The 57,671-nt window shown below is 71.0% G+C and carries 52 protein-coding genes and 1 pseudogene (1 of these 53 running past the window's edge); 24 read left to right on the forward strand and 29 right to left on the reverse strand.

The annotated features are described in order from the left end of the window. The 5 genes from AC30CM_RS09500 to AC30CM_RS09520 all read right to left on the reverse strand — a co-directional run. Nucleotides 1-948 (reverse strand): 4-alpha-glucanotransferase (locus tag AC30CM_RS09500; protein WP_490116609.1); only part of this gene is annotated, 948 nt, incomplete at its 3' end. 42 nt (nt 949-990) lie between these two features. Continuing rightward, nucleotides 991-1,986: a glycoside hydrolase family 6 protein gene (locus AC30CM_RS09505; protein ID WP_490116689.1), complete on the reverse strand. Its 996-nt coding sequence runs from the start codon at nt 1,984-1,986 to the stop codon at nt 991-993. Between the two features lie 43 nt (nt 1,987-2,029). Continuing rightward, the gene (locus tag AC30CM_RS09510; RefSeq protein ID WP_490116610.1) at nt 2,030-2,662 is read right to left on the reverse strand and encodes an FMN-binding negative transcriptional regulator; all 633 of its coding nucleotides are present in this window, start codon (nt 2,660-2,662) and stop codon (nt 2,030-2,032) included. Further along, on the reverse strand, nt 2,659-3,744 hold the full coding sequence (locus AC30CM_RS09515) for an acyl-CoA dehydrogenase family protein (protein ID WP_490116611.1): 1,086 nt from the start codon (nt 3,742-3,744) through the stop codon (nt 2,659-2,661). Before AC30CM_RS09515 ends, AC30CM_RS09510 begins: the two co-directional genes overlap by 4 nt. A gap of 7 nt (nt 3,745-3,751) precedes the next feature. Further along, nucleotides 3,752-4,930 (reverse strand): acyl-CoA dehydrogenase family protein, encoded by a 1,179-nt coding sequence (locus AC30CM_RS09520; protein WP_490116612.1) that lies wholly within the window; start codon nt 4,928-4,930, stop codon nt 3,752-3,754. Between the two features lie 154 nt (nt 4,931-5,084). On the opposite strand from AC30CM_RS09520, the gene AC30CM_RS09525 reads away from it, so the two are divergent. From AC30CM_RS09525 to AC30CM_RS09535, 3 genes are all read left to right on the forward strand, one after another. Next, nucleotides 5,085-6,506: an HNH endonuclease signature motif containing protein gene (locus tag AC30CM_RS09525; RefSeq protein WP_490116613.1), complete on the forward strand. Its 1,422-nt coding sequence runs from the start codon at nt 5,085-5,087 to the stop codon at nt 6,504-6,506. Between the two features lie 80 nt (nt 6,507-6,586). Then, a complete protein-coding gene (locus AC30CM_RS09530; RefSeq protein ID WP_490116614.1) occupies nt 6,587-7,882 on the forward strand; it encodes a cryptochrome/photolyase family protein in 1,296 nt (431 codons plus the stop codon). 62 nt (nt 7,883-7,944) lie between these two features. After that, nucleotides 7,945-8,199, forward strand: a complete 255-nt coding sequence (locus AC30CM_RS09535) for a DUF2631 domain-containing protein (RefSeq protein ID WP_490116615.1) — start codon at nt 7,945-7,947, stop codon at nt 8,197-8,199. Nucleotides 8,200-8,206: 7 nt separating this feature from the next. On the opposite strand, the gene rlmN is transcribed toward AC30CM_RS09535, so the two are convergent. Both rlmN and AC30CM_RS09545 read right to left on the reverse strand, forming a co-directional pair. Continuing rightward, complete coding sequence (gene rlmN, locus AC30CM_RS09540; protein WP_490116616.1) at nt 8,207-9,298, reverse strand: dual-specificity RNA methyltransferase RlmN; 1,092 nt, start codon at nt 9,296-9,298, stop codon at nt 8,207-8,209. A 13-nt stretch (nt 9,299-9,311) separates the two neighbouring features. After that, nucleotides 9,312-10,157 (reverse strand): LysR family transcriptional regulator, encoded by an 846-nt coding sequence (locus AC30CM_RS09545; protein WP_490116617.1) that lies wholly within the window; start codon nt 10,155-10,157, stop codon nt 9,312-9,314. A 171-nt stretch (nt 10,158-10,328) separates the two neighbouring features. Between AC30CM_RS09545 and AC30CM_RS09550 the strand changes: the two are divergent. Continuing rightward, a pseudogene (locus AC30CM_RS09550) lies at nt 10,329-11,189 on the forward strand (DMT family transporter); the annotation flags it as partial. Between the two features lie 159 nt (nt 11,190-11,348). Here AC30CM_RS09550 and AC30CM_RS09555 read toward each other — a convergent pair. Genes AC30CM_RS09555 through pyrH form a run of 3 tightly spaced genes read right to left on the reverse strand, consistent with a single transcriptional unit; the run spans nt 11,349 to nt 13,574 of the window. Continuing rightward, nucleotides 11,349-12,212 carry a phosphatidate cytidylyltransferase gene (locus tag AC30CM_RS09555; protein WP_490116618.1) on the reverse strand — a complete coding sequence of 288 codons (864 nt, stop codon included), beginning with the start codon at nt 12,210-12,212 and terminating at the stop codon, nt 11,349-11,351. Between the two features lie 32 nt (nt 12,213-12,244). After that, a complete protein-coding gene (gene frr / locus AC30CM_RS09560) occupies nt 12,245-12,802 on the reverse strand; it encodes a ribosome recycling factor (RefSeq protein ID WP_490116619.1) in 558 nt (185 codons plus the stop codon). Nucleotides 12,803-12,848: 46 nt separating this feature from the next. Next, nucleotides 12,849-13,574 carry a UMP kinase gene (gene pyrH / locus AC30CM_RS09565; protein ID WP_490116620.1) on the reverse strand — a complete coding sequence of 242 codons (726 nt, stop codon included), beginning with the start codon at nt 13,572-13,574 and terminating at the stop codon, nt 12,849-12,851. 258 nt (nt 13,575-13,832) lie between these two features. Between pyrH and AC30CM_RS09570 the strand changes: the two genes are divergently transcribed. Beyond that, complete coding sequence (locus AC30CM_RS09570; protein WP_490116621.1) at nt 13,833-14,246, forward strand: MarR family winged helix-turn-helix transcriptional regulator; 414 nt, start codon at nt 13,833-13,835, stop codon at nt 14,244-14,246. Between the two features lie 8 nt (nt 14,247-14,254). On the opposite strand, the gene AC30CM_RS09575 is transcribed toward AC30CM_RS09570, so the two are convergent. From AC30CM_RS09575 to fmdA, 6 genes are all read right to left on the reverse strand, one after another. Next, complete coding sequence (locus tag AC30CM_RS09575; RefSeq protein ID WP_490116622.1) at nt 14,255-16,231, reverse strand: primary-amine oxidase; 1,977 nt, start codon at nt 16,229-16,231, stop codon at nt 14,255-14,257. Then, complete coding sequence (locus tag AC30CM_RS09580) at nt 16,228-17,727, reverse strand: APC family permease (RefSeq protein ID WP_490116623.1); 1,500 nt, start codon at nt 17,725-17,727, stop codon at nt 16,228-16,230. Before AC30CM_RS09580 ends, AC30CM_RS09575 begins: the two co-directional genes overlap by 4 nt. Then, nucleotides 17,724-18,455 (reverse strand): ABC transporter ATP-binding protein, encoded by a 732-nt coding sequence (locus AC30CM_RS09585; protein ID WP_490116624.1) that lies wholly within the window; start codon nt 18,453-18,455, stop codon nt 17,724-17,726. The genes AC30CM_RS09580 and AC30CM_RS09585 overlap by 4 nt, the downstream gene beginning before the upstream one ends. Before the next feature lies 1 nt (nt 18,456). Then, entirely contained in the window at nt 18,457-18,966 is a 510-nt protein-coding gene (locus tag AC30CM_RS09590) for an FtsX-like permease family protein (RefSeq protein ID WP_490116690.1), read from the reverse strand. Nucleotides 18,967-19,028: 62 nt separating this feature from the next. Continuing rightward, the gene (locus AC30CM_RS09595) at nt 19,029-20,156 is read right to left on the reverse strand and encodes an FtsX-like permease family protein (protein WP_490116625.1); all 1,128 of its coding nucleotides are present in this window, start codon (nt 20,154-20,156) and stop codon (nt 19,029-19,031) included. A 136-nt stretch (nt 20,157-20,292) separates the two neighbouring features. Beyond that, a complete protein-coding gene (gene fmdA / locus AC30CM_RS09600; RefSeq protein ID WP_490116691.1) occupies nt 20,293-21,546 on the reverse strand; it encodes a formamidase in 1,254 nt (417 codons plus the stop codon). A 49-nt stretch (nt 21,547-21,595) separates the two neighbouring features. Here fmdA and AC30CM_RS09605 point away from each other — a divergent pair, with 49 nt between their 5' ends. Further along, nucleotides 21,596-21,883 (forward strand): FmdB family zinc ribbon protein, encoded by a 288-nt coding sequence (locus AC30CM_RS09605; protein WP_490116626.1) that lies wholly within the window; start codon nt 21,596-21,598, stop codon nt 21,881-21,883. Here AC30CM_RS09605 and AC30CM_RS09610 read toward each other — a convergent pair whose 3' ends face one another. From AC30CM_RS09610 to rpsB, 3 genes are all read right to left on the reverse strand, one after another. Further along, nucleotides 21,884-23,290: an amidase gene (locus tag AC30CM_RS09610; protein ID WP_490116627.1), complete on the reverse strand. Its 1,407-nt coding sequence runs from the start codon at nt 23,288-23,290 to the stop codon at nt 21,884-21,886. 110 nt (nt 23,291-23,400) lie between these two features. Further along, complete coding sequence (tsf, locus tag AC30CM_RS09615; protein ID WP_490116628.1) at nt 23,401-24,216, reverse strand: translation elongation factor Ts; 816 nt, start codon at nt 24,214-24,216, stop codon at nt 23,401-23,403. Between the two features lie 18 nt (nt 24,217-24,234). After that, complete coding sequence (rpsB, locus tag AC30CM_RS09620) at nt 24,235-25,059, reverse strand: 30S ribosomal protein S2 (RefSeq protein WP_490116629.1); 825 nt, start codon at nt 25,057-25,059, stop codon at nt 24,235-24,237. A gap of 395 nt (nt 25,060-25,454) precedes the next feature. Between rpsB and AC30CM_RS09625 the strand changes: the two genes are divergently transcribed. Both AC30CM_RS09625 and AC30CM_RS09630 read left to right on the forward strand, forming a co-directional pair. Beyond that, on the forward strand, nt 25,455-25,901 hold the full coding sequence (locus AC30CM_RS09625) for a M23 family metallopeptidase (RefSeq protein WP_490116692.1): 447 nt from the start codon (nt 25,455-25,457) through the stop codon (nt 25,899-25,901). A 45-nt stretch (nt 25,902-25,946) separates the two neighbouring features. Beyond that, nucleotides 25,947-26,918 (forward strand): TIGR03621 family F420-dependent LLM class oxidoreductase, encoded by a 972-nt coding sequence (locus AC30CM_RS09630; RefSeq protein WP_490116693.1) that lies wholly within the window; start codon nt 25,947-25,949, stop codon nt 26,916-26,918. Here AC30CM_RS09630 and AC30CM_RS09635 read toward each other — a convergent pair. The 7 genes from AC30CM_RS09635 to AC30CM_RS09665 all read right to left on the reverse strand — a co-directional run bounded on the left by AC30CM_RS09635 (nt 26,915) and on the right by AC30CM_RS09665 (nt 34,286). After that, nucleotides 26,915-27,832, reverse strand: a complete 918-nt coding sequence (locus tag AC30CM_RS09635) for a tyrosine recombinase XerC (protein ID WP_490116630.1) — start codon at nt 27,830-27,832, stop codon at nt 26,915-26,917. The genes AC30CM_RS09630 and AC30CM_RS09635 overlap by 4 nt on opposite strands. Before the next feature lie 105 nt (nt 27,833-27,937). After that, entirely contained in the window at nt 27,938-29,098 is a 1,161-nt protein-coding gene (locus tag AC30CM_RS09640; RefSeq protein ID WP_490116631.1) for an alpha-hydroxy-acid oxidizing protein, read from the reverse strand. Nucleotides 29,099-29,114: 16 nt separating this feature from the next. Further along, nucleotides 29,115-29,966, reverse strand: a complete 852-nt coding sequence (locus tag AC30CM_RS09645) for a siderophore-interacting protein (protein ID WP_490116632.1) — start codon at nt 29,964-29,966, stop codon at nt 29,115-29,117. Between the two features lie 103 nt (nt 29,967-30,069). Then, nucleotides 30,070-31,149, reverse strand: a complete 1,080-nt coding sequence (locus tag AC30CM_RS09650; RefSeq protein WP_490116633.1) for an endo-1,4-beta-xylanase — start codon at nt 31,147-31,149, stop codon at nt 30,070-30,072. Between the two features lie 82 nt (nt 31,150-31,231). After that, complete coding sequence (gene dprA, locus AC30CM_RS09655; protein ID WP_490116634.1) at nt 31,232-32,380, reverse strand: DNA-processing protein DprA; 1,149 nt, start codon at nt 32,378-32,380, stop codon at nt 31,232-31,234. Continuing rightward, on the reverse strand, nt 32,377-33,915 hold the full coding sequence (locus AC30CM_RS09660) for a YifB family Mg chelatase-like AAA ATPase (protein WP_490116635.1): 1,539 nt from the start codon (nt 33,913-33,915) through the stop codon (nt 32,377-32,379). The genes dprA and AC30CM_RS09660 overlap by 4 nt, the downstream gene beginning before the upstream one ends. Beyond that, complete coding sequence (locus tag AC30CM_RS09665; protein ID WP_490116636.1) at nt 33,915-34,286, reverse strand: YraN family protein; 372 nt, start codon at nt 34,284-34,286, stop codon at nt 33,915-33,917. The genes AC30CM_RS09660 and AC30CM_RS09665 overlap by 1 nt, the downstream gene beginning before the upstream one ends. 173 nt (nt 34,287-34,459) lie before the next feature. Between AC30CM_RS09665 and AC30CM_RS09670 the strand changes: the two genes are divergently transcribed. The 8 genes from AC30CM_RS09670 to AC30CM_RS09705 all read left to right on the forward strand — a co-directional run bounded on the left by AC30CM_RS09670 (nt 34,460) and on the right by AC30CM_RS09705 (nt 43,943). Beyond that, on the forward strand, nt 34,460-35,269 hold the full coding sequence (locus tag AC30CM_RS09670; RefSeq protein ID WP_490116637.1) for an IclR family transcriptional regulator: 810 nt from the start codon (nt 34,460-34,462) through the stop codon (nt 35,267-35,269). Nucleotides 35,270-35,331: 62 nt separating this feature from the next. Beyond that, entirely contained in the window at nt 35,332-36,333 is a 1,002-nt protein-coding gene (locus AC30CM_RS09675; RefSeq protein ID WP_490116638.1) for a zinc-dependent alcohol dehydrogenase, read from the forward strand. Then, on the forward strand, nt 36,330-37,058 hold the full coding sequence (locus tag AC30CM_RS09680; protein ID WP_490116639.1) for an SDR family NAD(P)-dependent oxidoreductase: 729 nt from the start codon (nt 36,330-36,332) through the stop codon (nt 37,056-37,058). The genes AC30CM_RS09675 and AC30CM_RS09680 overlap by 4 nt, the downstream gene beginning before the upstream one ends. A 149-nt stretch (nt 37,059-37,207) precedes the next feature. Continuing rightward, the gene (hisD, locus tag AC30CM_RS09685; protein WP_490116640.1) at nt 37,208-38,545 is read left to right on the forward strand and encodes a histidinol dehydrogenase; all 1,338 of its coding nucleotides are present in this window, start codon (nt 37,208-37,210) and stop codon (nt 38,543-38,545) included. 18 nt (nt 38,546-38,563) lie between these two features. After that, on the forward strand, nt 38,564-40,006 hold the full coding sequence (locus AC30CM_RS09690; protein ID WP_490116641.1) for a purine-cytosine permease family protein: 1,443 nt from the start codon (nt 38,564-38,566) through the stop codon (nt 40,004-40,006). Beyond that, nucleotides 40,003-41,220 carry an alpha-hydroxy acid oxidase gene (locus AC30CM_RS09695; protein ID WP_490116642.1) on the forward strand — a complete coding sequence of 406 codons (1,218 nt, stop codon included), beginning with the start codon at nt 40,003-40,005 and terminating at the stop codon, nt 41,218-41,220. The genes AC30CM_RS09690 and AC30CM_RS09695 overlap by 4 nt, the downstream gene beginning before the upstream one ends. Before the next feature lie 48 nt (nt 41,221-41,268). Continuing rightward, nucleotides 41,269-42,840: a histidine ammonia-lyase gene (gene hutH / locus AC30CM_RS09700; RefSeq protein WP_490116643.1), complete on the forward strand. Its 1,572-nt coding sequence runs from the start codon at nt 41,269-41,271 to the stop codon at nt 42,838-42,840. Nucleotides 42,841-42,881: 41 nt separating this feature from the next. After that, a complete protein-coding gene (locus AC30CM_RS09705) occupies nt 42,882-43,943 on the forward strand; it encodes an aminotransferase class I/II-fold pyridoxal phosphate-dependent enzyme (RefSeq protein WP_490116694.1) in 1,062 nt (353 codons plus the stop codon). Nucleotides 43,944-43,947: 4 nt separating this feature from the next. On the opposite strand, the gene AC30CM_RS09710 is transcribed toward AC30CM_RS09705, so the two are convergent. Further along, nucleotides 43,948-44,757 carry an IclR family transcriptional regulator gene (locus AC30CM_RS09710; RefSeq protein ID WP_490116644.1) on the reverse strand — a complete coding sequence of 270 codons (810 nt, stop codon included), beginning with the start codon at nt 44,755-44,757 and terminating at the stop codon, nt 43,948-43,950. A gap of 124 nt (nt 44,758-44,881) precedes the next feature. Between AC30CM_RS09710 and hutU the strand changes: the two genes are divergently transcribed. The 8 genes from hutU to AC30CM_RS09750 all read left to right on the forward strand — a co-directional run bounded on the left by hutU (nt 44,882) and on the right by AC30CM_RS09750 (nt 56,650). Beyond that, complete coding sequence (hutU, locus tag AC30CM_RS09715; RefSeq protein WP_490116645.1) at nt 44,882-46,552, forward strand: urocanate hydratase; 1,671 nt, start codon at nt 44,882-44,884, stop codon at nt 46,550-46,552. Continuing rightward, the gene (locus AC30CM_RS09720) at nt 46,549-47,778 is read left to right on the forward strand and encodes an allantoate amidohydrolase (protein ID WP_490116646.1); all 1,230 of its coding nucleotides are present in this window, start codon (nt 46,549-46,551) and stop codon (nt 47,776-47,778) included. Before hutU ends, AC30CM_RS09720 begins: the two co-directional genes overlap by 4 nt. After that, on the forward strand, nt 47,775-49,148 hold the full coding sequence (locus AC30CM_RS09725) for a formimidoylglutamate deiminase (protein WP_490116647.1): 1,374 nt from the start codon (nt 47,775-47,777) through the stop codon (nt 49,146-49,148). The genes AC30CM_RS09720 and AC30CM_RS09725 overlap by 4 nt, the downstream gene beginning before the upstream one ends. Further along, on the forward strand, nt 49,145-50,332 hold the full coding sequence (gene hutI / locus AC30CM_RS09730; protein WP_490116648.1) for an imidazolonepropionase: 1,188 nt from the start codon (nt 49,145-49,147) through the stop codon (nt 50,330-50,332). Before AC30CM_RS09725 ends, hutI begins: the two co-directional genes overlap by 4 nt. A 91-nt stretch (nt 50,333-50,423) precedes the next feature. Then, nucleotides 50,424-51,449 carry an iron ABC transporter substrate-binding protein gene (locus tag AC30CM_RS09735; protein ID WP_490116649.1) on the forward strand — a complete coding sequence of 342 codons (1,026 nt, stop codon included), beginning with the start codon at nt 50,424-50,426 and terminating at the stop codon, nt 51,447-51,449. A 61-nt stretch (nt 51,450-51,510) separates the two neighbouring features. Continuing rightward, the gene (locus AC30CM_RS09740; RefSeq protein ID WP_490116695.1) at nt 51,511-53,049 is read left to right on the forward strand and encodes an ABC transporter permease; all 1,539 of its coding nucleotides are present in this window, start codon (nt 51,511-51,513) and stop codon (nt 53,047-53,049) included. Then, nucleotides 53,046-54,140: an ABC transporter ATP-binding protein gene (locus AC30CM_RS09745; RefSeq protein ID WP_490116650.1), complete on the forward strand. Its 1,095-nt coding sequence runs from the start codon at nt 53,046-53,048 to the stop codon at nt 54,138-54,140. Before AC30CM_RS09740 ends, AC30CM_RS09745 begins: the two co-directional genes overlap by 4 nt. Beyond that, nucleotides 54,137-56,650, forward strand: a complete 2,514-nt coding sequence (locus tag AC30CM_RS09750) for an AMP-binding protein (protein ID WP_490116651.1) — start codon at nt 54,137-54,139, stop codon at nt 56,648-56,650. The genes AC30CM_RS09745 and AC30CM_RS09750 overlap by 4 nt, the downstream gene beginning before the upstream one ends. Here AC30CM_RS09750 and AC30CM_RS09755 read toward each other — a convergent pair. Then, nucleotides 56,619-57,431, reverse strand: coding sequence for an acyl-CoA thioesterase (locus AC30CM_RS09755; RefSeq protein ID WP_490116652.1), 813 nt, complete (start codon nt 57,429-57,431; stop codon nt 56,619-56,621). The two genes, AC30CM_RS09750 and AC30CM_RS09755, sit on opposite strands and share 32 nt — an antisense overlap. Beyond that, nucleotides 57,428-57,671 carry the final stretch of a CoA transferase gene (locus tag AC30CM_RS09760; protein ID WP_490116696.1) on the reverse strand. The gene runs 875 nt beyond the window's last position, so 244 of the gene's 1,119 nt are visible here — the last part of the coding sequence; the start codon falls outside the window, past its right edge; the stop codon is at nt 57,428-57,430. Before AC30CM_RS09760 ends, AC30CM_RS09755 begins: the two co-directional genes overlap by 4 nt.

Here is a 57,671-nt window from a genome sequence, read left to right on the forward strand (position 1 = left end):
GGCGGCGCCGTCGACGTCGCGCAGCGCGTCGGGCCACCGCGTCCAGCGCCCACCGTGGCGCTCGGCCAGTGCGCAGTAGGTGGCCCAGTTGCGCAGCGCGGTGGAATCCCCGGCGTCGGCGAGCGGATCCGGGCGGCCCTCGGCCCGCCACAGCAGCTCCAGGGCGGCACGCTTGGCGGCCCACACCAGATCGTGGTCGATGCGTTCGGTGGTCGCCGACACCCGCAGCGCGTCGACCTCGGCGCGGGTGGCGGCGTCGGCGCGGTGGTACGCCGGCAGGTCTTCGATCCGCAACGCCAGCGGGTTGGCGAACCGTCGGCTCGACGGCGTGTAGGGCGACGGCTGCACGGGGTGGGTGGGACCCGGTGCGTGCAACGGGTTGAGCAGCACCGCACCGGCGCCGTGGGCGTCGGCCGTCCATCGGACGAACTCGGTGAGGTCGCCGAGGTCGCCGATGCCCCAGGAGGCGGCCGACCGCAGCGCGTAGAGCTGCAGCATCCACCCCCACGTCTGCGGGGCCGTCGGAACGGTCGGCGGCGCGGCGACCAGCACGGACTCCTGCCCGTCGCGGTAGCGCAGGCGATACCAGCCCACGGGCAGGTCGGCGGGGAGTTCGTCGTGCACCTCGATGCCGGCGCCGTCCTCGCCCTCCAGGTGCACCGCCCCGGGCAGCGGCGTGGGCGTGCCGTCGATGCGCACCGCGACCGTCGGGGCCACCACGCCTGCCCGCTCACGCTCGGCGAGCCGGGCCAGTTCCCGACGACGCTGCTCCTCGGTGCCGGCCTCGACGTCGAGGAGGCCCAGCACGCGGATGACGACGTCGGCGTCGACCTCCACCGGCTCGCGCCGTTCGTTGCGATAGCTGGTGGCCACGCCGTGGGCGGCGGCCAGCCGGCGAAGATCGTCGGGTACTCCGGAAGCGGCGGTCGGGCGATGCGCAGACGTCACCGACGCGCTGTACCCCAACCGGGCATGCCTAACCCGTCGGCGTCACTGCCAACCGGCGTTGCGCGCCAGGTCGATCGCATTCTGCGCGACGAAGGTGCCCGCGCCAGGGCCGCCGCGGCACGCGCCGTCGGACTCGCCGGGACGCTTCACCCACAGGAACGCGTCGATCTGCGGGTTGCCGGTGTCGGTGGTGGGACGCGCACCCAGCGCCCTGCCGCTGGGGTTGCACCAGTACAGGGGGTCGCCCTCGACGGGTCCGTTGCCGTTGCGGGAGGTGTCGATGACGAACGGCTTGCCCCCGGTCATGCCCGAGACGGCGTTGCCGTAGCCGGTGGACTCGTCGGTGGTGAAGAAGTTGGCGGTGTTGAGGCTGAACCCGCGGGCCTTCGCGATGCCGACGCGATTGAGTCGGTCGGCCATGACCTCGGCGGGCACCCAGCGGGAGTGGCCGGCGTCGACGTAGACCGCGGTGCCCGGGTTGCGGGTGAGCGTGTCGACGGCGTAGCTCATCAGGTCGAAGCGTTCCTGCTGCTGCGCCGGCGAGAGGCAGTCCGCCATCGCCAGCGCGTCGGGTTCGAGGATCACCGCGGCGCGGCCGCCGCCGATGTCCCCCGCGACGCCGTCGATCCAGTTGCGGTAGGAGTCGGCCGAGCCGAAGCCGCCCGCGGCGTAGCTACCGCAGTCGCGGTTGGGGATGCCGTAGAGGGCCAGCACGGGCAGCGTGCCCGCAGCCTGGGCGGTCTGGATGTACTTCGCGTCCACGGCGGGCGTCGACAGGTGGTCCATCCAGTAGGCCGTGGGCGTGTTCACGACCTCGGCCAGCAGCGGGTCGGGGTTCGACTGCGCGGCGCGCGTCCCCTTGGAGTTCGGGTTGACGTAGAACGGCAGACCGGCCAGGGGGTTGCCGTCGGCGGCCAGCCGCACCGTCGGCGCGGCACCACGGCCGACGGGTTCGGCCACCACGCCGACGGCTGCGACCGTGGCGACGGTGAGGAGGGGAAGGATCCATCGCGCGACTGCGTGGGCAGCGGAGGACATCACCTTGTGGAAACTAGTGCGGTCGCGCGGCGAGCGCCAATCGCTACCCCCGCAGGCCGGACGCCTCGGCCAGTGCGCGTTCCATGTCGGCGGCGAGCGCGGGCTGGTGGTAGGGCCCCGGCTCGCGCAGCGCGGAGATCACCTGCTGCTGGGTCTGGGGGTCCTCGTCGCCGCTCATCTTCACCTTGCAGGTGAAGCGGGTGATCACCAGGCGGAACCCGACCGTGCCCGGTGCGTATTGCGCGGCCAGGTCGGGATCGAGGTATTCGGGACGCTCGACCCGGCTCTCGAACTCGCGCACCAGGCGGGTCAGGACGGCCAGGTTCTCCTGCGGTGTCAGGATCTCGGGGGTGCCGTAGCAATGGGCGACGCTGTAGTTCCACGTCGAGATGCGCACCGCCGCATCCGAATACCAGCTGGGTGAGACGTAGCCGTTGGGACCGGACACGATCAGCAGCACCTCACCGGTACCCAGTCCGTGGATGGCCTCGTCCGGTCGGCCCACGTGGCTGACCACCGACAGCTCGCCGTCGGCGCGATCCTCCAGCAGCACCGGGTAGTGCGAGGCGACGAGTTCCCCGTCGTGCCGGCTGACCAGTGTGGCCCAGGGGTTCTCGGCGATGAGCCGCCGCACGACCGCCGGGTCCGTGACGGCGTGCTGCGGGTTGTGCCTCACGAGGCGTGCGCCACCAGCGTCCGTACGTGGTCGTCGGCGGTGCCCAGGGTGTTGCCGATCGCGGTGAGCCGCGCCGCGTAGTGGCCCACCGGGTACTCGGCGGTGATCCCGATGCCGCCGTGCAGCTGGATGGCTTCTTGCGCGATGTGCCGCCCGGACCGGCTGATCTGCAGCTTGGCCCTCGCGGCGACCACGGGATCGACGACGCCGTCGGCCAGCGACATGGCCGCGTACAGGTTCATGCTGCGGGCCAGTTCCAACGACACGTACATGTCGGCGGCCCGTTGCGTCAGCGTCTGGAACGTCTTCAGGGGCACACCGAATTGCTTTCGCGCACCGAGGTATTCGGTGGTCAGCCGCAGCGACTCGGCCATGGCGCCGACGGCCTCGGCGCACAGCGCCGACTGCTGCCGCACCAGGGCGCCGGTCAGCGCCGCGCCGGCGTCGCCGCCGGATCCGAGCGGTTGGGCTGCCGCGCCGTCGAGTTCGATGGTCGCACCGCGGCGGCCGTCGACGGTGCGGTACGCCTGCCTGGTGGTCGCGGTCGCGTCGACCAAGAACAGGCCCACCCCGCCGTCGGGTAGGGCGGCGCTGACCACCAGCGTGTCGGCACTCTCGCCCGAGGCGACCGGGGTCTTGCGACCGGTGACGGCCCAGCCGTCGCCGGTGCTCTCGGCGCGGGTCGCGAGGTCGGCCGACGGCGTCCTGACTCCCGGTTCCAGATGGGCGAGGGCCAGCAGGTGCGTGCCCGCGGCCACGTCGTCGAGGAGCACCTTCTGTTCGTCGCTGCCCAGCTCGGCGATCAGGCCGCCGGGGACCAGCGCGGCGTCGAGGACGGGTTCGGGCGCGAGCTTGGTGCCGATCTCGGTGAGCACGGCCATGATCTCGATGGGTCCGCTCTCGTCGGGGTCGAATCCCAGTCCGAGCACGCCCAATTCGGCGAGCTGCTGCCACACCGCGCGGTCCCAGCCCAGCTCGGTGTCGGCGACGGCGTTGAGCCGCTCCACGTCGTAGGCCCGGCCCAGCAGGTCGCGAGTCGTGTCGCCGAGCAGCTGCTGTTCTTCGGTCAGGTCGAAGTCCACGGTTGCCTCACAGTCCCAGGATGGTCGACGCGATGATGGTGCGCTGGACCTCGTTGGTCCCGCCGTAGATCGACGTCTTGCGGTAGTTCAGGTAGCGCGGGGCCGTCTCGTACGCCCAGTGGTCGGGAGCCTCGTCGTCGGCGGCGCCGACGGGGACGGCGTCGGGGCCGGCGACCTCGAGCAGCAATTCCGTGGCCGCCTGCTGCAACTGGCTGCCGCGCAACTTGAGGATCGACGACGCCGGGTTGGGCTTGCCGTCGGCCTCGGAGCCGCTGACCCGGCGCTGCGTGATCTCCAACGCCAGCACCTCGTTCTCGACCTCGACCAGCCGGGAGGCGAACAGCGGATCCTGCAGCAGCGTGCCACCACCGGGCATCGGCACCTTGGCGGCGTACTCCCTGGCCTGTTCCAGCCAACGCTTCGTGAGCCCGATGCGCGCGATCCCCGACCGTTCGTGGCTGAGCAGGAACTTGGCGTATCCCCAGCCGGCATTCTCCTCGCCGACGAGTTGGTCGGCCGGGATGCGGACGTCGTCGAAGAAGACCTCGTTGACCTCGTAGCTGCCGTCGACGAGCTTGATGGGGCGCAGCGTGATTCCCGGCGTCGACATCTCGGCGAGCAGGAACGAGATGCCGGCCTGCTTCTTCGGGGCGTCGGGGTTGGTGCGGGCCAGCACGAAGATCCAGTCCGCATACTGGCCGAGCGTGGTCCAGGTCTTCTGCCCGTTGATCACGTACTCGTCGCCGTCGCGCACGGCGGTGGTGCGCAGCGAGGCCAGGTCCGATCCGGCTTCGGGCTCGGAAAAGCCTTGGCACCACCAGATGTCGAGGTTGGCCGTAGGTGCCAGAAAGCGCTTCTTGAGGTCCTCGGAGCCGAACTGCGCGATGACGGGGCCCACCATGCTGGCGTTGAAGGCCAGCGGTTCGGGGACGCCGGCCAGCTGTAGCTCGTCGGCCCAGATCTGCTTGCGGATGGGCGACCAGTCCTGACCGCCCCACTCGACGGGCCACCCGGGCACGGCCCAGCCGCGCGCGTTGAGGGCCCGCTGGCTGACCACCATGTCATCGGGGTAGCGGGGGTGACCGGACTTCACCCGCTCGCGGAGGTCGGCCGGGATCTCGGTGGTCAGGAACTGCCGCAGTTCCTCGCGGAAGGCGACGTCCTCGTCGCTCAGAGCCAGCTTCACGATGTACCTCGGTCCTTCGTCGGGGCGCGAGAGGGTTTCTACCCCACGAGGCTAGCCGCCACTCGTCGGGGTCACGGCGTCATCGATGCGTCACGGGTCGCGGTGCGGGATTCACGCGCCCGAGTCGTCGGTGGGGTGCGATAGAATCGAACACATGTTCGATGCTTGGTCTGATCTCGACGACACCACCCTGCTGGTGACCGTCGGCCTGGAACTGCGCGCCGAACGCCGCGCCACCGCCGCCAAGGTCATCGCCGCCGGGACCTTCCTGCACCGCCGACTGGCCGCGGCCACCCCCGCCAGCGGCCTGTGGGCCGTCGACGACGTCGGCGCCGCCGCCGCGGAATTGGCCGCAGAACTGGGCATCAGCCGCTTCCGGATCCAGCCGTTGATGGAACTGGGCGTCCAACTCCGGGACCGCTTCCCCACGGTCACCGAACGCTTCCTGGCCGGCGACCTCGACCTGCGGGTCGTACGCGCCATCCACGACCGCACACTCCTGCTCAACGAACCGGACCTGGTGACCCAGGTGGACCGGCACTGCGCCGATCACGCGGCGGCCTGGAACCACCTCTCCGATCAGCGCCTCACCGACGTCCTCGACTGGCTGGTCGTCCAACTCGACCCCATGGCCACCCGCCGCCGCCGCGCACGCCGCGACCACCGCTACGTCCACGTCCTACCGAGCTTCGAAGGCGCCTGCCAACTCGACGGAGAACTGCCCGCCCTCGACGGCGCCCGCCTCGACGCCCGCCTGGACGCCGTCGCCGCCACCGTCTGCCACCGCGACGACCGCACCCGCGACCAACGCCGCGCCGACGCCCTGATGGCCCTCGTCGACGGCCACCACCACCTCACCTGCACCTGCGGCACCCCCGACTGCCCCGCCGCCGGCGAGGCCGACACCCGCCCGGCCACCAGCGTCACCGTCTACGTCCTCGCCGAACACGCCACCCTCACCGGCGACGCCGACACCCCCGCCTACCTGCCCGGGCACGGCCCCGTCCCCGCCGACACCGTCCGCGACCTCGCTCAAACCGGTAACGCCACCGTGCGGCCCCTACCCGCGGCGGCCGAGCTGGACACCGAACAGTCCTACCGACCCTCCCGCCGCCTGGCGGCCTACCTGTTCTGCCGCGACCTCACCTGCCGCTTCCCCGCCTGCGACCGCCCCGCCCAGCACTGCGACCTCGACCACACCATCCCCTGGCCGGCCGGGGCCACCCACCCCTCGAACACCAAGGCCTACTGCAGGTTTCACCACCTGCTCAAGACGTTCTGGACCGGACCCACCGGCTGGACCGACACCCAACACCCCGACGGCCGTGTCACGTTCACCAGCCCCACCGGGCGCACCTACACCACCACACCCCTGGGCGCCTGGTTCTTCCCCCAACTAGCCACCCCCACCAACACCACCCCGGCCACCACCACCCCCGCACCCCCAGGACGCGACCACTGCACCACCCGCATGCCCCTGCGCCGCCGCACCCGCACCGCCGAACGCACCACCCGCCACACCCGCGAACGCGCCACCAACGAAGCCATCGCCGACGCCAACCCGCCACCCTTCTGAACCACCCTCCTCCGCCGAGGTTCGACCAGCACGGCCCGCCGGTGTTTCCGGCAGCGGCAATCCGGGCAAGTCCTACTGACATGCCCACGCTGCTGTGGTTCCGCCGTGACCTGCGCCTTCACGATCTGCCCGCAATGCTCGACGCCGCCGAACCCGACGGCGAGGTATTGGCCTGCTACGTCTTGGACCCGCGGCTACGCAACTCCGCGGGGGCGCGGCGGCTGCAATACATGTATGACGCCCTGCGCGAGGTGCGCGACGGCCTCGACGGCAAGCTGCTGGTCACCACCGGCCGGCCGGAGAAGCGAATTCCCGCGCTCGCCGAGCGAATCGGCGCCTCGGCGGTGCACGTCTCGGGGGACTTCTCCCCGTTCGGCATTCGGCGCGACGAGGCGGTGCGCGAGGCGCTGGGCGACGACGTGCCGCTGGAGGCGAGCGGATCGCCGTACCTGGTGTCGCCCGGCCGGGTGACCAAGAACGACGGCACCCCCTACAAGGTGTTCACCCCGTTCTTCTCGGCGTGGCGCGAGCACGGCTGGCGCGCCCCGGCCAAGACCGGGCCCAAGACCGCCACGTGGATAGACCCGGCCGACGCCGACGGCAAGAACGACATCCCCGACGGCGACGCCGAGCTGGACATCCCGGCCGGCGAGAAGGCCGCCCGCCGGGCCTGGAAGGCGTTCGTCGCGGACAAGCTCGAGAACTACGCCGACGACCGCAACCGGCCCGACCTCGACGGCATCAGCCGGATGTCGGCCCATCTCAAGTTCGGCGCCATCCATCCCCGCACCATGGCCGCCGACCTCGGCCGCGGCAAGGGCGCCCAGGCCTACCTCCGTGAGATGGCCTTCCGCGACTTCTACGCGAGCGTGCTCTACGACCGGCCGCGCAGCGTCTGGTGGAACTGGAACGACGCCTTCGACGGCATCCAGGTCGACGAGGACGCCGACGCCAAGAAGCGCTTCGAGACGTGGAAGGCGGGCCGTACCGGCTTCCCGATCGTCGACGCCGGCATGCGCCAGCTCGCCGAGTCCGGCTTCATGCACAACCGGGTACGCATGATCACGGCCTCGTTCCTGGTCAAGGACCTACACCTGCCGTGGCAGTGGGGGGCGCGCTGGTTCCTCGACCAGCTGGTCGACGGCGACATGGCCAGCAACCAGCACGGCTGGCAGTGGGCGGCAGGCTGCGGCACCGACGCCGCCCCGTACTTCCGGGTGTTCAATCCGACGACACAGGGCGACAAGTTCGATCCCGACGGCGCCTACGTGCGCCGCTGGGTGCCGGAATTCGGCACCGACGACTACCCGGAGCCCATGGTCGACCACAAGGCGGAACGTCAAGAGGCGCTGCGCCGATACGAGCAGATCCGCTGACGTACGACGCCCTGTCGTATGCCAGAATGACCCCAGCCTGACATCCATCCCGAGGAGCTGCTGTGGCGAACACCGAGGTCGAGCGACACACCGGAGTCGACGTCGAAGACGTGCCGTCGGCGAACTGGGGCTGGTCGAAGGAGAACCACCGCGCCATCCACGTCGGCGGCATCCTGTCCGCGATCTTCCTGCTGTGCATGCTGCACGGCAACCACACCGGCAAGGTCGAGGACATCTTCCTAATCGGCTTCGCGGTGCTGCTGCTGGCCTTCGTGGCCCGCGACTGGTGGATGCGCAGCCGCGGCTACCTGCGCTAACCGACCGTCAGCCCTGCGCGGCGAGCTGCCCGCACGCGGCCGCGATCTCCCGGCCCCGGGTGTCACGCACCGTGCACGACACCCCACGCCCGCGCACCCGGGCGACGAACTCCCGCTCCACCGGCTTGGGGCTGGCGTCCCACTTGCTCCCCGGCGTCGGGTTCAGCGGAATCAGGTTGACGTGTGCCAGCGGCCCCAGCGCCGAGTGCAGCAGCTTGCCCAGCAGATCGGCGCGCCACGGCTGGTCGTTGACGTCGCGGATCAGCGCGTACTCCACCGACACCCGCCGCCCACTGGACTGCGCGTAGTACTGGGCGGCGTCGAGGACCTCGCGCACCTTCCAGCGGTTGTTGACGGGCACCAGGGTGTCGCGCAGCTCGTCGTCGGGCGTGTGCAGTGACAGTGCCAGCGTGACGCCCAGCTTCTCGTCGGCGAGTTTGCGGATCGCAGGCGCCAACCCCACCGTCGACACCGTCACCGACCTGGCCGAGATGCCGAATCCGTGCGGTGCGGGCGCGGTGATGCGGCGGACGGCGGCCACGACGCGGTTGTAGTTGGCCAGCGGCTCGCCCATGCCCATGAAGACGATGTTGGACAGCCGGTCGTCGTGGTCGTCGCGCATGGCGGCCGCCGCAGAACGGACCTGCTCGAGGATCTCGGCCGTGGACAGGTTGCGGGTCAGCCCGGCCTGACCGGTGGCGCAGAACGGGCACGCCATGCCACACCCGGCCTGCGACGAGATGCACACCGTCGCGCGTTCGGGGTAACGCATCAGCACCGACTCGAACGTGGTGCCATCCCCGGCGCGCCACAGCGTCTTTCGCGTCTCGCCCGCATCGCAGGCGATGCTGCGCAGCGGCGTCATCAGTTCGGGGAACAGTGCGGCGGCCACCTGGTCCCGCACCCCGGCCGGGAGATCGGTCATCTGCCGCGGGTCCGCGATGAGCCTGCCGTAGTACTGGTTGGCGAGCTGCTTCGCGCGGAAGGCGGGCAGACCGAGGTCGGCGACGGCGGCGGCGCGGCCGTCGGCGTCGAGATCGGCGAAGTGCCGCGGCGGCATGCCGCGACGAGGGGCTTCGAAGACAAGATCCTGCGTCATGTTCCGTCCAGTATCAGGCTTGTTCGGTCAAAAGGTCACGCACGGCGGTCTCGACGGCGCCGAGCACGTCGGGGTCCAGCCCGGCGCGCCCGCGCACGAACACCGAGGCCCGGTTGGCGGGCGCCAGCCCCTCGGCGGGGCACAGCCCGTCGGGCAGCTTGCCGAGTATGGGCAGCAGTGCGATGCCGAGGCCGGATCGCACGGCCGCGAACAGGCCGGACAAGTCGGCGCTCTCGGCCGCGATGCGGTAGTCGACGCCGAGGCGGTCGAGCGCGGCGAAGGTCGGCTCGCGCAGCGTGCACGGTTCGGAGAACATCACCACCGGCAGCGGCTCGGCGGCGGTGAAGCTGCGCGCGGCGACCCAGCGGAGCGCGACCATGCCGGACGCGTTGGCGGGGTCGAGTCCGGAGCCGTCGAGCATCACCGCGACGTCGACCATGCCGTGCTCGATGGCGTCGGCCAGCATGACGTTGCGGTCCAGGCGGAAACGCAGGCGCCAGTCGGGCAGCCGCTGCGCCAGCGCGGCGGTCAGGCCGGGCAGCATGACGTCGGCGCCGTGTTCGGTGGCGCCGAGGAGCAGCACCTGCTCCTTGACGGCACCCAGATCGGCGAGCGCGGCGTCGTGCGCGGCGAGGATGGTGCGGGCGTGCGCCAGGACGCGGTGCCCCAGCTCGGTGAAGGCGACGCCGCGTCCGGAGCGTTCGACGACGGCGCCGCCGACGACCGACTCGATGCGTCGCACGTGCTGGCTGACGGCCGACTGCGTCACGTGCAGCACGGCGGCCGCCCGGTGAAATCCACCACAGTCGGCGACGGCGACGACGCTGCGCAGCGGAGCGATGTCCAGCGCGTCTGCCATGCCGCCAACGTACGCCGATCAGCACAGACGATCAAAAGATGGGTTGGTCCCCGCACGCGGGCGACTCCTGTCGGCCGATTGATTAGCGTCGACGATCGGTCGTGATCGTCGTTAATCGTTGGACCCGGCCCCGGTGAGGTGCCCACGATGACTGCCATGACGCCCGCCCGGATGCCTGCCCGCACGGCTGCCGCCGTCACGTTCTTCTATGCCTTGGGTTACCCCGTCGGCAACATGGCCGTCCACGCGCTCTCGCCGATGGTCGTGCTGGCGGTGCGCTTCGGTATGGCCGCGGCCATCCTCGGCTCCTGGGCCACCGTCGCCAGGGCGGGTCTGCCCGGCGTGCGCAAGCTCGGCCACGTCGCCGTGGTCGGGCTGCTGATGCAGGCCGTGCAGTTCCTGGCCCTCTACGTCGCCATCGACCACGGGGTGCCCGCGGTGCTGTGTGCCGTCGTGATCGCGATGAACCCGGTCGCGACGGCCATGCTGGCCGCGGCGTTCCTGCGCGATCGGTTGACGCCGGGGCGCATCGTCGCGCTGGTGCTGGGCGTGGCGGCCGTGCTGTCGGCGTGCGCCAGCCGGCTCGTCGGCGAGGGCGGTGTCGATCCCGTGGTCGGGTTGCTGCTGGTGGCGCTGCTCGGCCTGGCGGCGGGCGGGGTGTATCAGCAGCGGTTCTGCGCCGACGTCGACTTCCGCACGTCCACGGCGGTGCAGAACGCGGTGGCGTTCGTGCCCGCGCTGGCCCTCGCGCTGTCGGCACCGATCGAGGTGCACGACGCCCGCCAGGCGGTGCTGGCCGTGGGCGGTGTGGTGTTGCTGAACGCCGTGATCGGGGTGTCGCTCTACGTGCGGGCGATCAATCTGCACGGCGCGTCGTCGGTGGCCATGCTGTTCTGCGTCATCCCGGCCGTCGCGGGCGTGCTGTCGTGGCTGATGCTCGGCGAGCACGTCGACGTCGGGATCGGCGTCGGGCTGGTGCTGGGTGCGGTGGCGTGCTGGCTGAACGTGCGGTCGGGGTCGAGGAGCGACCGGGGGCGAGGCCAGACCGGCGGGCAGGAGCGCAGCGACCCGGGACGAGGACAGAACGGCGGGCAGGAGCGCAGCGACCGGGGATCAGGCCAGAACGGCGGGCAGGAGCGCAGCGACCCGGGATCAAGCCAGACCGGCGGGCAGGAGCGCAGCGACCCGGGGCTAGGCCAACAGCGTGAGCACGATCCAGCCGACGACGGCGGACGGCAGCATGGCGTCGATGCGGTCCATGATCCCGCCGTGCCCCGGTAGCAGGGTGCCCATGTCCTTGATGCCCAGGTCACGCTTGACCTGGGATTCGACGAGGTCGCCGCAGACGCCGGTGACGACCAGCAGCAGCCCCAGCGGCACGCCGACCCACCATGGCTTGTCGAGCAGGAACGTCACGATGAGCACGGCTGCGCCGATGCCGAACAGCAGCGAACCGCCGAGCCCCTCCCACGACTTCTTGGGGCTGATGGCCGGGGCCAGCAGGTGCTTGCCGAACAGCACGCCCGCCACGTAGCCGCCGATGTCGGCGAAGACCACCGTGGCGATCACGGTGAACACTCGCACGCCACCGTGGTCGGCGAAGATGAGCAGCGCGGTGAACGCCGCGCACATCGGGACCCAGGTGGCGAGCAGCACGGTGGCCGCGATGTCGCGCAGGTAGTTGACGGGCTGTTGGGCGAGCCCCTGGCCGAGCAGTCGCCACACCATGCAGACGACGACGGTGCCGCCGTAGGCGCCCAGCAGGCCGGCCGCCCCGAAGGGCCACGTCAGCCAGATCATGGCCTGGCCGCCGAGCAACAGCGGGATGGCGGGCAGCACGTAGCCGTGTTCGCGCAGCCGGCGAATCACCTCGTGGGTGGCGATGGCGATGGCGACCGCGAGCAGCAGCAACCACCAGGTGGGCGCGAACAGCAGGGTGCCGATGGCCATGGCGCCCAGGACGACGCCGACCGCGATGGCTGCGGGCAGGTCGCGCCCGGCACGGCCGGACTTCTTGGCGGGCGGGCCGTCCGCGGGGGTGGTGTCGGTGGCCACGGGTTAGGTCACTGAAGGTCGGCGCGTGGGGCCTAGACCTCCAGCAGCTCCCCTTCTTTGTTCTTCACCAGCTCGTCGATCTGGCTGGTGTAGGTGCCGGTGGTCTTGTCGAGGTCCTTCTCGGCGCGGGCGACGTCGTCCTCGCCGGCGTCGCCGTCCTTCTTGATGCGGGCCAGTTCGTCCATGGCCTTGCGCCGGATGTTGCGGACCGAGACCTTGGCGTCCTCGCCCTTGCCCTTGGCCTGCTTGACGAGTTCGCGGCGGCGTTCCTCGGTGAGCTGCGGGACGGCGATGCGGATGACGCTGCCGTCGTTGCTGGGGTTCACGCCCAGGTCGGAGTTGCGGATGGCGTCTTCGATGGCCTTGAGCTGGTTGCTCTCGTAGGGCTTGATGACGACCAGTCGCGCCTCGGGGACGTTGATGCTCGACAGCTGGGTGATGGGCGTCATCGAGCCGTAGTACTCGATGTTGATCCGGGCGAACATGCCGGGATTGGCGCGGCCGGTGCGGATGGACGCGAGGTCGTCGCGGGCCACCGCCACGGCCTTCTCCATCTTTTCCTCGGCGTCCAAGAGGGTCTCGTCGATCACTCGGTGTTCTCCTTCGTCCGCACGCCAGCCGTCTCGGGTCGCCCCGTCACGAGGCGACCAATGTACCGATCTTCTCACCTGCGACCGCGCGAGCGATATTCCCGTCGGTGAGCAGGTTGAAGACGAGGATCGGCATGCCGTTGTCCATGCACAGGCTGAACGCCGTGGCGTCGGCGACCTTCAGTCCGCGGTCGATGACCTCGCGGTGGGTGATGGATTCGATCATCTTCGCGTCGGGGTTGGTGCGGGGGTCGTCGTCGAAGATGCCGTCGACGGCCTTGGCCATCAGCACCACCTCGGCGCCGATCTCCAGCGCGCGCTGCGCCGCGGTGGTGTCGGTCGAGAAGTACGGCAACCCCATGCCGGCTCCGAAGATCACCACGCGCCCCTTCTCGAGGTGCCTGCGCGCGCGCAGCGGGATGTAGGGCTCGGCCACCTGACCCATGGTGATGGCCGTCTGCACGCGGGTGTCGATGCCTTCCTTCTGCAGGAAGTCTTGCAGGGCAAGGCTGTTCATGACGGTACCGAGCATGCCCATGTAGTCCGAGCGCGTCCGTTCCATGCCCCGCTGCTGTAGCTGGGCGCCGCGGAAGAAGTTGCCGCCGCCGATGACGACGGCGACCTGGGCGCCGTCGCGGACGACCTCGGCGATCTGCCGGGCGACGAGCGCGACCACGTCGGGGTCCAGGCCGACCTGGCCACCCCCGAACATCTCACCGCCGAGCTTGAGTAGCACGCGGGCATACTTCCTCGGCCTGTTGGCCTCGGTCATCGGGCTCCTCCGTGTCGAGCGGAAAGTGGCGCCCTCAATCCTGCCTCGTGGGACGAGCCCGACGCCCCACGGGTGGCCGCTAACCCAGGTTCGCCGTCCGCAGCCAGGCCGGAACGGACGTGCGTGCGGGCGTCTCGTCGCGGACGTCGGGTCCCGCGAACCCGCGGAAGCCCTCGCCGGCATACTCGGACACGTTGGCGTGGATGCGACCATGCCACCGGCCTGTCAATCTACTTGATATATGTCAAGATTATTGACATGACCGAAGAAGGCCGGCCCCTCGGGTACCTGCTGCACCGCGTCTACGCCCGGTTGCGCGTCGAGGTGTCGACCGCCGTGCTCGAACCGCTCGGCCTGACGTTCCCGCAATACCTCTGCATGCGCGTCCTCGCGCACACCCCCGGACGGTCCAACGCCGAATTGGCGCGTGAGATCGAGGTGTCGCCGCAGGCGATGAACATGGTCGTCCGCGGCCTGCAGGAACGCGGCCTGGTCGCCCGGCCCGCCACCGTCACCTCCGGACGCTCGCTACCCACCGAACTCACCCGGGAGGGCACCGCACTGCTGGCACGCACCGACGCCGGCATCCGCGACGCCGAACGGCGGGTGCTGGCCCCGCTCGACGCCGCCGACCAACGACGTCTGCGCCGCCTGCTCGCCGACGTGGGATGACCGCTGGGCTAGTGCCCGTGACATGCCCTCGGCGGTGACGGCGGCAGGTCCAGCGCTGGGTTGCCGTCGAAGAACCCCACCGGCTTGAGGTGGAATCCCGCGTAGGCGCACGGCATCACGGGCCAGTCCTCCGGACGCACGACGTGATGCGCGCCCAGGGTGTACCAGAGCACGACGTCGGTGTCCTCCAGCGGTTCGTCGTCGGCGACGAACTTGGGCAGACCCTGCGCGTCGGCCGACTGGTACATGTAGTCCCCGGCGGCGAACATCTCCGTCGGGTGGTATCTGGTCACCCACAGGTTGTGCTGCACGAACCGGGCGCGGTCGTAGATGTAGGAGCCCTCCTGCACCATCACGGGGACGATGTCCTTGGGCACCAGCTTGTAGGCCACCGGTGATCCCAGCTCGTTGACCTTCGACGGGTTCGCGACCTTCCAGTACCGCCCGGTCTGCCAGTTCCAGTCCCGCGCGCCGTCGGCCTCGGACGCCACCAGCGCCTCGCGCGTGATCCAGGCGTTGCGGTGCGGGTTTAGTTCCGGGTCCGGTTCCGGGATCGAATCCACCTCGTAGACACTGTTGTTCGCCCCGTCGACGCTCATGTCCAGGCGGAAGTTGAAGAAGTGCTGATGGTTGGGACCGTAGATGCCCGGCGCCACCAGCTTGCCCCACCGCGGCGTCTCCCCCTCGGCGACCGCACCGGTGGTCAACACACCGGAGAGCTTCACCTCGACCTCGATCGAGGCGTCGTTGTACAGGTACCAGAAGAACCCGTACTCGTAGTTCCCGACGGTGCAGATCATCGAGATGACCAGTCGCCGGGAGCGTCGCACCTCGACCTCCTCGGTGCGGAAGTCGGTGTGCTTCCAGGAGATTCCGAAGTCCTCCTCGTGCATGCAGATGGCGTTGTCGATCGTGACGGCATTGCCGCTGGAATCGTTGACCGTGCCGTCGAAGTAATGGATCTCGCCGAGGCAGTCGCACCCCAGGGTCAACGGGTTGGCCGAGAACCCCATGCCCACCTCGCCCATGTCGAACACGTTCTTGTTCCAGTGCGTCGGAGACGTGTCGCCATAGGGCACCACCATCTCCGAGAGCGACCCGCGGTAGAGGACGGGCCGGGTCCGACCGCGGTCGGTGTAGGTGACCTCGTGCAGCGTCAACCCTTCCCGCGGGTTGAAACCGATGCGCAGGGACCACTTCTGCCACTGCACCTTCCACCCGTCCACGGTGAAGCTGGGCCCGTCGGGCTGCGTGATCTCGATGGGCTTGACGTCGTCGCGGAACTGGGTGAACGCCGGGCGGTTGTCGGGCGAGAACATGAACTTCTCGCTGTAGTTGCCCGCCGTGGGCGGCAGCGCCACCACGCCGTGATCCTCCACGTCGAGCACCGCCATGGCGTCGAGGTCGAAGGTCACGATGAGGCCCTCCACCGGCCGGGCGTAGCCGTGTTCGGACGGCGCCGCCCGCATGAACGTCAGCGGCCGACAGATCAGCGCCGAGGAGTCGTAGTGGTCCTGGGCGCCGTAATAGCCTGCGGGCCATGGGTCGATCATCGCCAGCGAGAAGTCGGTGACGCCACGCTTGCGCATGGCCTCCTGCCACCGCGGGTCCTCGCGCACCCGCTCCTCCACGCCCGTCATGTGTTCGACGAGATAGGACGGGAACCGGCCCGGCACCGCCGTCCACGATTCGACGACGCGGGCGTCGAGGTCGACGATCGCCTCGTAGAGCTGCTTGACCGTCGCGTCGTACGTCGAGGCGAACGCGCACCGCGGCACGTCGGTGCGCCCCTCGAACGTCAGCTCGGCGGTCTTGGCCGGTTCGGCCAGCTGGATCATGACGAACTTCAGCGTCGGGCGGCCGTACTGCGACGCCATGACGATGGCCGCGGCCGCCTGGATCTCGTCACCCGAGAGCGGATCCAGCGGATAGGCGGCCGCACCGGCCCTCGTTCCGGCAACGGAAAGGGTGTCTTCCATGGTCATTTCGTGGGTTCCTCCGAGGTCAGGTCGAAGACGGCCAGATGGGCCAGCGCGTCCTCCTGCGACGTCTTGCGGGCCGAGCGCCTACCGAAGACGTAGACCACCAGGCCGAGGGCGAACATCCCCAGGCTGATGCCGCCGACCCACGTCATCCAGGTGGCGGCGGGCACGTCGATCCAGGGCGTGACGAACGAGTAGTAGATGCCGCCGACGGTGCCCAATGATCCGACGATCACCACGGCCCACACGCCCACCATGCCGCCCGGGATGCGCCAGAACGTCTCGTTCTCATAGCGATCGGCGTACTTCTTGCGGGCCACCACCACCGGGATCAGGAAGAAGAACCCGGACAGCAGCCACACCGTGCTCAGTCCGCCCTGCAGGTAGATCGTGACGTTGGCCATGCTGCTCTGCGAGTACAGGCCCACCAGGATCAGCGACGAGATGACGCCCTGGATCAGGATGGCGGTCACCGGGTTTCGCGTCCGCGGGTTCAGGTGGGTGAAGATGCGCGGCAGGTGCCGCTCCAGGCCGGAGACGAAGATGAGCCGCGAGTAGGCCACCTGGTAGGTCATCAGGGCGACGATGATGATGAACGCCAAGACGACCGCGCACACCTCCATCAGACCCGGGAAGCCGGCGACGTCGAGCATGCCGATGATGCCGGTGACCGGATCGATCTCGTCGGACGGCAGGGCCATCACGGTGCCGAGGGTCGTCAGCAGGTAGATCGCGACGAGGGCGGTCGAACCCCACAGGATCATCCGCGGGCCGCTCTTGCGCACCGACAGGAACTCCGCACCCATGTTGTAGGGCGTCTCGACGCCCAGCAGGTACAGCAGGACGGTGCCGTACAGGAAGCCGGCGACGGCGAAGTTGGGGATGGTCGCCTCGGCCCAGCTGAACGGTGTCGCCGACCCGTGGTTCACCGCGAAGAGCAGCCCGGAGACGAAGATGACCAACGTCAGCACGCCGTAGACGACGAACACGACGTTCATGATCTTCTGGTTGGCGGCCAGTTTCGCCAGCGCCAGACCGATGACGGTCCACAGGATCACCAGCTGCAAGATGATGCTGGTCGTCAGGCCCAACTCGGTGTGGAACGCCAGCAGCAGGAACTGCAGGACGACGGCCGGGGAGCTGGCGGCGTTGAGGATCACCGGCACCCACGACAGGTAGCCGCCGATGAAGCCCCACGTCTCCCCCATGGTCCGGTAGGCCCAGATGTACACACCGCCCTGGCCCGGCCACAGGTTGCCGAGTTCGACGACCGCCATGCCCGCGGGGATGAGGAACGTCAGGATCCCCAGCACCCACATGGGGATGGCGGTCCAGCCTCCCGCGGCCATCACCGACGATCCGGTGACCCAGCAGATGATGAACACGTAGGCGGCCGTGAGGCCGAACGTGCTCATCACCTTGGGCAGGATCTGTTCGGGGACCAGTTCGGTGGTCATGAGCTTGTCCCGGTCCGCGGGGGTTTCGAGTTCGGCGGTCATGCGATTCTCCCGTCCTTCATCCTGACGACACGGCTCGCTTCGTCGGCCACCGTGGGATCGTGGGTGCTCGCGACCACGGTGACGCCGAGCGTCGAACACAGGTCGCGCAGCATGCGCACCACCGTCTCCCCCGTGCGGTGGTCGAGGTTGGCCGTGGGCTCGTCGGCGAGCACCAGCGTCGGATTGCTGATCAGCGAGCGCGCGATCGCCGTGCGCTGCTGCTCTCCCCCGGACATCTTGGTGGGCTGGTGGTTGATCCGGTGACCCAGACCCACCAGTTCGAGCAGCTCGACGGCGCGCGTGCGCAACGCCTTTCGGTCATAGGGCTCGAACATCAGCGGCAGCTCCACGTTCTCCACCGCCGACAGGAACGGGATCAGGTTGTAGCTCTGGAAGATGAACCCGATGGTGTCGTGGCGCAGCGCGGCGAACTGACTCTCGGTGAGCGAGGCGGTGTCCTGGCCGGCCACCGTCACGGTGCCCTTGGTCGGCCGGTCGAGGCCCCCCATGATGTTGAGCAGCGTCGACTTGCCGCTGCCGCTGGGCCCCATGAGGCAGACGAATTCGCCGGGCTGCACGTCGAGGTCGACGGCGCACAGCGCCTTGACCACCTCGTCGCCCAGCTGGTGCAGCTTCCACACGTCGGCGATCCGGATCACCGGTTCGACGGCATCGGTGGCTGCCGACACGTTTTCGCTGATGGTGCCGGGTTCGGTCAGGTCGGTCATGTCAGCCTCCGGACTGCAGGGAACGGATGGGGGGACGCGACGCTGCGTTCCAGGTGGGCACGATGCTGGTGGCCAGGGCGGCCACGATGCTGACGACGACGGCGATGCCCACACCCGACAGCAGGCCGGTCACCGCGATGCCGGTGGGCACCAGGCCGACGGCGCCGAGGACGACGGCGGTGACGAACGCCAGCGCGGCGCCGGCCACCGCACCCAGCACCGCAGCGACCACCGGCTCGACGAGCAGCGCCGCGATGACGGGGTTGCGCGGAATCCCGTTGGCGCCCAACACGCCCAGCTCGCGGGTGCGACGGGCCACGGTGCGGGTGGTGGCGATCGCCACCTCGACGACGCCCACCAGCAGCACCGTCACCGCGATGAGCATGACGGCGCGCCCGATCTCCTCGGCGTGGCCGAGTGCCGCGGATCGAGCCCGGATGCCGTCGGACATCCCGAAGACGAGCACCACCAGGAACGCTCCCGTCCCCGTGGTGACGATGGGCAACACCATCTCGCGCACGCGCCGTCGCGCCGCCAGCCACCCGTATGCCAAACCCTTGCCGACGCCGTTCACTAGGCCTCCCGCAGCAGCTCGACCGGCCGCTGCTGCAACAGCCGGTGTACCGGAACCAGGGCACCCACGATCGCCATCGCGGGCAGGAACGCCGCCACCATGCCGGCCGCCTGGGCCCAGGCGACGGGAGTGGCGATGCTCGGGATCACCACGGCCACCGCGATTCCCGCGGCCGCGACGCCCACCGCATAGGCCACCACGAAGACGATCGCGGATTCGACGAGGAAGAAGTACAGCACCTCGTCGGCGAGGCCGATGCTCGACATGATGCCGAACTCGCGCTTGCGCTCGGCCACCGCCGCCAGGAACGACGACAGGGCGATCACGAAGCCGAGCGCCAGTCCGATGGTGGAGATCAGTCCCAGCGTCGAGCTGGTGACCTTGCCGGAGAACAACGCCGAGAACTTCTGCTCGAACGTCAGGGGTCCGGACCCGCCCACGGTGTCGTAGATCAGCCCGTCGCCCGCGGCGTCGGGCACCACCGCGGGGTCGGGTGTCGACGGCAGCCCGACGATGCCGCCGAACCGCGACGCCAGGTCGCGACGCTGTTCCTCACCCGCCGGCGCGGACACCGTCCACCAGCCGTTGGCGCCCACGATCGCGCCGGCCAGCCCGGAGGCCACCGTCAGGCTCTGGCCGTCGCCCTGGACCGACGCGCGCAGTGACTGCCCGCCGACGCTGAGTTCGTCACCGGTGGCGACGTGCAGCCGCTGCGCCAGTGCCGACCCCAGAATCGCGGTGCCGCTGGGGACGTCGTCGCGGCCGCGCACCGACACGGGTGCGCCGTCGACGTCGGTGACGCCCGACAGCGTGCGGGTGACGCGCCAGCCGTCGGGTACCGCGAACGTCGGGGCGGGGCCGTCGGCGACCAGGGCCTGGGCGTCGGGGTCGAAGTGCACGCCGGCTGCGGGTACCACCCACAGCTGGGCACCCTCGAGTACCTCGGTGACCGAGTCGGCACCGGTGATGGCGAAGCTCGCCGAGATGGTGCGCACGATGGTCACGCACGCGATGGCCAGGGCGATGCCGAGCACGGACAGCGTGAACCGTTCGGGCCGTCGCCGAATGTTGGCCAGTGCGAACCGGACGAGGCACGTGAACGTGTTGCCCGATGCCGAGGTCTCCACATCGCAGATCGTGGGAGCGCCCTGTTTCGCCGGTCGCCACCAGCAGTGTCGAACGCGTTAATTCACCGCGGTCCCGGTTAAGGCGATGTGTCGATCTTGCTGCGGATTTCGTCGTCCGACGGGCCGCGCCAGACCGTCAGAAGCTCGCGTGCGGCGCTCCGATGCCGGGGTCGATGCGGGTGGGACCGGCCGCCGACGGGGCCACCGGGAAGTCGAAGATCGCCGTCGGAATGTACACGGTCGCACAGGAATTGGGGATGTCGACCACCCCCGACAGCCGACCCTCGATGGGGGCGGACCCCAGCAGCAGGTAGGCCTGCTCGGGGCTGTATCCGAATTTCGTCAGATAGTCGATGGCGTGCAGGCACGCCCGCTGGTAGGCCAGATCCGAATCGAGATAGCGCTGTTCACCGTCGAGCGTCACCGAGGTACCGGAGAACGCGATCCACTCCGAGTACTGCGGGTCGGTGTTCCCGGGCATGAAGATGGCGTTCTCGTGCACGCCGTAGGTGTCCATGCCGCCCTTGATGAGATCGACGTGCAGATCCATGAAGCCACCCATCTCGATGGCCCCGCAGAACGTGATCTCACCGTCGCCTTGCGAGAAGTGCAGATCGCCGAAGGACAGGTTGGCCCCCGGCACGAACACCGGGTAGAACACCCGAGAACCCTTGGTCAGGTTCTTGATGTCCTGGTTTCCGCCGTTCTCCCGCGGCGGTGCCGTGCGCGCGCCTTCGCTTGCCACGCGGTCGAATTCGGCACCCGTCAGCGAGCCCAGGATGGCGTCCTCGGGCTCGGGCGGCAGCGCCAGCGGTGGCACCCGCTGGGGATCGGTGGCGATCAGCGCGCCCTCGCGGGCGTTCCACTTCGCGAGCAGGGCGGCACTCGGCGCCGTGCCCATCAGCCCCGGATGCACGATGCCGGTGTACTTCACCCCCGGCACGTGGCGCGACGTGGTGGTCTGGCCTGCGAAGTCCCAGACGGCCTTGTAGGCGTCGGGGAACTGCTCGGTGAGGAAGCCGCCGCCGTTGGCCTTGGCGAAGATGCCGGTGTACCCCCACCCCTGACCGGCCAGCGGACCGGAGTCCTCCTGCGGGATGGGTCCCACGTCGAGGATGTCGACGATCAGCAGGTCACCCGGCTCGGCACCCTCGATGGCGAAGGGGCCCGACAGGCAGTGCACGCCCTTCAGTGGCGCGTTGAGGATGTCCTCGGCCGAATCGTCGTCGTGGATGGCGCCGTCGAACCACTCGCGGCAGTGGGCGCGGAAGGTGCTGCCGGGCTTGACCGTCACCGCGGCGGGGATGTCGGGATGCCACCTGTTGTGCCCCACGATCTGCTGGTCGGTGAAGCGCTTCGTCGAGTCCAAGGGGAACAGCAATTCGGGCACGGGCATCCTCCAGACGGTGGTCGTCCTTCCCAGACTAGGCTGTGATGCCATGCCCACCTACCTGTTTCGCTGCGAGAGGCAGGATTGCGACGACTTCACGGCGGTGTTCCCCATGGCGTCGCGCCCCGACGAGCAACCGTGCCCCGGTTGCGGAGACGCCGCCCGACGACGCATCGGTGCGCCCGCGCTCGGCGTCGGCAACACCGCCGCCATGCGCGCGCAGGACCGCACCAGGGCCAGCGCCGACACGCCGACGGTGGTGTCGGCGCCGCCGCCCACGCAGCGCCGGGCGCCGGTCACCGCCAACCCGTTGCACCGCAAGCTGCCGCGCCCGTGATCACCCCAGCCGGTCGAACGGCCGCGCCTCTTCCACCTCGTAGGCCACGCTCAGCAGGCGGGCCTCCTCGCCGCGCCGCGCACTGAACATCACGCCCATCGGCAGCCCCGCGCTCGAGAGCCCCATGGGCAGCGAGATCGCCGGATCGCCGGTGACGTTCTGCAGCGGCGTGAACGACACCCAGTCGATCAGGCGTTCCAGCACGCGCTCGTAGTCGGCGGTGGGATCGAGGTGACCGATCGTCGGCGTCACGTCGGCCAGCGTCGGCGTCAGCAGCACGTCGTAGTGGCCCACCGCGCGCAGCACGCCGGCACGGGTGCGGGCCAGTCGCGCCATCGCCAATGGCAGCCGGTGGAGGTGGCGTCCGGCGTGCCGGGCCAACCCCAGGGTGAGGTTGTCGAGTCGACGCTCGTCGAACGTCGGCCCGAAGCGCCTGCGACCGCCGCGCACCAGCGCGAAGGCCAGCAGCGCCCAGTACAGGACGAAGTCGTCGACGAACGACGCGGGGACCGGAGGCCGCTCCAGCACGTCGACGCGATGGCCGAGCCGCTCGAGCAGCGTGGCCGCCTCGAGCGTGGCAGCGCGCGTCTCCGGCGCGGCGTCACGCAGCACCGAGCGGGTGCAGACGGCTACCCGCAACCGTTGGCGATCGGGCGCGGTGACGTCGCCGATGGGCGCCAGACGCGGACTGCGCCAAGCCTTCTCGACTTCGCGATAGAACGCGGCGGTGTCCCGCACGGAGCGCGTCAGCACGCCGTTGGCGACGATGCGGATGGGCATCTGGCGGACGTCGGCGTCCAGGGGAAGCCTGCCCCGCGAGGGCTTGAGCCCCACCAGGCCGTTGCAGGCCGCGGGGATGCGGATCGATCCCCCACCGTCGTTGGCGTGAGCGATGGGCACGACGCCGGCGGCCACCAGCGCTGCGGACCCCGACGACGATGCCCCGGCCGTGTGGTCGAGATGCCACGGGTTGCGCACCGGACCCAGCCGGGGGTGTTCGGCCGAGGCGCTGAAGCCGAACTCGGACAGCTGGGTCTTGCCCAGGGGCACCAGGCCGGTGGCCAGGTAGGCGCGGGCGAAGTCGCCGTGGGCCGCCGCGGGGCGCGGCAGCCAGGCGTCGGTGCCGTTCATCGTGGGCATCCCGGCGACGTCGACGTTGTCCTTGACGAACGTCGGGACGCCGTCGAACGCGCCCCCGAAGGGACGGGGACTCGACGCCCGCTCCCGCGCGCGGTCGAACGCCTCGTAGGCGATGGCGTTGAGTGCGGGATCGACGGCCTGGGCCCTGGCGATCGCCGCCTCGACCAGCTCGGTCGGTGAGACGCCTCCGCTGCGCAGGGCGGCGATCAGCCCCACGGCGTCGAGGTGGCCGAGGGCATCGTCGCCGAAGGCGTGCACGCGTGACATGCGCCTGACGGTACCAGGACGTACCACTTTGGCGTGCCGCGCGGGATCGGCCCGAAACGCACGTGTCCCCCCGCACCGAGGTGCGAGGGGACACGTGTGAGTCGAAGCGGCTAGGCCTGGCCGACCTCGAAGCGGACGAACCGGGTCACGGTCACGCCTGCCTCGTCGAGCAGCGCCTTGACGGTCTTCTTGTTGTCGGACACCGACGGCTGATCCAGCAGCACGACGTCCTTGTAGAAGCCGGTCACGCGACCCTCCACGATCTTGGGCAGCGCCTGCTCCGGCTTGCCCTCCTCCTTGGCGGTCTCCTCGGCGATGCGGCGCTCGTTGGCCACGATGTCCTCCGGGACGTCGTCCCGGGTGAGGTACTTGGCCTTGAGCGCGGCGATCTGCAGCGCCACCGCGTGCGCGGCCTCCTGCGAATCGCCGCTGTACTCCACCAGCACGCCCACGGCGGGCGGCAGGTCGGCCGACCGCTTGTGCAGGTAGGTCTCGACCTGGCCGTCGAAGTACGCCACCCGGCGCAGTTCGAGCTTCTCGCCGATCTTGGCGCTCAGGTCCGCGATCAGCTGCTCGACCGTGGTGTCGCCGGCAGTGGCGGCCTTGAGGGCGTCGACGTCGGCGGCCTTGGACTCCGCGGCCGCGGTGACGATCTGGTCGGCGAGTGCCTGGAACTCCGCGTTCTTCGCCACGAAGTCGGTCTCGGAGTTCAGCTCGATGAGCGCGCCGTTCTTGGCGGCCACCAGGCCTTCGGCGGTCGCCCGCTCGGCACGCTTGCCGACGTCCTTGGCGCCCTTGATGCGGAGCAGCTCGACGGCCTTGTCGAAGTCACCTTCGGACTCGGTCAGCGCGTTCTTGCAGTCCATCATCCCGGCGCCGGTCAGCTCCCGCAGTCGCTTGACGTCGGCAGCGGTGTAGTTCGCCAATGTTGTGCCTTTCCCTGATTAGGAAGCGTCGGTGGTGGTGGTCTCGGTGGTGTCCGAGTCCGGGGTACCGGCAGTGGCGCCGGCGAGCAGCTCCTGCTCCCACTCGGCGAGCGGCTCGGCGGCAGCGGCGTCGGCATCGGCCTTGGCGCCGGCACCCGAGCGGGCCTGCAGGCCCTCGGCGACGGCGGAGGCGATGACCTTGGTCAGCAGCGCCGCGGAACGGATCGCGTCGTCGTTGCCCGGGATCGGGTAGTTCACCTGGTCGGGATCGCAGTTGGTGTCGAGGATCGCGATCACCGGGATGCCGAGCTTGATGGCCTCGCTGACGGCCAGGTGCTCCTTGTTGGTGTCGACGACCCACACGGCGCTGGGCACCTTCTGCATGTCGCGGATACCACCGAGGCTGCGCTCGAGCTTGTTCTTCTCACGCGTGAGCATGAGGATTTCCTTCTTGGTGCGACCCTCGAAGCCCCCGGTCTGCTCCATCGACTCGAGTTCCTTGAGCCGCTGCAGACGCTTGTGCACGGTGGAGAAGTTGGTGAGCATGCCGCCCAGCCAGCGCTGGTTCACGTAGGGCATGCCGACGCGGGTGGCCTCTTCGGCGATCGACTCCTGCGCCTGCTTCTTGGTGCCGACGAACATGATGCTGCCACCGTGGGCGACGGTTTCCTTGACGAACTCGTACGCCTGGTCGATGTAGGTCAGCGTCTGCTGCAGGTCGATGATGTAGATGCCGTTGCGGTCGGTGAAGATGAACCGCTTCATCTTGGGGTTCCAACGTCGGGTCTGATGCCCGAAGTGCGCGCCGCTGTCGAGCAGCTGCTTCATGGTAACGACGGCCATGGCCAGTCATGTCCTCTTGTCGACGGTTGTCATCCGACGTCGGGTCGACGGCGGATCCTGGCGCCTGCTGCACACCGGACCCGTGTGGCACGGGACCGCCCGGCATGCGGGTGCAACCTGGTGTGATCCGGGGCTGCGATGCAGGCGCGCGAAGTCAGCTCGCCGAGGCGAACTGCGGAAATGAGTTTACACCGTGGATGGGCGTGCTCCGACCACGCCGACATCGCCGCACCGGCATCCATCCACAGCCGGCTCGACCACCACTTCCACTACCGCCCGCGAGACGCTGAACTGGAACGATGCCCCGTCCACTGCGAACTCGACGGCGAACTCGACGGCGATCTCGACTGGGAGCGTTGCTCGCGACCACCCTGCTGCTGGCACCGGCGCCGGGGATGGCCGCGGGCTCCCCGGGGACCGGCGGCCGACTGGACTGGCCACTGCGGCCCCGGCCCGCCGTGCTGACGACGTTCGACGCCCCCGATCCGAACTGGCGTGCCGGTCACCGCGGCGTCGACCTCGCCGGGCGCGAGGGGCAGCCGGTGTACGCCGCCGCCGCAGGCACGGTGGTGTTCGCCGGGAGTCTGGCGGGTCGACCCGTGGTGTCGATCGCGCACCCGGGCGGGTTGCGCACCACCTACGAACCGGTGCTGGCCGACGTGCGGCCCGGTGCCCGCGTCGCGGCGGGTACCGGGATCGGGCGGCTGGCCGCGGGGCACGCCGGATGTGTGGGCACGGTCTGTCTGCACTGGGGCGCCATGTGGGGGCCGGCGTCGGCCGCCGACTACCTGGACCCCCGCGGCCTGCTCGTGAGCACCCAGATCCGCCTCAAGCCCGCGTGAGCGCGCGCGTGTCTGGGAATCGGCACAACGGGGAACACCATGGCCGTGATCGCCTCCGCCAGCTCCCACCGCACCCGCCGGATGCGGTTCGGGTTGACCACGACCCTGCCGCGAGGTCGCGAACTCGCCGACTTCGCCGCCGCCGTCGAAGACGTCGGCTTCGACGTGATGACGTTCGCCGATCACCTGGTCCCGTCCCCGGCGCCGTTCGCCGGAGCATCGGCCGCCTTGGGCGCGACCCGGCGGCTGCACGCCGGAACCCTGGTGCTCAACAACGACTTTCGCCATCCCGTCGACATCGCCAGGGAGGCGGCGACGCTGTCGGCACTCTCCGGCGGCCGCTTCGAGCTGGGGCTGGGCGCCGGGCACATGAAGTCCGAGTACGACGCCGCCGGCCTGGCGTTCGACGACGGCCGCACCAGGGTGGATCGGCTGGCCGAATCGGTCGAGATCGTGACCGCGTTGCTCGCCGGCGCCGACGTGGCCGTCACCGGTTCGCACTACCGCGTGCACGCCACACCCGGCGAACTGGTGGCAACGCCGCCCCAGGCGGTGCCACTGCTGTTGGGCGGCAACGGAACTCGCGTGCTCCAGCTCGCAGGGAAGTACGCCGACATCGCCGGGTTCGCAGGCATCACGCACAACGACGACGCCACCGAGGTGCGGCTGACGCACTTCGACGGGCCGGGCCTCGCCGACCGCATCGCGGTGGTGCAGCAGGCCGCGGGCGACCGGTTCGACGCCATCGAACTCAACGCCCTCATCCAGTTCGTGGTGCCCACCCACGACCGTGCCGCCGCCGCGGCCGAACTGGCCGCCGCGATCGGGAACGTCACCCCCGCCGTGATCCTCGAATCCCCGTTCGTCCTGCTGGGCACGCACGACGAGATGGCCGAGACCCTGGTGGACCGGCAGCGGCGCTACGGCATCAGCTACTGGACCGTGTTCGACGAGTTGCCCGGTCGGCCGTCGGCGCTCCCGGACCTGGCGAAGGTGATGGCGCTGCTGCGTGGTTAGGCGCGCGGATGCGCCTGGTCGTGCACGGCGCGCAGCCGGGCCACCGAGACGTGGGTGTAGAGCTGCGTGGTGGCCAGCGAGGAATGACCCAGCAGCTCCTGCACGACGCGCAGGTCGGCACCGCCCTCGAGCAGATGGGTCGCAGCGCTGTGACGCAAGCCGTGGGGACCGATGTCGGGCGCGCCGTCGACCGCGGACATGGTGTCGTGCACCACGCTGCGCGCCTGCCGCGGGTCCAACCGCTTGCCGCGGGCGCCCAACAGCAGGGCCGCTCCCGACGCGGCCGTCGCGAGCGCGGGCCTACCGTGGCTCAACCACGCCGTCACCGCCCACTGCGCGGGCTCGCCGAACGGCACGGTGCGCTGCTTGCCGCCCTTGCCCAACACGGTCACCAACCGGCGGGACACGTCGACGTCGTCGACGTCGAGCCCGCACAGCTCGCTCACCCGAATGCCGGTGGCGTACAGCAACTCCACGATCAGCCGGTCCCGCAGCGCCACCGGATCGCCCTGCTGCGCACCGGACGTCGCCGCCGCCATCGCGTCGTGGGCCTGATCCTGACGCAGGACCGCGGGCAGCGTGCGATGCGATCGGGGGACCTGGAGCCGGACGGCCGGATCGGTCTGCAGCAACCCGCGGCGGGCCGCCCACGCGCTGAACGTCTTGACCGCCGACGTGCGCCGCGCCAGCGTCGTGCGCGCCGCGCCCGCCGCTGCCTGCGCCGAGAGCCACGACCGCAGCGCGGGCAGCGTGAGATCGGCCGGCTCCGCAGCCGTCGGGTCACGCTGCGCCAGGAACGCGAACAGCGACCGCAGATCACCCAGGTACGCGCGCCGGGTGTGCTGGGAGCGGCCGCGCTGCAGGTCGAGATACTCGTCGAATTCGTCGAGTACCGCGTCGACGTGGGCCGTCATGCGATCCACGGTCGCATCCGCACACGGCCTCGAGAAGACCGCCGGCGAGGACGTGACGGGATCGCCGAGCAGACGTGACGCGATCGATACCTCGCGACCGATCCCCTAGAGCACCGGCCGCAACGCGTCGGGCGTCAGGTCGGCCAGGCTCGGGTAGCCGTCGACGGCCATGACGAGGTCGGTCTCGGCGAGCATCGACCGCAGCACGTGGGTGACCCCGTCGGCCCCGCCGAGGGCCATCCCGTACGCGTAGGGGCGCCCGATGCCGACGGCCGTCGCACCCAGCGCCAGCGCCTTGACGATGTCGGCCCCGCTGCGGATCCCGGAGTCGAACAGCACCGGTACGCCGTCGGCCGCCGCCACCACGCCCGGTAGCGCGTCGATGGCGGGCATGCCGCCGTTGGCTTGGCGCCCGCCGTGGGTCGAGCAGTAGATGCCGTCGACGCCACCGTCGATCGCGCGCTTGACGTCGTCGGGGTGGCAGAGCCCCTTGACCAGCAGCGGCAGCGAGGTCAACGACCGCAGCCACGGCAGGTCGTCCCAGGACAGCGCGTTGCCGAAGATCGACACCCACTGCAGGACGGCGGCTTGCGGATTCTCCTCGGGTGGCTGCGCCAGCCGCGAACGGAACACCGGATCGGACATGTAGTTCTTCAGGCAGTGCCCGCGCAGCTGCGGGAAGTTGGCGGTACTGAGATCGCGCGGCCGCCAGCCGGGAATCCAGGTGTCGAGGGTGACGACGATGCCCTTGTACCCGGCCGCCTCGGCGCGCTGGACCAAGCTCGCCGCCACCTCCCGGTCGGTGGGCGTGTAGAGCTGGAAGAACCCTGGCATATCGCCGAATTCGGCCGCCACGTCCTCGAGGGGATCGTTGGTCAACGTCGACACCATCAGCGGCACGCCGGTACGGGCGGCGGCGCGCGCGGCCTCCAGGTCGCCGTGGCCGCTGCGGTCACAGATGCCGATGACGCCGATGGGCGCCATGAACACCGGCGAGGGCAGGGTCGATCCGAACAGCTCGACCGACAGGTCGCGCTCCCTGGCCCCGACGAACATCCGGGGCATCAGCCCCCACTTCTCGAACGCCGTGACGTTGACGCGCTGCGTGCGTTCGTCGCCGGCGCCACCTGCGACGTAGGACCACACCCACGGCGGCATGACCGCCTCGGCCCTGGCCTCGAGTTCGGCGTAGTCCATGGGATAGGACGGCATGTTGCCGGAGAGGCCCTGCAGGTAGATCTCGAGCTGGTAGTCGCTGAATGCCATGGCGACAGCCTGCCAGTCAGTCGGCGGTTTGCGCCTCCGCCTTGGCCAATTCGGCCTTCCACTGGCGGAAGGTCTCCTCGGTCCGGCCCCTGCGCCAGTACCCCGAGATGGAGGCCGAGGCGGCGGGGACACCGCGCTCCTTGCGCACGTATCCGCGCAGGTTGTGCATCACGGCCTGCGCCTCGCCGTGGATGAACACCTGGGGATCACCGGGCAGCCACGGGGTCTCCTTGACGGCGGCGATGAGCGGCGCGAAGTCACCGGCCTTGTCCTCGGGCACCAGGTCGGCACGGCCACCGCGGTAGATCCACCGCACCTCGACGCCCTCGGGCGCGGACAGCTCGACCTCGTCCTCGGGGCCCGCCACTTCGATGAAGGCTCGCCCGATCGCGTTGGGGGGCAATGCTTCCAGCGCGGCGCTGACTGCCGGCAAGCCGGCCTCGTCGGCGGCCAGCAGATGCCAGTCGGCATCGGGGTCGGGGGCGTAGGCGCCGCCGGGACCCATCAGGTAGACCCGCTGGCCCGGCTGGGCGGCCGCGGCCCACGGGCCCGCCACCCCTTGGTCGCCGTGCACGACGAAGTCGATGGTGATCTCCCGGCGCTCGGGATCGGCGCGGCGCACTGTGTAGGTGCGCACGACGGGGCGGCGCTCCGGCGGCAGCTCGTCGAACGAGTCGAGGGTGAGCGGCTGGGGCAGCGCGGCGACGTCGACGTCGTCGCGGACGATGACGATCTTGACGTAGGAATCGGTGTACTCACTGGGAGTGAAGGTGTCGAATCCGCTGCCGCCCAGCACCAACCGGATCATGTGGGGCGTCAACTCCTCGCTGCGCACCACTTCGAACGTATGGATCGGGCGACCTGCCACGCGTTACCTCCCAGCCATCACAACGCCTTTGACCGTCGACTATACGAGTCGGGCTGCGCGGGTAGGGGTCTCCCCGGTCCTGCGGTAGGCCCCGGTGCCGCGCTCAGCGCCAGCCGCCCGCAGGCGGCTTCGCGAGGACCGACGCCGCGAACTTGTCCTGGAAGTCCGTCGTGAGCAGGGCGCCGAAGTTGTCCTGCACGTCGTCGGGGTCGTTGGAGTCGATGTCGCGGATGGAGTAGACGAACGCCGGCCCGGAGTAACCGCTGGCCGTCACCCCGGCCAGCACGTCGACGATCTGGCGGGCCTGCTCCTGCTGGCTGACGCCCTCGTCGGTGTTGGCGGCCGTCGGCGCACCCAGCTCGGTCATCCAGATCAGCAGGTTCCCGTCGCCGTGGGTCGTCATGACGTCGTGGACGCGGGCGACGTCCGACCACCCGTTGAAGGGGTCCGCGGCGATGCCGCCCGGGTAGACGTACGGGTGCATGGCGAGCGCGTCGAAGTACCCCTTGGCGCCTGCGACGTACATGTCGTTGACGAAGTTGGGTGGCGCATCGACGCCGACCGCGGGGCTCAGGCCCGCCGCGACGACGACGCCGTGCGGCTGCACGGTCTTGATGGCCTCGTGGGCGGCCTTGAGCAGCGCCACGTAGCGGGCGGGGCGGGAGTCGGCGTAGCCGAGGAACCGCGGCAGGTTGGGTTCGTTCCACACCTCCCAATCCGAGATGCGCGCCTGGTAGCGCCGCACCACCGCATCGACGAACCTCGCGAAGTCCGCGGCGTCGACGGGCGGCGCGTACATCGGGGCCCCGGGCTGGCGCGCCCATTCCGGGGAGTTGACCAGCAACCCGAGCACCTTGAGCCCGCGCTGGCGGGCGCCGTTGATCCAGTGGTCGGCGTAGCCCCAGTCGTACCGTCCCCTGACCGGCTCGACGTGCTGCCAGTCGATGTGCACGCGGATCCACTGCGCGCCCGTCTTGGCCACGGCGTCGAGTTCGCGATCGGCGTCGGCGGGGCTCATCCAGATCTGCGAGGCGCCGACGGCAAACCCGTAGCCACCCGGCGGCGCCACCACGGGTGCGGGCGCCGCGCGGCACCCCGCCAGGGCCAGCACGACGACCTGCAGGACGGCCAGCAGTGCCCCGATGCCCACGCGGCCGGTTCGCCTGCTGCCGCGTCCACCCACCGTGCAAACGTACTCCAGCACCGGCACCGCACCTGCCAGCGAACGTCGCCCACCCGGCCTCACCCGGTCCTCACCCGGCCCATCACCCCGCCCTGCGGGCCAAGGCCCACCGCCCGTCGCGGCGCGCGACCAGCCCGGCCATCTCGAGCGCGGCCAGCGGCCCGAACAGCCGCTCGGGGGCGATGCCCGCCGCGACGGCGAGCTGGTCGGCGGTGCGGGCGCCACGCCCCGGCAGCGCCTCGTAGACCCGGCGCTCCACGTCGGTGAGGTCGTCGAGCACGTGCGTGGGATGCTGCGGCTCGGGCGCCAACTCCCCCACCCGGCCCACCAGCTCCACCAGGTCGGCCGCGCGGGTGGCGACGGCCGCCCCCTCGCGCAGCAGCACGTGACACCCCGCCGAGGCGGCCGAGGTCACCGGCCCGGGCACGGCACACACCGGCCGGCCCAGCATCTTGGCCCACGCGGCGGTGTTGGCCGCGCCGCTGCGCAGCCCGGCCTCCACCACCACCGTCGCGCGGCCGACCGCGGCGACCAGGCGGTTGCGCACCAGGAACCGGAAGCGCGCCGGCCGCATCCCCGGCGGATACTCCGAGAGCACCAACCCCTGCTGGGACACGTGGCGCAGCAGGCCGGCGTGCCCCGCCGGGTAGGGCACGTCGAGCCCGCACGCCAGCACCGCCACGGTGGCGCCGTCGGCCGCGAGCGTCGCCCGATGGGCCACGCCGTCGATGCCGTAGGCGCCGCCGGACACGACGGCGACGTCGCGCTCGGCCAGTCCGGTCGCGAGGTCGTGGGCGACGTGCTCGCCGTACCGCGTGGCCGCCCGGGTGCCGATCACCGCACACGACCGCTCGGTCACGTCGGCCAACCGCAGGGGTCCCATCGCCCACAGCACCAGTGGTGGCCACGCCTGCGGGTGGGGCGTGCCGTCGCCGCGGGCGCCGACCAGCCTGGTGAACGCCAGGCCCGGCCACTCGTCGTCCTCCCGGGTGACCAATCGGCCGCCGAGCCGGGCCAGGGCGTCCAGATCTGCTGCGGCGCAGTCGTTCTCGCGGCGCGCCTCGGTGGCGTCGCGGACGTCCCCGGCGACGGCGCCCCGACGGATGCGGGCGGCCGCCTCGACCGCGCCCACCCGGCCCACCAGCGCGGCCACCTCGGGGCACGGCGGCTCGGCGACGCGGCTGAGGTAGGCCCACGCCAGGGCCTCGTCGCGGGCCTGGTCGCCGGTCATGCCGCGCCCCCGTCACGGAAGCTCAGCGCGGTGTTGACCTCGTCGACGCCCGGGACCGTCGACCCCAGCAGATCGGCCAGCGTCCACGCGATCCGCAGCGTGCGGTCCATGCCCCGCACGCTCAGCCACCCGCTGTCCAGGGCGTGCTGCAGCGGCGCCATGGCCGCCTGCGGCGGCCGGTAGCGCCTGCGCAGCAGCGGTCCACCGACTTCGGCGTTGGTGCGGAACCCGTGGGGTGCCCACCGCTGCGCGGCGGCGGCGCGGGCGGCGGCCACACGGGCGCGCACGGCGTCCGTGGGCTCGCCCGTGGTCTGCGCGGCGATGGCCCCGGAGGAGATCCGCGACATGCGCACGTGCAGGTCGACGCGGTCCATCAGCGGACCCGAGAGCTTGCCCAGATAGCGACGCTTGACCGCGGCCGGGCACAGGCAGTCCTGGGGATCGGCGGGGGCGCACGGGCACGGGTTGGCGGCCATCACCAGCTGGAACCGCGCCGGGTAGCGGGCCACGCCGTCACGGCGCGCCAACCGGATCTCGCCGTCCTCCAACGGCGTCCGGAGCGCTTCCAGCACGCTGGTACCGATCTCGGCGCACTCGTCGAGGAACAGCACGCCGCGATGCGCGCGGCTCACGGCACCGGGTCGGGCCATGCCGGAACCTCCGCCGACCATCGCGGCGACCGACGACGTGTGGTGCGGCGCCACGAACGGTGGTCGCGTGATGAGCGGGGATTCGTTGGACAGCAGGCCCGCGACCGAGTGGATGGCCGTCACCTCGAGCGCCTCGTCGGGTGACAGCTCGGGCAGCAACCCCGGAAGCCGTTGGGCCAGCATGGTCTTGCCGATTCCGGGCGGCCCGGTGAGCATGAGGTGGTGCGCTCCCGCGGCCGCGACCTCGACGGCGTAGCGGGCGTGCGACTGCCCCACCACGTCCGCCAGGTCGGCGGCGGCCTCGGCGGCCTCGGCGGCCTCGACGTCCCAGCCGTGCGCGGCCGAGGCGTCGAGGCGATCGTCGAGGGACGCCTTGCCCTGCACCCAGGCCTGCACCTGTCGCAGATCGCGGGCGCCGAGCACCTCGATGCCGTCGACCAGGCTGGCCTCGGCCAGGTTGTCGATGGGCACCACCACCGCGGCCACCCCGGCCCGTTTGGCGGCCAGCACCGCGGGCAGGATGCCCGCGACCGGACGCACCCGCCCGTCGAGCGCGAGTTCGCCGAGCAGCACCGTCGTCTCGAGCCGCGGCCACGCCCGCTTGCGCTCGGCGGACAGGACGGCGAGCGCCAGGGCGATGTCGTACACCGACCCGACCTTCGGCAGCGTGGCCGGTGACAACGCCAGCACCAGCCGCGCCATGGGCCAGGTGTTCCCGCAGTTCGTCACGGCTGCGCGGACGCGGTCGCGCGACTCCTGCAGCGCGGCGTCGGGCAGTCCCACCAGGTGCACCCCCGGCAGACCCGAGGTGATGTCGGCCTCGATCTCGACGAGATGGCCCTCCAGCCCGCGCACGGCCACCGAGAAGGCCCGTCCAAGCGCCATCACCCCACCGCCCGCAGGTGGCTGATCTGCGGATCGGCGCCGGCGGTGATCCGCACGCCGACGACGTCGATGCGCACATGACTCCAGCTGCGCTGCTGCTCGGCCAGCCACAGCCCGGCAAGCCGGCGCAGCCGCCGCACCTTGACGGGCGTGACGGCCTGGGCCAATCCCCCAAAACCGTCACCGGTGCGCGTCTTGACCTCGACGAACACCAGTGCCGCCGCGTCGGGGTCGTCGGCGACGACGTCCAGCTCCCCCCAGCGGCATCGCCAGTTGCGTTGCAGCACTTGCCATCCCAATGCGCTCAGATGATCGACGGCCAGTTGCTCGCCGAGCGCGCCCAGTTGCGCGCGGGTCAGTGGTTGGGTCATGCCGCCACGATGCGCGGCCACCCCGACGACCACGCCCCGCCGCAGGCGATCCATCCCCAGACGACACTTCATCCCCAGCCCTCGCGTCAGGGGGTGCGCCGGCCGTCGTCGTCTACCCTGATATCGCAGATCGTGGTCTCGAATGCGAGACCGGTAGGCGAAAGAGGGGCGGCGTGGCGACGACGAGTCGTGTGAAGTCGGCGGAGCGCGTCATGGACGTGCTCGACCTGCTGGCGCGCCGCGGGATGCCGATGGCGACCATGGAGATCGCCGAGACGCTGTCGCTGCCCAAGAGCACCACCCACCACCTGCTGAACGTGATGCGCGAACGTCGCTTCGTGTCCTACTGGCCCGATCAGCGGACGTGGACGCTCGGGGTGTCGGCCTTCGAGATCGGGGCGTCCTACATGCGGTCCGGCCCGCTGCACCGGGCCGGGCAGCGCTTCATGTTGGCGTTGACCACGGCCACCAACGAGACCTCGCACCTGGCCGTACTGCAGGGCACCGACGTGATCTACCTGGACAAGCGCGAGCCCCAGACGTCGGGCGTGCGCCTGGTGACCGAGGTGGGGTCGCGGCTTCCCGCCCACCTGACGGCGGTGGGCCGGGCCATCTTGAGCCGCCTCGACGCCGAGCAGTTGTCCACCATGTACGACGGCTACACGTGGCAGTCGCGCACCGGTGAGGGACCGACGTCGCTGGCGGATCTGCGCGACGTGCTCAAAGGCGTGCGCGAGCAGGGTTACGCCTACGAACGGGGCACCACGACGTCGGGCATCGACTGCATCGCCAGCCCGGTGCTGACGCGCGACCGCCGGGCGGTGGCCGCGCTCGGCGTGGCCTACGTGTCGGCGACGAAGACCGCCGCGCAGGCCGAGGAGATGGCCACGATCGTCGTCGCGACCGCCGGAGAGTTCTCCGCGAGCTTCGGCGCGCGCGTCGACGAGTCACCCGGCAACGAAGACGCCCTGGGCATTGCCTAGCAGAGCCTGGGAACTCGCGAACTCCCCGCCCGCACCGACCGTAAGTCTGGTATTCAAGACCGATGTCTAGCATCACAGAGTCGGTGAGCACCACGGCGCTCCTGCTCGATCGAGATCTGTCGCTCACCGTCGGTACGCGCGAGTTGTCCGCCCTCTCCGACGGCGAGGTGCTGATCGACGTCGAGTACGCCGGGATCTGCGGTTCGGACCTGCACGTCCTGCGCACCGGCGACTGGGTGGCGTATTGGCCGGCCACCCTGGGGCACGAGGTCGCCGGCCGGGTGCGCACGTCGCGGCACCCGGACTTCGCACCGGGCCAGGCGGTGGTGGCGGACTCCCGGATCCCCTCGACCGTCGACGGTCACCTGCGGCACGATCGCCTGGCCGAGGATCTGCAGTGGCTCGGGGAAGCCCGGCCGGGCGGCTACGCGGGCGCCATGGTGATCCCCGGCGACAGTCTCCACCGCGTGCCCGCCGGCCTCGACACCGTCGCCGCCGTCCTGGCCGAACCCCTCGCGGTGGTGATGTGCGCCCTCGACCAGCTGCGGCTCGACGCCTCGCCCGCCACCGTCGCGATCCTCGGCTACGGCCCCATCGGCGCGCTGGCGCACGCCGAGCTGACGCGGCGCTGGCCGCAGGCCGCCGTGACGGTCGTGGAACCGAACGCCCGGCGCGCCGACCTGGCCCGCAGCCGGGGCGCCGCCGTCGACACGCTCGACGGCCCGGCGCGTCACCAGGTGGTGGTCGACGCGGCCGGCTACCCCGGTTCCCTGGAGGCCGCGATCGACGCCACGGCGTTCGGCGGCGCGGTGTTGCTCATCGCGATCGGCCACGCCGCCGCCACGGTCATGCCGGCCACCATCGTGGAGCACAGCCTGCGCGTCGTCGGCAGCGTCGGCTTCGACGACCACCACCTCGACGAGGCGCTGGCCGCGCTGGCCGACGAACCGGGCAGGTACGACCCGATCGTCACCCACACCGTCGAGCTGCCGGACGTTCCCGCCTTCCTGGCCGCGGGCGGCATGGGCGAGGCCATCAAGGTGCTGATCAGGTGTGCCCCGTGAGCGGGCCACGCCGGTACCTGATCACCGGCGGCACCAGCGGGATCGGGGACATGTGCGCCCGGCACCTCACCGCGGCGGGGCATCGGGTCTGGGTCACCGGCACCGGCGAGGAATCCGTGTCGGCGGCGCTCTCGCGGGGTTCGGCAGCCGGGGGCAGCGTTGCCGACGCCGCCGACGCCGACGCCGTGGCCGCTGCGTTCGACGATGCCGCCCGGGCGTTCGGCGGACTCGACGGAGCCTTCCTCAACGCCGGCATCGACGGCGAGGACAAACCCGCCGAGGACCTCGACGCCGCGACGTTCCGACGGGTCCTCGACGTCAACGTCGTGGGCATCCTGCACGGCGCCCAGGCCGCGTACCGCACGCTCTCCAGACCGGGGGCGCTCGTGATCAACGCGTCGGTCAACGCCATGCGGCCCGAGGCGCACTTCGCCGACTACAACGCGTCCAAGGCGGCAGCGGCGGCGCTGGCCGCGACCTTCGCGATGGAGTGGACGACCCAGGGCCTGTGCGTGACGTGCGTGTGCCCGGGCTATTTCCGCACCGCCATGACGGCCCCGTACCTCGACGACCCTCGGATCGGCGCGGAGCTGCTGGCTCGCATCCCGGCCGGACGGTTCGGGCACGCCGACGACATCGGATCCACGGTGAACTTCCTGCTGTCCAACCAGGCCCCGTTCCTCAGCGGGGCCGTCATCCCGATCGCCGGTGCCGCCAATCTCTGACCGGTGTCAACGGCATGTTACGAACCGCGCCCATCGGCGCAAAAGTCTTGCATTGGAGATCTCAGTCTCGTATACAAGACAAAGCGGCACGAGTGACGCCCGCCTCACCCCGAATCCCCGATCCCCCCGATCCCCTGGGAGCCATGCAGATGTCAACCGATCGACCCATCCTCGAGCGCGGCGAATGGCAGGGCATGTCGGCCGCCGACCGCGCCGATCTGTGCGACCGCGGCAGCGCGAAGATCTTCGACCCCGCACTCCGTGAGGGCGTGCTCGAGATCATCGAGGACGTGCGCAACCACGGTGACGCCGGACTCCTGCGCGCGCTGCAGACGTGGGACGGCATCTCCCTCACCCCCGACCGCATCCGCGTCTCGGCCGACGAGTTCGCCGCCGCTCGGAAGAAGGTCAGCCCCGACCTGCTGACCGCGATCCGCGACCTGCTGGCGCACCTGAGGTCGTTCAACGAACGGTTGACCAGCAACGGCGACTGGAGCTTCGAGAGCGAACCCGGTCTGACCGTGGGCGAGAAGGTCACGCCGATCGCCAGCGCCGGATTGTTCGTGCCCAGCGGCAAGGGCTCCTACCCGTCGGTGATGGCGCAGCTGGGGACCCCGGCCGTGGTGGCGGGCGTCGCGAAGATCGCCGTCGTGGTGCCACCGATCCCCGGCGGTGACGGCGAGGTCGACCCCGCCGTCCTGGTCGTCGCCGACGAGTTGGGCATCCACGACGTGTTTCGCGCCAATGGGCCTGCCGGCATCGCCGCGCTGGCCTTCGGCACCGAGACCGTGCCGCGGGTCCGCAAGGTGTGCGGTCCCGGCAGCCCGCCCGTCACGTGCGCGCAGGTGGAGGTGCAGCGCTACGGCACCGTGAGCGTCATGCTGCTGGGTCCCAGCGAGTCGCTCATCCTGGCCGACGACTCCGCAGACCCCTACCTGCTGGCCGCCGATCTGCTCAACGAGGCCGAACACGGACCCGACTCGACGAGCGTGTTGGTCACCGACAGCCAGGCGCTCATCGACGCCGTCCAGGTCGAGGTCGCCAAGCAGTTGCAGGACCTCCCCGACGACCGCGCCGGGTACGCCCGGCTCGCGCTGGGCACGAACGGCGGCGCCGTGCTGACCACCTCGGTGGAGGAATCCGCGGAGGTCGCCAATGCGTTCGCGCCCGAGCACATGCAGATCGCGGTCCGCGACGACGCCCGCGTGCTGGACCTGATCGTCGACGCCGGCGAGGTCCTGGTCGGACAGCACACGACGGTGTCGATGGCCAACTTCGTCATCGGCTGCCCGGCCGCCCTGCCGACGAGCGGCTACGCCAAGGTCAGCAGCGGCGTCACCGCCGACGCGTTCCGCAAGCGCACCGCGGTGGCCAAGGCCACGCCCGATGCCTTGCGGCGAATGGCGGACACCGTCATCGCCTTCACCCGACACGAGGGCTTCCCCGCCCACGAGTTCGCCGTGACCCGCCGACTCGAACAACGCTGACCCGGAGGAGAAGCCACCATGTCCGCCCTCAATCCCGAACAGCGGTCCATCGAGTACGTTCCGCATCACGAGCGCCACGGTCGCGCCCGCAGCCTGTTCACGCTGTGGTTCGGCGCCAACCTTCAAGTCACCGCCATCGCCGCGGGCGCCATCTCCGTGGCCATCGGCCTCTCGCTGCCCTGGGCGCTGTTGGCGTCACTGGTCGGCAACCTGATCGGCGCGGTCTTCATGGCCCTGCACTCCGCGCAGGGACCCATCCTCGGCATCCCGCAGATGATCCAGAGCCGCGCCCAGTTCGGGTTCTACGGCGCCGTCCTGCCGCTGATCCTGGTCATCCTGATGTACATCGGGTACTTCGCCACCACGGCGGTTCAGGGCGGAGCCGCGTTCTCGAGCCTGACCAGCATCGACATCGACGCCTCGATCGTCATCGTGGTGGCGCTGACCGTCGTGCTCGCGATCTTCGGGTACCGGCTCATCCACGCCTCCGAGAAGGTCCTCTCGGTGGTCAGCGGCCTGGCCTTCCTGTACCTGAGCTATCGCCTGGTGACCACCAACGACCTGAGCGCCGTCTGGCACGCCGGGCAGTTCTCCTGGGCGCTGTTCCTGGCCGCCGCCGCGATCGCCGCCACCTGGCAGCTGACCTACGCCCCCTACGTCGCCGACTACTCCCGCTATCTGCCTGCCGACACCTCGGTGCGCGCATCGTTCTGGTTCACCTACGCCGGCACGGTGCTCTCGACGATGTTCATGTTCGCCTTCGGCGCCACCGCCGCCGCGGTCGCCGCCGACGCCTTCGACGGCGGGTCGGTGGACTTCATCGTCGACCAGGCCGCGGGATTCCACGCCGTGTTCTTCCTCATCATCATCGGCGGTGTCATCGGCGTGAACTCGCTCAACCTCTACGGCATGTTCATGTCGACCACCACGGTGCTGAACTCGATGTTCAAGATGAAGGTGTCACCACTGCTGCGGGCGGTGCTCATCGTGGTCGTCGCCGCCATCGCCACCACGATCGGACTGGTCGGCAAGGACGACTTCCTGGGCAACTTCAGCAACTTCATCCTGCTGCTGGCCTACTTCCTGATCCCGTGGACGTCGATCAACCTGGCCGACTTCTACCTGGTCCGCAAGGAGCGCTACAGCATCGACGACATGTTCTCCCCGCACGGCCACTACGGCGGCGTGGACTGGCGCGCCATGACCGCCTACCTGGTCGGCATCGTCGTCGAGGTGCCGTTCATCGCCAGCCCCTTCTACACCGGCCCGGTCGCCACCTGGCTCGACGGCGCGGACGTGTCGTGGATCCTGGGCATCTTCATCGCGGGCGGTCTCTACGTGCTGCTGATGAAGCGCTTCCCCCACCGCCCCGGGTACCCCGAGCCGACGTTCGCGATCCCGTCCACCCCCAGCCCGCATGCCGCGGCCGCCGACGACGAACAAGAGGCCGCACCGGCATGAAGGCACGCGAAGTCCGCGCGCTGATCCAGGTCGAACCCCCGCGGCTGAACCGCCGCGCCGCCCGCCTCGACGCCTGCAAGACCGTCGAGGACCTGCACCGGCTCGCCCGACGGCGGCTGCCGCGCCCGGTCGCCGACTACGTCGACGGCGGCGCCGACGAAGAGCTGACGCTGGCCGACAACGTCGCCGCCTTCCGCCGGTGGCGTTTCACCCCGAGCGTGCTGGTCGACGTGGCGACCGTGGACACCTCCGCGGCGCTGCTCGGCCGGCGCGCCGCACTGCCGCTGGGGCTGGCGCCGACGGGCTACACCCGGATGATCTCGACGCTCGGCGAACCGGCGGTCGCCGGGCCCGCTGCCCGCGCCGGGATTCCGTACGTGCTGTCCACCATGGCGTCGACGTCGCTGGAGGACGTGGCCGCCGCCCGCGGCCTCGGCGACGCCGACCGATGGTTCCAGCTCTACGTCTGGAAGGACCGCGAGCGCACCGCCGACCTGGTGGCACGGGCCGCGGCAGCCGGGTACCGGGTGCTCGAGATCGCAGTCGACACCGCCGTCTCCGGCCACCGGGTGCGCGACGTGCGCAACGGCCTGACCATCCCGCCCCAACTGACGCTGAAGGGCCTGGTCGACATCGGCATGCGTCCCGGTTACTGGACGAGGATGCTCGCCAGCCCCGCCCTGGAGTTCGCCAACGTCGCCGCGGGTGCCGGCGGTGACGGTTACACCATCGAGAACATCACCAAGCAGTTCGATCCGTCGGTGTCCTGGGACGATCTCGCGCGGCTGCGCGACCTGTGGCCCGGCCCCGTCGTCCTCAAGGGACCCGTGGGCCCGGAGGACGCCGTGCGGGCCCGCGGTCTGGGTATCGACGGCGTGCACCTGTCCAATCACGGCGGACGCCAGCTCGACCGCACCGTGGCACCCATCGACCTGGTGGCCCCGGTGCGCGAGGCCGCGGGACCCGACGCCTCGATCTTCGTGGACTCCGGTGTGCGCCACGGTGCCGACATCGCCACGGCGCTGGCCCTGGGTGCGGATGCGGCGTTCATCGGACGCCCCTACCTGTGGGGCCTGGTGGCGGGCGGTGACGCCGGCGTCGCCAAGGTGATCGGGCTGCTGTCGGACCAGTTCGCCAGGACGATGGCGCTGCTGGGGGTCACCAGCGTCGAGGAACTGCGCGCCCGCGGCCGGTCGCTGCTGCGGCAGGGCTAGTATCGGACATGAGACTTAAGTCTGTGATACGAGACAGGAAATAGATCGATGGTGTCGCCCTCCCCCACCACCCTGCCGGCCGCCCCCGTCGTGACGGTGGGCCTCGGCCCGGTCGGCTTCGCCGACGTCGTCGCGGTGGCCCGCCACGACGCCGCGGTCCGGGTGTCCGACGAGGCCATGGCGGCCGTCGCCGAGAGTCGGGTGCGCATCGAGGCCCTGGCCGCCGACCCGACACCGGTCTATGGCGTCTCCACCGGCTTCGGCGCCCTGGCGACCCGCCACATCCCCCACGAACTACGGGCTCAGTTGCAGCGCAGCCTGATTCGTTCCCATGCGGCCGGTTCCGGCGCGGAGGTCGAACGCGAGGTGGTGCGCGCACTGATGCTGTTGCGCCTGTCCACGCTGGCGACCGGACGCACCGGTGTGCGGCCTGCGGTGGTCCAGGCCTATGCCGGTCTGCTCACCGAGGGTCTGACGCCCGTGGTGTACGAGTACGGCAGCCTGGGCTGCTCGGGCGACCTGGCCCCCCTGGCCCACGTCGCACTGGCCCTGATCGGCGAAGGGCACGTCCGCACCCGCGACGGCTCCCTGATGCCGGCGTCCGAAGCCCTTGCCGCCCATGGCCTTTCCCCCGTAGTACTGGCCGAGAAGGAAGGGCTGGCCCTCATCAACGGCACCGACGGCATGCTCGGTCAGCTCGTCCTCGCGCTGACCGACCTCGACGCGCTGCTTCGGCTCGCCGACGTCGCCGCGGCGATGAGCGTCGAGGGCCTGCTCGGCACGGAACGGGTCTTCGCAGCCGACCTGCAGGCGCTGCGTCCCCACCCCGGTCAAGCCGCGGCCGCCGCGAACATGACCCGGCTGCTGGCCGATTCGGCGATCGTGGCCAGCCACAAGACCGACGACTGCACCGTGGTCCAGGATGCGTACTCGCTGCGCTGCGCACCGCAGGTCGCCGGGGGTGCGCGCGACACCGCCGACCACGCCCGCCTCGTCGCTCAGCGCGAACTGGCCAGTGCCGTCGACAATCCCGTGGTCACCCTCGACGGACGGGTGGAGTCCAACGGCAACTTCCACGGTGCCCCGGTGGCCTACGTCCTGGACTTCCTCGCGATCGTGGTGGCCGACGTGGCGTCGATGAGCGAACGCCGCACCGACCGGTTCCTGGACCCCGCCCGCAACCATGGGCTCAACGCCTTCCTGGCCGACGATCCCGGCGTCGACAGCGGCCACATGATCGCCCAGTACACCCAGGCCGGCATCGTGTCCGAACTCAAGCGCCTGGCCGCCCCCGCCAGCGCGGACTCGATCCCCTCCTCTGCCATGCAGGAGGACCACGTCTCGATGGGCTGGTCGGCCGCACGCAAACTGCGCCGCGCCCTCGACGGACTCACCCGGGTGCTCGCCGTCGAGGTGCTCACCGCGGCCCGTGCGCTCGACCTGCGCGCGCCGCTGACCCCGGCGCCGGCGACCGCGGCCGTCGTCGCCGCGGTGCGCGAGCACGTCGACGGCCCCGGCACCGACCGCTACCTGTCCCCCGAGATCGCCGCGGTGGTCGAGTTGGCACGCAGCGGCGCGCTGGTCGCGGCCGCGGAGCGCGTGACGGGCGCGTTGTCGTGACCCGGCCCGCCACCGCCGGTCCCACGGTTCGGCCACGCCCCGTGGTCGCGGCACTTCCGCGGTACTCGCGCGCCGCCGGGCTGAACCAGGTGCGCTGGCGGGCGTCGTCGAACGAATCGACCGTGCCCCCTTCGCCACGGGTGCAGCGGGCCATCGGGGAGGCAGCCGCCCACGCGCACCTGTACCCCTCGCTGCAAGGCGACCTGCTCATCGCCGACCTCAGCGCGCGACTGGACGTCGCTCCCGAACGGATCGCCGTCGGCGGTGGGTCGCTGGCGCTGCTGCAGCACACGCTGGCGGCCTATACCGGAGCCGGGACGCAGGTGGTGCACGCCTGGCGCAGCTACGAGGCCTACCCGATCCTCGTCGGCGTCGTCGGAGCCAGCCCCGTGCCCGTCGAGCTGGACGCCACGCACACCCACGACGTCGATGCCATGCTCGCCGCCGTCACCCCGGCCACCCGAGCGGTCATCGTGTGCAACCCGAACAATCCGACGGGTACCGAGTTGCCCCGCAGCGAGATCGAACGCCTCATCACGTCGGTACCCGACGACGTGCTGGTGCTGCTGGACGAGGCCTACCAGGAGTTCGCGACGGTCGCCGCCGATGGGCTCGGCCTGGTGCGGCGCTACCCCAACGTCGTGGTCTTCCGCACCTTCTCCAAGGCCTACGGCCTGGCCGGCCTCCGCGCCGGGTACATGATCGCCCATCCCGACGTGGCCGACAACGTGCGCGCCGCGGCTCCGCCCTTCGGGCTGAGCCTGGTCGCCGAGGCCGGCGCCCGCGCGGCGTGGGCCGACACCACGCACACCGGGCACATCGTCGACGTGGTCCGCGACGGTCGCGACCACCTGCGGGCCGAGGCCGCCAGACGCGGACTCCACACTCCGGTCAGCGGCGCCAACTTCGTCTGGTTCCCGGTGGGCGCACGCACCGCCGAACTGCGGGACGCCTGTGTGGCACACGGGGTTTCGGTGCGCGCCTTCGACGGCGAGGGAATCCGGGTGACCGTCGGCGACCGCGACGCCGAGAATGCCGTGCTGGCGGCCATCGACAGCCTGCCGTGGGTCGGCACCGCCGAGCCGTCGACGCCAGGGCGCTAGACCCTCAGCGCGCGGTCGGCGGCGGGGTGTCGAACCAGCCCGGCGGAGCCACCCCGGACACCGCCCACGTCAACTGCTGCGCCGCGTGCCGAACGCGCCGCACCAACTCGTCGACGGCGAGCGACGAACGGTCGGTGCGGCGCGTCACGCTGATCGCCGCCACCGGTCGGCCGGAGTGGTCGAACGCGCACGCGGCCACCGAGTGCAATCCCTCGGTGATCAATCCGTCCTCGTCGGCCCACCCGCGCGCGCGTTCTTCGGCGAGCAGGCTGCGCAGCTGCGGCAACGAGGCCGGACCGCGACCGGTGCGGACGACGAAGGCGGTGCTCGACGGGAACAGCGCGCGCACCTGCGCCGCGGGCAGGTGCGCCAGGATCGACCGTCCGCTGGCGGTGAGGTGCGCCGGAAGTCGGACGCCGACGTCGCTGACCAACGTCACCGGCACCCGGGCGATCGCGGGCTGTTCCTTGAGCAGGTAGAGCGTCTCGGCGCCGTGCAGCACGCCGAGGTGGGCGGTCTCGCCGATCCCGTCCACCAGTCGGCGCAGCACCGGACGCGCCAGCAACTCCAACGGTTCGTGCCGCATGTAGGCCGAACCGATCTCGAAGGCGGCCACGCCCAGCCCGTAGCCGTGCTGCTCGGGCAGGTGCACCACGAAGTGGTGGTCGATGAGGACGTCGAGCAGGTGATACACCGTCGAGCGCGGGATGTTCAGCTCGCGGGCCAACGTCGCCGCCCCGACGGGACCGGTCCGCGACGCCAGCGCCAACAGCAGCTGCAGCGAGCGTCCCACCGCCGGCGAAGCACTGGACACCGACCATCCTCCGTTGATCTCGGATCCGAGACACTATCCCGAAATCGCGGCTGCGGCAAGGTCACCGAATGGGGTGTGCTGAGCATGTCGTCCACCACCCACCAGCTGCAGAAGGATTCGCGACATGACCGACCACCCCTCCGGTCCACGTACCGTGCGCGCCGCGCGCGGGACCACCCTGTCCTGCAAGGGCTGGCAGCAGGAAGCCGTGCTGCGGATGCTGAGCAACAACCTCGACCCCGAGGTCGCCGAGCATCCCGACAAGCTCGTCGTCTACGGCGGCACCGGACGGGCGGCACGAAGCTGGGAGGCCTTCGACGCCATCGTGGCGAGCCTGCGCGCCCTCGAAGACGACGAGACCCTGTTGGTGCAGTCCGGCAAGCCGGTCGGCGTCCTGCGGACCCACGAGTGGGCGCCGCGCGTGCTGATCGCCAACTCGAACCTGGTGGGCGACTGGGCCAACTGGGAGTACTTCCGCGAACTGGAGGCCGCCGGGCTCATCATGTACGGGCAGATGACGGCCGGTTCGTGGATCTACATCGGCACCCAGGGCATCCTGCAGGGCACGTACGAGACCTTCGGCGCGGTGGCCAAGAAACGCTTCGGGGGCACGCTGGCGGGCACCATCACGCTGACCGCGGGCGTCGGGGGCATGGGCGGCGCCCAGCCGCTGGCCGTCACGATGAACGAGGGCGTGGCCATCTGCGTGGACGTCGACGAGAGCCGCATCGACCGGCGCATCGCCAAGCGCTACCTCGACGTCAAGGCCACCGACCTCGACGACGCCCTGGCCAGGGCCGTCGAGGCGCGAGATGCCAAGCGGCCGTTGTCCATCGGCGTCGTCGGCAACGCGGCCGAGGTGTTCCCGGCACTGCTGGAACGCGACGCGCTGATCGACGTCGTCACCGATCAGACCTCGGCCCACGATCCGCTGTCGTACCTGCCCATCGGGGTCGACTTCGAGGACATGGCGAAGATGGCCGACAAGGATCCCGGCTACTTCACCGAGCAGGCGCAGGAGTCGATGGCCAAGCACGTCGCCGCCATGGTCGGCTTCCTCGACAAGGGCGCCGAGGTGTTCGACTACGGCAACTCGATCCGCGACGAGGCGCGCAAGGCCGGTTACGACCGCGCCTTCGACTTCCCCGGCTTCGTCCCGGCCTACATCCGGCCGCAGTTCGAGGAGGGTCTCGGCCCGTTCCGCTGGGTCGCGCTGTCGGGCGATCCCGCCGACATCGCCGCCACCGACCGCGCCATCCTGGAACTGTTTCCCGGCAACGAACACCTGCGCCGCTGGATCACCATGGCCGGTGAGAAGGTCGAGTTCGAGGGTCTACCCGCCCGCATCTGCTGGCTCGGTTACGGCGAACGCCACCGTGCGGGGCTGAGATTCAACGAGATGGTGGCCAGCGGCGAGGTCTCCGCGCCCATCGTCATCGGCCGCGACCACCTCGACTCCGGATCGGTGGCCTCGCCCTACCGCGAGACCGAGGCGATGCTCGACGGCTCCGACGCCATCGCCGACTGGCCGCTGCTGAACGCCTTGGTCAACACCGCGTCCGGCGCCTCCTGGGTGTCGCTGCACCACGGCGGCGGCGTCGGCATCGGCCGGTCCATCCACGCCGGCCAGGTGTGCGTCGCCGACGGCACCGAACTCGCGGCGGCCAAGCTCGAGCGCGTGCTGACCAACGATCCCGCGATGGGCGTCATCCGGCACGTCGACGCCGGCTACGAACACGCCGCCGAGGTCGCCGCCGAGCGCGGTGTGCGCATCCCCATGCGGGACGCCCGGTGAGCACGTTCGACTCGCTGTGGGAGTCCATCCTCGACGTCGGCCGCGACCCGGCCAGCGGCGGCTACCGTCGATTCGCCTGGAGCACCGCCGATCTGACGCTGCGCGAGTGGTTCACCGGCGAGGCCGCCCAGCGCGGCATGAGCGTCGAGGAGGACCGCAACGGAAACCTGTGGGCCTGGTGGCTGCCACCCGGGCACACCGGTGACCCCCGTGACGCGTTCGTCACCGGGTCCCACCTGGACTCGGTGCCCGACGGCGGCCCGTTCGACGGGCCGCTGGGCATCGTCACCGCGTTCGCGGCGATCGACGCCCTGCAGCGCACCGGCGTCACGCCGCGCCGGCCCGTGGCCGTCGCCGCGTTCTCCGACGAGGAGGGTGCGCGCTTCGGCGTGGCGTGCGTGGGCTCGCAACTGTCCGCCGGTGCGGTCACCGCCGAGCGCGCGTTGGGTCTGCGCGACGCCGACGGCACCTCGCTGGCCGAGGCGATGACGGCCGCGGGCCGCGACCCGCGTCACGTCGGCGCCGACCCGACGCTCACCCGGCGGGTGGGCGTCTACGTCGAACTGCACGTCGAGCAGGGTCGCGCACTCGACCTCGTCGACGAGCCACTGGCGGTGGCGTCGGCGATCTGGCCCCACGGCCGCTGGCAGTTCGCGTTCGGAGGCGAGGCCAACCACGCCGGGGCCACCCGGCTCGTCGACCGCCGCGACCCGATGCTGACGTTCGCCACGTCCGTGCACGACGCCCGCGCCCGCGCGGCCGCTCACCAGGCGGTGGCCACGTTCGGCAAGGTGCGCGTGACGCCCAACGGCGCCAACGCCATTCCCTCACAGGTGCTCGCCTGGCTGGACGCCCGCGCGGCCGACGAGGACACCTTGGCCGCCCTGGTCGCCGACATCACCGCCGACGCCACGCGCAACGCCGACGGCGACCGCACCACGGTCTCGATCGAGGCCGAATCCATCTCCCCCGCAGTGCACTTCCCAGAGGCGCCGCGGGCACGCATCCAACGCATCCTGGCACCGCGGTTCGGCGAACTGCCGGTGCTGCCCACCGCCGCCGGACACGACGCCGGCGTGCTCGCCGCGGTGCTGCCCACCGCAATGCTGTTCGTGCGCAACCCGACTGGTGTCTCCCACTCACCCGACGAGTACGCCGAGATCAGCGACTGCCGCCTCGGCGCCGACGCCCTGGCGGCCGTCATGGCGGACTGGATCGGCGGATGACCACCACCCGCTTCTGGTGCGAGCACGCGTGGCTCGGCGGGGACACCGCCGCCGACGGCGTGACCGTCGAGGTCAGCGACGGTTACGTCACCGCGGTCACCACCGCCACCGACCGCCGCGACGCCGACACGGTGCTCACCGGGCTGGTGCTGCCCGGGTTGGCGAACGCACACTCGCACGCGTTCCATCGCGCGCTGCGGTCCCGCACGCAGCGCGACCGCGGCACGTTCTGGACGTGGCGCGACCTGATGTACCGGGCCGCGGACCGCCTGACTCCCGACGGCTACTACCAGTTGGCGCGCGGGGTCTACGCCGAGATGGCCCTGGCGGGCATCACGTGTGTCGGCGAGTTCCACTACCTGCATCACGACCGCGGCGGGACGCCCTACGCGGATCCGAATGCCATGGGGCACGCCCTGATCGCCGCCGCACGCGAGGCCGGGCTGCGCATCACCCTGCTGGACACCTGCTACCTCAGCTCGGGTGTCGACGGGGCACCGCTGGCCGAGGGGCCGCAGCAGCGGTTCGGCGACGGCAGCGGGGTGCGTTGGGCCGAGCGGACCGAGACGCTGCACCAGCAGTACGCCGCCGCCGACGACGTCGTGATCGGGGCCGCACTGCACTCGGTGCGCGGTGTGCCCGTGGAGCACATGGGCGCCGTCGTGGAGTGGGCGGGTTCGCACGGCGCCCCGGTGCACGTGCACTCCTCCGAGCAGACCGCCGAGGTGGACCAGTGCCTGGCCGTCCATGGCCGCACCCCCACGGCGCTGCTGCGCGATCACGGCGTGCTCGGACCGCGCACCACCGCCGTCCACGCCACCCACCTGACCGACGCCGACGTCGACGACCTCGACACCACGATCACGGGAATCTGCTTCTGCCCCACCACCGAACGCGACCTCGGCGACGGCATCGGCCCCGCGTCGGCGCTGATGCAGACCGCGGGGCCGTTCAGCCTGGGATCGGACAGCCACGCGGTGATCGACCTGTTCGAGGAGGCGCGCGGCGTCGAACTCGACGAGCGCCTGGCCCGCCGGGAGCGCGGGCTGTTCGCCGCCGACGATCTGCTCACCGCCGCCACCGCCAACGGCCACCGGGCGCTCGGCTTCCACGACGCCGGCCGGCTGAGCGTCGGGCAGCGCGCGGACCTCGTCGCCGTCGACCTCGGATCGATCCGCACCGCCGGCGGCCCGGCCAGCGCCGAGACCGCCGTCTTCGCCGCGACCGCGGCGGACGTCACCGACGTCGTCGTCGACGGTCGCGTGGTGGTGGCCGGGCGTCGCCACGCCCGCATCGCCGCCCCCGCCCACGATCTCGCCGACGCCATCACGGCGCTGCTCGACGGCGCACCGAGCAGGAGCATCTCATGAGCATTCGCTACGACGACATCGCGGAACTGGTCACCAACGACCCCACGCAGGGCGATCACAGCCCCCTCGGAATCATCACGGATGCAGCACTTCTCGTCGACGAGGACCGCATCGCGTGGGTCGGTCCGAGCAGCGCGGCCCCGGACGCCGACGAGCGCGTCGACTGCCAGGGCCGCGCGGTGATCCCCGGTTTCGTGGACAGCCACGCCCACCTCGTCTTCGACGGCGACCGGGCCGCGGAGTTCGCCGCCCGCATGGCGGGGCAGCCCTACGACGGTGGCGGCATCGCCACCACGGTGGCCGCCACCCGCCGCGCCCCCGACGACGTCCTGGCGGCCAACGTCGCCCGCCTGAGGGGCGAACTGCGTCGCTGCGGCGTCACGACGTTCGAGACCAAGAGCGGCTACGGCTTGACGGTCGACGACGAGGCCCGCAGCCTGCGCGTGGCCGCGCGGTTCACCGACGAGACCACGTTCCTGGGCGCGCACGTCGTGCCCGCCGAATTCCGCTCGCGCCGTGACCAGTACGTCGACCTGGTGTGCACCAGCATGCTCGACGCGTGCGCACCGCATGCCCGGTGGATCGACGTGTTCTGCGATCGCGGGGCGTTCGACGTCGACGAGGCGCGGGCCATCCTGACCGCCGGCGTCGGCGCCGGGCTGCACCCGCGGCTCCATGCCGGTCAGCTCGGGCCCGGCGACGGCATCCGGCTCGCCGTGGACCTCGATGCCGCCTCCGTGGACCACTGCACCTACGCCACCGACGACGACATCGAGGCCCTGGCGGCCTCCTCGACGGTGGCGACGCTGCTGCCGGGCGCCGAGTTCAGCACGCGGGCACGCTGGCCCGACGGCAGGCGTTTCGTGGACGCCGGCGTCACGGTGGCGCTTGCCACCGACTGCAACCCCGGTAGCTCGTACACCACGAGCATGCCGCTGTGCGTCGCGCTCGCCGTGCGCGACATGCACCTGACCCCCGCCGAGGCGCTGTGGGCGGCTACCGCGGGAGGCGCTGCGGCGTTGCGCCGCACCGACGTCGGGGTGCTCGAGGTGGGCAGGCGCGCCGACTTCGTGGTGCTGGCGGCACCCAGTCACGTGCACCTGGCGTACCGCCCCGGCGTCGACCTGGTCGCCGCCACGGTGCTCGCCGGCCGCCCGGTCGGCGCGGCGTCGCACCCGGGGTGAGCTGAGCCCGCGACCGACGTGGTCCAGGTCTCGATCCGACAGGGGGTATCTTCGTTAGGCAAACCTCACCTGAGCACGGAAGGGCTGGTCGATGTCGAAGCGCTGGAGTCGCTGGAGCCGCATGACCGCGATGGCGGCGACGTTGACACTGGCCGCGGGGCTCGTGGCGTGCTCGTCGTCGGACGAGGCCGACGGGCTGCTGATCTACAACGCCCAGCACGAATCGCTCACCAAGGAGTGGATCGACGCCTTCACCAAGGAGACCGGCATCAAGGTCACCTACCGTCAGGGCGGGGACACCGAGCTGGGCAACCAGATCATCGCCGAGGGCTCGTCGTCGCCGGCCGACGTGTTCCTCACCGAGAACTCCCCCGCCATGGCCGCCGTCGAGAAGGCGGGATTGTTCGCCGACGTCGACCCCGCCACCGTCGCCCAGGTGCCCGCGCAGTACCGCCCGGCCACCGACAAGTGGACCGGCGTCGCCGCCCGCACCACGGTGTTCGCCTATGACAAGAACAAGCTGACCGAGGCGCAGCTGCCGAAGTCGCTGATGGATCTGCAGCGACCGGAGTGGAAGGGGCGTTGGGGTGCTCCCCCGGTGAAACCGGACTTCCAGGCCATCGTCGCGGCCATGCTGCAGCTCACCGGGGAGCAGGCCACCTCGCAGTGGCTCGCGGGCATGAAGGCGGGCGCCGAGATCTACTCCGACAACATCGCCACCCTGCGCGCCGTCAACGACGGCCAGGTCGACGGCGGCGTGATCTACCACTACTACTGGTTCCGCGACCAGGCCGAGACCAAGGACATCAGCAACAACGTCGCGCTGCACTACTTCCGCAACCAGGACCCGGGCGCCTTCGTGTCGATCTCGGGTGGCGGCGTCCTCGCGTCGAGCAAGCACCAGGCCGACGCACAGAAGTTCCTCCAGTTCGTCACCAGCAAGGCCGGTCAGGAGGTGTTGGAGAACGGCACGTCGTTCGAATACCCCGTCGCCTCCGGCGTGCCCGCCAACAAGGCGCTGGTGCCCCTGGCCGACCTGCAGGCCCCCGCGGTCAACCCGTCGGACCTTGATTCGCAGCAGGTCACCGATCTGATGACGAAGGCTGGTCTGCTCTAGGTGCGTGGTTGACGTGGTCGCGCTTGAACCGACGCCGACCGAGGAGACCCCGGTCGACGCGATGCCCGCCCGGGCGGCCCGCCGCCGCCCGGGTGCCGTCGTGACCACGGTCGTCACCCTGCTCGTCGCCGCCACGCTCGTGCCCATCGTCTACGTGATCGTCTCGGTCTTGTCGCTGGGACCGGCACGGCTGGGCGACCTCGTGCTGCGCCCCCGCGTGCTGGAGCTGCTCGTCAACACCGTCGGCCTCGTGGTGGTCACGGTGCCCCTGTGCGTGGTGCTCGGGGTGGCGGCCGCCTGGCTCGTCGAGCGCAGCGACGTCGCGGGCCGCGCGGTATGGCGGCCGCTGTTCGTGGCGCCGCTGGCGGTGCCCGCGTTCATCAACAGCTACGCATGGGTGAGCGTGGTCCCCACCCTGCACGGGTTCGGGGCCGGCGTGCTGGTGGCCACGCTGTCCTACTTCCCCTTCGCCTACGTCCCCGCGGCCGCCACGCTGCGGCGCCTCGATCCGGCCATGGAGGAGTCCGCGCGCGCCCTGGGTTCCAGCCCGTTCGCGGTGTTCTGCCGCGTCGTGCTCCCCCAGCTGCGACTGGCGGTGCTCGGCGGCGGGCTGTTGATCGCCGTGCACCTGCTCGCCGAATACGGCGCCTTCGCAATGCTGCGCTTCGCCACCTTCACCACCGCGATCTTCGAACAGTTCCAGGCCACGTTCAACGGTGCCGCGGGCAGCACGCTCGCCGGCGTGCTGATCCTGCTGTGCCTGGTGCTGCTCGCCGGGGAGGCGGGGGTGCGCGGCAACGCCAGGTACTCCCGGCTGGGCTCCGGCGCCCAACGCCAGGCGGTGCCGCACCACCTGGGTGCGCTGCGGCTGCCCGCGTTCGCCGTGTTGGCGGCCACGATCGCGCTGGCGCTCGGGGTGCCGGTGTGGACGCTGCTGCGCTGGCTCTGGATCGGCGGCGCCCCGGTGTGGGACATGGCCCAGATCGTCCCGGCCACCGCGCAGACCGTGGCGCTGGCCGCCGCCGCGGCGGCGGCCACCACGCTGCTGGCGTTCCCGTTCGCCTGGGTGGCGGTGCGCTACCGCGGCGTGTTCGCCCGCTTCGTGGAGGGGTCGAACTTCGTGACGAGTGCCATGCCCGGAATCGTGACCGCGCTTGCCCTGGTTACCGTCGCCATCCGCTACGCCACGCCGCTCTATCAGACGGTGGGCCTGGTGGTGGCGGCGTACGTGCTGATGTTCATGCCCCGGGCCATGGTGAACCTGCGGTCCGGGCTCGCGCAGGTACCGCCCGGCCTGGAGGAGGCGTCGCGCTCGCTGGGGGTGTCCCCGACGTGGACGTTCCTACGGGTCACGCTGCGACTGACGGCCCCGGCGGCCGCGGCGGGCGCGTCGCTGGTGTTCGTGGCGGTGGCCACCGAACTCACCGCGACCCTGCTGCTGGCCCCCACCGGTACCAGCACGCTGGCGATGCGGTTCTGGTCGCTGTCGAGTGAACTGGCCTACGCCGGGGCGGCGCCGTACGCGCTGCTGCTCGTCGTGCTGTCGGTGCCCGTGACGGTGCTGCTGTCGCGGCAGTCGAGCAGGGCGGTCGCCTCGTGACCGGACATGCCCTCGCGATCACCGGGCTGGTGAAGTCGTTCGGCGACGACACCGTGTTGCACGGCGTGGACCTGACGGTGGCCACCGGGAGTCTCACGGCGGTGGTCGGCGCGTCGGGGTGCGGCAAGACGACGCTGCTGCGGCTGGTGGCGGGTTTCGAGAACCCGGACGCCGGGTCGATCGCCATCGGGGGTCGCGAGGTCAGCGGCGACCGCGTGAGCGTGCCCGCGCACCGCCGCGACGTGGGGTACGTCGCCCAGGACGGCGCGCTGTTCCCGCACCTCACCGTCGGGCAGAACGTGGCCTACGGGTTGGCGGGATCCATGCGCGGGCGCGCGCGCCAGGACCGGGTGGCCGAACTGCTCGAGACGGTGTCGCTGGACCCGTCCTATGCCGGCCGCCGCCCCCACGAGCTGTCCGGTGGCCAGCAGCAGCGGGTCGCCCTGGCCCGGGCCCTGGCCCGCCGGCCCGCCGTGATGTTGCTCGACGAGCCGTTCAGCGCCCTGGACACCGGGCTGCGGGCCTCGACCCGCAAGGCCGTCGCGGACCTGCTCTCCGACGCCGGGGTGACCACCCTGCTGGTGACCCACGACCAGGAGGAGGCGCTGTCGATCGCCGACCAGGTCGCCGTGATGCGCGCGGGCAGGTTCACCAAGATCGGCACCCCGCGGCAGGTCTACGGCGAACCGGAGGATCGGTTCACCGCCGAGTTCCTCGGCGACTGCGTGCTGCTGCCGTGCACCGTCACCGGCGCGGTCGCAGAGTGCGCGCTGGGGGCGCTGCCGGTCCACGGATGCCCCGCCGACGGCGCCGGCACGCTGATGCTGCGGCCGGAGCAACTCGTCGCCACCGCCGTCGAGGACACCCACGCAGCCGACACCCCCGACGCCGGCGACCCCAAGGGCTTGGCCACGGTGCTGGCCTCGGAGTTCCGCGGCCACGACGTGCTGCTGACCGTCGACCTGGGCGGCGAGGCGGGGGCCGTCACCGTGCGCCAGCACAGCGTGGCACCCCCCGAGGTCGACGCGAAGGTCCGTATCCGGGTCTCGGGCCGGGCCGTCGTCTTCTCCGACGGGGCGCGCATTCGATGAGCCTGTTCGACGACGTCGTCGGCCACCTCGCGGGCTTCGGCGACGCCGCGGCCGTGCACACCGACCGTGGCACCGTGACCTACCGCGAGCTGGCGGCCGCCGTCGAGAGGCGGGCAACGGATTTCGGTTCGCGCCGCACCGTCGTGGCCATCGAGACGCGCAACGACATGGACACGCTGGTCGGCTATCTGGGCGCCCTGGCCGGCGGTCACGTGGTGCTGCCGCTGCCCGCGGGTGGCGACCACGCCGCCCTGCTCGAGACCTACCGGCCCGAGTACGTCGTCTCCGACGGCGTCACCGAGCGCCGCCGCCCCGGCCACGTACCGCTGCACCCCGACCTCGCCCTGCTGCTGTCGACGTCCGGCAGCACCGGCTCGCCGAAGCTGGTGCGGCTCTCGCACGCCAACCTCGCGGCCAACGCCGAGGCGATCGCCGACTATCTCGACATCCGCGACACCGACCGGGCCGCGACCACGCTGCCGATGTCCTACTGCTACGGCCTCTCGGTGGTGCACGGGCACCTGCTGCGCGGAGCCGGCCTGATCCTCACCGACCGGTCGGTCGTCGACGACGCGTTCTGGGACCTCTTCCGCAGCCGCCGCGGGACCACGTTCGCCGGGGTGCCGCACACGTTCGACCTGTTGGACCGGGTGGGCTTCGACGAGATGGCGTTGCCGCACCTGCGCTACGTCACGCAGGCGGGCGGTCGGCTCGCGCCCGACCGGGTGCGCCACTTCGCCGCGCTCGGCGAACGCCGCGGTTGGCAGCTGTTCGTCATGTACGGGGCCACCGAGGCCACCGCCCGCATGGCGTACCTGCCGCCCGCGCTGGCGCACGACCACCCCGACGTCATCGGCGTGCCGATCCCCGGTGGCCACCTGCGCATCGATCCCGTCGACGGAATCGCCGACGGCAGTGGCGAATTGGTGTACACCGGGCCAAACGTCATGATGGGATACGCGCACCGTCCCACCGATCTGGCGCTGGGCGCGACCCTCGACGAACTCCGCACCGGTGACATCGCCACCACCGTCGAGCCCGACGGTGGGCCGACGCTCTACCGCGTCCTCGGACGGCGCGACCGCTTCGTCAAGCTCTACGGTCTGCGCATCGACCTGCAGCGCGTCGAGGCCCGGCTGCGCGCCGCCGACGTCGAGGCCATCTGCACCGACGGCGACGGGCTGCTGCTCGTCGCGGCCGCCGCGCGTCCCGCCGGCTGCGACGTGACCGCCGTCGCGGCGGCAGCGTCGGGGCTGCCGCGGGCCGCGATCCGCGTGCTGGACGTCGACGAGATCCCGCGTCTGCCGTCCGGCAAGCCCGACCACCGCAGCGTCCGCGAACTCGTCGTCGCCCGCGACGACCCGCAGCGCGGCGAACGGCTGGACCTTCGTGGCCTGTTCGCCGACGTGCTGCAGTGCGATCCCGAGCGCATCTCCGCCGAGCAGAGCTTCGTCGACCTCGGCGGCAACTCGCTGTCCTACGTCGCGATGTCGGTGCGGCTCGAACGCGCGCTGGGGCATCTGCCCGCCGACTGGCAACGGCTGCCGCTGCGGGAACTCGAGTCCTCGCGCACGACCCGCCGGTGGTGGGGCACCACGCTGGAGACCAGCGTCGCACTGCGCGCCACGGCCATCGTGCTCATCGCCGGATCACACGCCGACCTGTGGGTGCTGTGGGGCGGGGCGCACGTCCTGCTGGGCGTCGCCGGCTACAACTTCGGGCGGTTCTGCCTGACACCGCTGCCCCGGCTCGAACGGGTCCGCCACCTCCGCACCACGATCGCGTGGATCGCGCTGCCGTCGCTGCTGTGGATCGCGTTCGCGCTCCTGGTCACCGACGACTACACGCCGACGAACCTGCTGCTGGCCAACAAGTTCCTGGGCCCCGACGACAGCATGACCGCCGGCCGGCTGTGGTTCGTCGAAGTCATCGTGTGGGTCCTGGTGGCCCTGGCCGTGGTGTGCTGGACCCCGGTCGGCGACCGGGCCGAGCGGCGCTGGCCGTTCGGGTTCGCCGCGGCCTTCCTGGCCCTCGGCATGGCGTTGCGCTGGGACGTCTTCGGGTTCGGGCTCGGCCACGATGCCTGGTTCACGATGCTGGCGTTCTGGTTCTTCGCGATCGGATGGGCCGCGGCCAAGTCGACCACGCTGCTGCAACGCCTCGCCGTCACCGCGGTGCTCGCGCTGGGCATCGTCGGCTACTTCGGTCAGCCGAACCGCGAGGTGCTGGTGTTCGTGGGCCTCGCACTACTCATCTGGCTGCCCGCGATCCGGTGCCCGTCGGCGCTCACGGCGACCGCCGGCGTCGTCGCCGAGGCCTCGCTGTTCATCTATCTGACGCACTACCAGGTATACCCGCTGTTCGGCGAGCACCGGCTGCTCGGAGTGCTCGCCGCGATCGCCGTCGGCGTGGCATCGACCCAGCTGCTCACGCTGGCGCGCAGGACCATTCGCACGCGGCGCGGGAGCCGCTCGTGGGTCACACGGTCGGGGGCTCCCGCTCCGCGATGAGCCCCTCCTGAACAAGCGTGGCGACGACCTGACCGTCCGCGCCGACCAGGCGCGCGGTGACCACCCCGCGGCCACGGGCGGCCGCAGGCGACCGGGACTCCAGCAGATTCCACTGGTCGGCGTGCACCCGACGGTGGAACCAGATCGACGAATCGGTGGTGCCGCTGCGGTGCGTACGGCCCGCCATCGAATGCCCGTGCACCCGCAGGACCGCGTCGATCATGTAGAGATCGCAGACGTACGTCGCGATCGCGTCGTGCAGGCGGGCGTCGTCGGGCAGCTCGACCGTGACGCGCCACCACAGCCGTCGCACGAACTCGCCCGACGAGCGGTCGTCGACGATCCGGACGTCGATCTCGTCCAGCGGCAGCGACGGTGCGGGCCCGGCGGGGCCGGTACGCGGCAGCGCATCGGGGTCGTCGGGGAGGTCCGTCGCACCGTGCACCGGTCCCGCCAGGGGCGCGGCGAACGACACCGTGGCCGTCGTGAGCAGGCGGCCCGCCTGGTACGCATCGACCCGCCGGGAGGCCGCGGTGCGGCCGTCGTAGACGGACGTGACCACGTAGTCGACGGTGTCGCCGGCCTCACCCCCGCGCAGGAATTGCAGGTGCATGCTGGTGGGCGACTTGGCCGCCACGACGGTGCGCTGCGCGGCGACCAGGCTCTGTCCCGCGAGCTGACCGCCGTAGGCCCGCTTGCCGGCGGGCCCACTGGCGCCGCCGACGAACACGGCGCCGCTGCCGGCCGGACGCACGTCGAGCAGGTCGAGCAGCACGCTCACGAGATGGTCCCGGCGTCGAGGAGTTCGGCGATCTGGGCGTCGGTGAGCGCGAGCCGCTCACGCAACACCGCCGCGGTGTGCTGGCCCAGCGCGGGAGCGGGGACCGCGGGCGGATACTCGCCGTCGATCCGCAGCGGCAGTCCGGGTGCCAGGTAGCTGCCCACCCGGGGTTGGTCCAGCTGCGTGAACAGCGGGTTGTCGGTGACCTTGGGGTCGGCGACGACGTCGGCGAACGTGCGG

It is taken from the genome of Mycobacterium sp. DHQP2018-32-09, from assembly GCF_058148405.1.

What these genes read in the sequence shown, in the direction of transcription:
- AC30CM_RS09740 (WP_490116695.1), top strand. Translation starts at nt 51,511, where the DNA reads ATGCCCGCCCGGGCGGCCCGCCGCCGCCCGGGTGCCGTCGTGACCACG.
- AC30CM_RS09750 (WP_490116651.1), top strand. Translation starts at nt 54,137, where the DNA reads ATGAGCCTGTTCGACGACGTCGTCGGCCACCTCGCGGGCTTCGGCGAC.
- hisD (WP_490116640.1), top strand. Translation starts at nt 37,208, where the DNA reads ATGTCAACCGATCGACCCATCCTCGAGCGCGGCGAATGGCAGGGCATG.
- AC30CM_RS09640 (WP_490116631.1), bottom strand. Translation starts at nt 29,098, where the DNA reads ATGGCATTCAGCGACTACCAGCTCGAGATCTACCTGCAGGGCCTCTCC.
- AC30CM_RS09690 (WP_490116641.1), top strand. Translation starts at nt 38,564, where the DNA reads ATGTCCGCCCTCAATCCCGAACAGCGGTCCATCGAGTACGTTCCGCAT.
- AC30CM_RS09575 (WP_490116622.1), bottom strand. Translation starts at nt 16,231, where the DNA reads ATGACCATGGAAGACACCCTTTCCGTTGCCGGAACGAGGGCCGGTGCG.
- hutH (WP_490116643.1), top strand. Translation starts at nt 41,269, where the DNA reads ATGGTGTCGCCCTCCCCCACCACCCTGCCGGCCGCCCCCGTCGTGACG.
- AC30CM_RS09525 (WP_490116613.1), top strand. Translation starts at nt 5,085, where the DNA reads ATGTTCGATGCTTGGTCTGATCTCGACGACACCACCCTGCTGGTGACC.
- AC30CM_RS09735 (WP_490116649.1), top strand. Translation starts at nt 50,424, where the DNA reads ATGTCGAAGCGCTGGAGTCGCTGGAGCCGCATGACCGCGATGGCGGCG.
- AC30CM_RS09585 (WP_490116624.1), bottom strand. Translation starts at nt 18,455, where the DNA reads ATGACCGACCTGACCGAACCCGGCACCATCAGCGAAAACGTGTCGGCA.
- AC30CM_RS09530 (WP_490116614.1), top strand. Translation starts at nt 6,587, where the DNA reads ATGCCCACGCTGCTGTGGTTCCGCCGTGACCTGCGCCTTCACGATCTG.
- AC30CM_RS09665 (WP_490116636.1), bottom strand. Translation starts at nt 34,286, where the DNA reads ATGACCCAACCACTGACCCGCGCGCAACTGGGCGCGCTCGGCGAGCAA.
- pyrH (WP_490116620.1), bottom strand. Translation starts at nt 13,574, where the DNA reads ATGACCGAGGCCAACAGGCCGAGGAAGTATGCCCGCGTGCTACTCAAG.
- AC30CM_RS09580 (WP_490116623.1), bottom strand. Translation starts at nt 17,727, where the DNA reads ATGACCGCCGAACTCGAAACCCCCGCGGACCGGGACAAGCTCATGACC.
- AC30CM_RS09660 (WP_490116635.1), bottom strand. Translation starts at nt 33,915, where the DNA reads ATGGCGCTTGGACGGGCCTTCTCGGTGGCCGTGCGCGGGCTGGAGGGC.
- rpsB (WP_490116629.1), bottom strand. Translation starts at nt 25,059, where the DNA reads ATGGCCGTCGTTACCATGAAGCAGCTGCTCGACAGCGGCGCGCACTTC.
- AC30CM_RS09610 (WP_490116627.1), bottom strand. Translation starts at nt 23,290, where the DNA reads ATGTCACGCGTGCACGCCTTCGGCGACGATGCCCTCGGCCACCTCGAC.
- AC30CM_RS09695 (WP_490116642.1), top strand. Translation starts at nt 40,003, where the DNA reads ATGAAGGCACGCGAAGTCCGCGCGCTGATCCAGGTCGAACCCCCGCGG.
- AC30CM_RS09605 (WP_490116626.1), top strand. Translation starts at nt 21,596, where the DNA reads ATGCCCACCTACCTGTTTCGCTGCGAGAGGCAGGATTGCGACGACTTC.
- AC30CM_RS09570 (WP_490116621.1), top strand. Translation starts at nt 13,833, where the DNA reads ATGACCGAAGAAGGCCGGCCCCTCGGGTACCTGCTGCACCGCGTCTAC.
- AC30CM_RS09725 (WP_490116647.1), top strand. Translation starts at nt 47,775, where the DNA reads ATGACCACCACCCGCTTCTGGTGCGAGCACGCGTGGCTCGGCGGGGAC.
- hutU (WP_490116645.1), top strand. Translation starts at nt 44,882, where the DNA reads ATGACCGACCACCCCTCCGGTCCACGTACCGTGCGCGCCGCGCGCGGG.
- AC30CM_RS09545 (WP_490116617.1), bottom strand. Translation starts at nt 10,157, where the DNA reads ATGGCAGACGCGCTGGACATCGCTCCGCTGCGCAGCGTCGTCGCCGTC.
- AC30CM_RS09505 (WP_490116689.1), bottom strand. Translation starts at nt 1,986, where the DNA reads ATGTCCTCCGCTGCCCACGCAGTCGCGCGATGGATCCTTCCCCTCCTC.
- hutI (WP_490116648.1), top strand. Translation starts at nt 49,145, where the DNA reads ATGAGCATTCGCTACGACGACATCGCGGAACTGGTCACCAACGACCCC.
- AC30CM_RS09675 (WP_490116638.1), top strand. Translation starts at nt 35,332, where the DNA reads ATGTCTAGCATCACAGAGTCGGTGAGCACCACGGCGCTCCTGCTCGAT.
- AC30CM_RS09635 (WP_490116630.1), bottom strand. Translation starts at nt 27,832, where the DNA reads ATGACGGCCCACGTCGACGCGGTACTCGACGAATTCGACGAGTATCTC.
- dprA (WP_490116634.1), bottom strand. Translation starts at nt 32,380, where the DNA reads ATGACCGGCGACCAGGCCCGCGACGAGGCCCTGGCGTGGGCCTACCTC.
- AC30CM_RS09590 (WP_490116690.1), bottom strand. Translation starts at nt 18,966, where the DNA reads ATGGTGTTGCCCATCGTCACCACGGGGACGGGAGCGTTCCTGGTGGTG.
- rlmN (WP_490116616.1), bottom strand. Translation starts at nt 9,298, where the DNA reads ATGACGCAGGATCTTGTCTTCGAAGCCCCTCGTCGCGGCATGCCGCCG.
- AC30CM_RS09625 (WP_490116692.1), top strand. Translation starts at nt 25,455, where the DNA reads ATGGCCGCGGGCTCCCCGGGGACCGGCGGCCGACTGGACTGGCCACTG.